General features: G+C 63.0%; 52 protein-coding genes and 2 pseudogenes (2 of these 54 running past the window's edge). 26 read left to right on the top strand and 28 right to left on the bottom strand.

Features of this window, described 5'->3' with window-relative positions; translation table 11 throughout:
- Nucleotides 1-176: the 5' portion of a pilus assembly protein PilM gene (locus IFT76_RS14595; protein ID WP_122480446.1), read on the bottom strand. Its footprint begins 889 nt before the window's first position; the window shows 176 of its 1,065 coding nt (coding positions 1-176); its start codon is at nt 174-176; its stop codon lies beyond the left edge, outside the window.
- Between the two features lie 183 nt (nt 177-359).
- Between IFT76_RS14595 and IFT76_RS14590 the strand changes: the two genes are divergently transcribed.
- On the top strand, nt 360-2,804 hold the full coding sequence (locus IFT76_RS14590; protein ID WP_425312023.1) for a penicillin-binding protein 1A: 2,445 nt from the start codon (nt 360-362) through the stop codon (nt 2,802-2,804).
- An 88-nt stretch (nt 2,805-2,892) separates the two neighbouring features.
- Here IFT76_RS14590 and IFT76_RS14585 read toward each other — a convergent pair whose 3' ends face one another.
- The 3 genes from IFT76_RS14585 to rpmE all read right to left on the bottom strand — a co-directional run bounded on the left by IFT76_RS14585 (nt 2,893) and on the right by rpmE (nt 5,365).
- Entirely contained in the window at nt 2,893-4,161 is a 1,269-nt protein-coding gene (locus IFT76_RS14585; RefSeq protein ID WP_122714552.1) for a malic enzyme-like NAD(P)-binding protein, read from the bottom strand.
- A gap of 179 nt (nt 4,162-4,340) precedes the next feature.
- Complete coding sequence (locus IFT76_RS14580) at nt 4,341-5,096, bottom strand: thermonuclease family protein (RefSeq protein WP_342214385.1); 756 nt, start codon at nt 5,094-5,096, stop codon at nt 4,341-4,343.
- A 50-nt stretch (nt 5,097-5,146) separates the two neighbouring features.
- Nucleotides 5,147-5,365, bottom strand: a complete 219-nt coding sequence (gene rpmE, locus IFT76_RS14575) for a 50S ribosomal protein L31 (RefSeq protein WP_043193699.1) — start codon at nt 5,363-5,365, stop codon at nt 5,147-5,149.
- Nucleotides 5,366-5,668: 303 nt separating this feature from the next.
- Between rpmE and IFT76_RS14570 the strand changes: the two genes are divergently transcribed.
- From IFT76_RS14570 to IFT76_RS14545, 6 genes are all read left to right on the top strand, one after another.
- A complete protein-coding gene (locus IFT76_RS14570; protein WP_192058999.1) occupies nt 5,669-7,888 on the top strand; it encodes a primosomal protein N' in 2,220 nt (739 codons plus the stop codon).
- 181 nt (nt 7,889-8,069) lie between these two features.
- The gene (argS, locus tag IFT76_RS14565) at nt 8,070-9,806 is read left to right on the top strand and encodes an arginine--tRNA ligase (protein WP_122480450.1); all 1,737 of its coding nucleotides are present in this window, start codon (nt 8,070-8,072) and stop codon (nt 9,804-9,806) included.
- A gap of 1 nt (nt 9,807) precedes the next feature.
- Nucleotides 9,808-10,497 carry an SPOR domain-containing protein gene (locus IFT76_RS14560; protein ID WP_122480451.1) on the top strand — a complete coding sequence of 230 codons (690 nt, stop codon included), beginning with the start codon at nt 9,808-9,810 and terminating at the stop codon, nt 10,495-10,497.
- A 204-nt stretch (nt 10,498-10,701) separates the two neighbouring features.
- Complete coding sequence (hslV, locus tag IFT76_RS14555) at nt 10,702-11,232, top strand: ATP-dependent protease subunit HslV (protein ID WP_043191380.1); 531 nt, start codon at nt 10,702-10,704, stop codon at nt 11,230-11,232.
- Between the two features lie 87 nt (nt 11,233-11,319).
- Nucleotides 11,320-12,657, top strand: a complete 1,338-nt coding sequence (hslU, locus tag IFT76_RS14550; RefSeq protein ID WP_192058997.1) for an ATP-dependent protease ATPase subunit HslU — start codon at nt 11,320-11,322, stop codon at nt 12,655-12,657.
- 153 nt (nt 12,658-12,810) lie between these two features.
- Nucleotides 12,811-13,188, top strand: a complete 378-nt coding sequence (locus tag IFT76_RS14545) for a gamma-butyrobetaine hydroxylase-like domain-containing protein (protein ID WP_192058995.1) — start codon at nt 12,811-12,813, stop codon at nt 13,186-13,188.
- Here IFT76_RS14545 and IFT76_RS14540 read toward each other — a convergent pair.
- Nucleotides 13,185-13,463, bottom strand: coding sequence for a polyhydroxyalkanoic acid system family protein (locus IFT76_RS14540; RefSeq protein ID WP_043191383.1), 279 nt, complete (start codon nt 13,461-13,463; stop codon nt 13,185-13,187). The genes IFT76_RS14545 and IFT76_RS14540 overlap by 4 nt on opposite strands.
- Before the next feature lie 129 nt (nt 13,464-13,592).
- Between IFT76_RS14540 and ubiE the strand changes: the two genes are divergently transcribed.
- The 11 genes and pseudogenes from ubiE to IFT76_RS21070 all read left to right on the top strand — a co-directional run bounded on the left by ubiE (nt 13,593) and on the right by IFT76_RS21070 (nt 21,672).
- Nucleotides 13,593-14,363 carry a bifunctional demethylmenaquinone methyltransferase/2-methoxy-6-polyprenyl-1,4-benzoquinol methylase UbiE gene (ubiE, locus tag IFT76_RS14535; protein ID WP_043191385.1) on the top strand — a complete coding sequence of 257 codons (771 nt, stop codon included), beginning with the start codon at nt 13,593-13,595 and terminating at the stop codon, nt 14,361-14,363.
- A complete protein-coding gene (locus IFT76_RS14530; RefSeq protein WP_192058993.1) occupies nt 14,363-14,986 on the top strand; it encodes a ubiquinone biosynthesis accessory factor UbiJ in 624 nt (207 codons plus the stop codon). The genes ubiE and IFT76_RS14530 overlap by 1 nt, the downstream gene beginning before the upstream one ends.
- On the top strand, nt 14,983-16,590 hold the full coding sequence (ubiB, locus tag IFT76_RS14525; RefSeq protein ID WP_122480456.1) for a ubiquinone biosynthesis regulatory protein kinase UbiB: 1,608 nt from the start codon (nt 14,983-14,985) through the stop codon (nt 16,588-16,590). The genes IFT76_RS14530 and ubiB overlap by 4 nt, the downstream gene beginning before the upstream one ends.
- A 52-nt stretch (nt 16,591-16,642) precedes the next feature.
- Nucleotides 16,643-17,044, top strand: coding sequence for a phosphoribosyl-AMP cyclohydrolase (gene hisI, locus IFT76_RS14520; RefSeq protein WP_185794933.1), 402 nt, complete (start codon nt 16,643-16,645; stop codon nt 17,042-17,044).
- The gene (locus IFT76_RS14515; protein WP_122480666.1) at nt 17,037-17,372 is read left to right on the top strand and encodes a phosphoribosyl-ATP diphosphatase; all 336 of its coding nucleotides are present in this window, start codon (nt 17,037-17,039) and stop codon (nt 17,370-17,372) included. The genes hisI and IFT76_RS14515 overlap by 8 nt, the downstream gene beginning before the upstream one ends.
- A 25-nt stretch (nt 17,373-17,397) precedes the next feature.
- Nucleotides 17,398-17,658 carry a twin-arginine translocase TatA/TatE family subunit gene (locus IFT76_RS14510; RefSeq protein WP_122480458.1) on the top strand — a complete coding sequence of 87 codons (261 nt, stop codon included), beginning with the start codon at nt 17,398-17,400 and terminating at the stop codon, nt 17,656-17,658.
- Nucleotides 17,659-17,661: 3 nt separating this feature from the next.
- Entirely contained in the window at nt 17,662-18,138 is a 477-nt protein-coding gene (tatB, locus tag IFT76_RS14505) for a Sec-independent protein translocase protein TatB (RefSeq protein WP_185794932.1), read from the top strand.
- A complete protein-coding gene (gene tatC, locus IFT76_RS14500; RefSeq protein ID WP_122480460.1) occupies nt 18,135-18,923 on the top strand; it encodes a twin-arginine translocase subunit TatC in 789 nt (262 codons plus the stop codon). The genes tatB and tatC overlap by 4 nt, the downstream gene beginning before the upstream one ends.
- Nucleotides 18,920-19,627: a 16S rRNA (uracil(1498)-N(3))-methyltransferase gene (locus tag IFT76_RS14495; protein ID WP_185794931.1), complete on the top strand. Its 708-nt coding sequence runs from the start codon at nt 18,920-18,922 to the stop codon at nt 19,625-19,627. Before tatC ends, IFT76_RS14495 begins: the two co-directional genes overlap by 4 nt.
- Before the next feature lie 128 nt (nt 19,628-19,755).
- Nucleotides 19,756-20,817 (top strand): annotated as a pseudogene (locus IFT76_RS21075) (methyl-accepting chemotaxis protein); the annotation flags it as partial.
- Nucleotides 20,809-21,672 (top strand): methyl-accepting chemotaxis protein, encoded by an 864-nt coding sequence (locus tag IFT76_RS21070; protein WP_446731105.1) that lies wholly within the window; start codon nt 20,809-20,811, stop codon nt 21,670-21,672. The pseudogene IFT76_RS21075 and the gene IFT76_RS21070, both read left to right, overlap by 9 nt.
- A gap of 127 nt (nt 21,673-21,799) precedes the next feature.
- On the opposite strand, the gene IFT76_RS14485 is transcribed toward IFT76_RS21070, so the two are convergent.
- The 15 genes from IFT76_RS14485 to IFT76_RS14415 all read right to left on the bottom strand — a co-directional run bounded on the left by IFT76_RS14485 (nt 21,800) and on the right by IFT76_RS14415 (nt 40,342).
- Nucleotides 21,800-22,534: an ATP-binding cassette domain-containing protein gene (locus IFT76_RS14485; RefSeq protein ID WP_185795002.1), complete on the bottom strand. Its 735-nt coding sequence runs from the start codon at nt 22,532-22,534 to the stop codon at nt 21,800-21,802.
- Nucleotides 22,527-23,489 (bottom strand): amino acid ABC transporter permease, encoded by a 963-nt coding sequence (locus tag IFT76_RS14480; protein ID WP_185794929.1) that lies wholly within the window; start codon nt 23,487-23,489, stop codon nt 22,527-22,529. The genes IFT76_RS14485 and IFT76_RS14480 overlap by 8 nt, the downstream gene beginning before the upstream one ends.
- 75 nt (nt 23,490-23,564) lie before the next feature.
- Nucleotides 23,565-24,362 carry a transporter substrate-binding domain-containing protein gene (locus IFT76_RS14475; protein ID WP_122480464.1) on the bottom strand — a complete coding sequence of 266 codons (798 nt, stop codon included), beginning with the start codon at nt 24,360-24,362 and terminating at the stop codon, nt 23,565-23,567.
- Nucleotides 24,363-24,712: 350 nt separating this feature from the next.
- On the bottom strand, nt 24,713-27,289 hold the full coding sequence (gene mdoH, locus IFT76_RS14470) for a glucans biosynthesis glucosyltransferase MdoH (RefSeq protein WP_192058990.1): 2,577 nt from the start codon (nt 27,287-27,289) through the stop codon (nt 24,713-24,715).
- Entirely contained in the window at nt 27,282-29,027 is a 1,746-nt protein-coding gene (locus tag IFT76_RS14465; RefSeq protein ID WP_342214285.1) for a glucan biosynthesis protein G, read from the bottom strand. Before IFT76_RS14465 ends, mdoH begins: the two co-directional genes overlap by 8 nt.
- Nucleotides 29,028-29,289: 262 nt before the next feature.
- Nucleotides 29,290-29,727: a D-aminoacyl-tRNA deacylase gene (gene dtd / locus IFT76_RS14460; protein WP_122480466.1), complete on the bottom strand. Its 438-nt coding sequence runs from the start codon at nt 29,725-29,727 to the stop codon at nt 29,290-29,292.
- Entirely contained in the window at nt 29,724-30,695 is a 972-nt protein-coding gene (gene pip, locus IFT76_RS14455; protein ID WP_122480467.1) for a prolyl aminopeptidase, read from the bottom strand. Before pip ends, dtd begins: the two co-directional genes overlap by 4 nt.
- A 104-nt stretch (nt 30,696-30,799) precedes the next feature.
- Nucleotides 30,800-31,945, bottom strand: coding sequence for a PheS-related mystery ligase SrmL (gene srmL / locus IFT76_RS14450; protein ID WP_192058988.1), 1,146 nt, complete (start codon nt 31,943-31,945; stop codon nt 30,800-30,802).
- A gap of 134 nt (nt 31,946-32,079) precedes the next feature.
- The gene (locus IFT76_RS14445) at nt 32,080-32,901 is read right to left on the bottom strand and encodes a quaternary amine ABC transporter ATP-binding protein (RefSeq protein WP_192058986.1); all 822 of its coding nucleotides are present in this window, start codon (nt 32,899-32,901) and stop codon (nt 32,080-32,082) included.
- Entirely contained in the window at nt 32,898-33,749 is an 852-nt protein-coding gene (locus IFT76_RS14440; RefSeq protein ID WP_122480470.1) for an ABC transporter permease, read from the bottom strand. Before IFT76_RS14440 ends, IFT76_RS14445 begins: the two co-directional genes overlap by 4 nt.
- Before the next feature lie 45 nt (nt 33,750-33,794).
- On the bottom strand, nt 33,795-34,763 hold the full coding sequence (locus tag IFT76_RS14435) for an ABC transporter substrate-binding protein (protein WP_122480471.1): 969 nt from the start codon (nt 34,761-34,763) through the stop codon (nt 33,795-33,797).
- 114 nt (nt 34,764-34,877) lie between these two features.
- Nucleotides 34,878-35,588, bottom strand: a complete 711-nt coding sequence (gene hutC / locus IFT76_RS14430; RefSeq protein ID WP_240998863.1) for a histidine utilization repressor — start codon at nt 35,586-35,588, stop codon at nt 34,878-34,880.
- Nucleotides 35,589-35,734: 146 nt separating this feature from the next.
- Nucleotides 35,735-36,223, bottom strand: coding sequence for a lipocalin family protein (locus IFT76_RS14425; RefSeq protein ID WP_446730990.1), 489 nt, complete (start codon nt 36,221-36,223; stop codon nt 35,735-35,737).
- 327 nt (nt 36,224-36,550) lie between these two features.
- Nucleotides 36,551-37,561, bottom strand: a complete 1,011-nt coding sequence (locus IFT76_RS14420; RefSeq protein WP_122480474.1) for a class 1 fructose-bisphosphatase — start codon at nt 37,559-37,561, stop codon at nt 36,551-36,553.
- Between the two features lie 330 nt (nt 37,562-37,891).
- The gene (locus IFT76_RS14415; protein WP_122480475.1) at nt 37,892-40,342 is read right to left on the bottom strand and encodes a glycogen/starch/alpha-glucan phosphorylase; all 2,451 of its coding nucleotides are present in this window, start codon (nt 40,340-40,342) and stop codon (nt 37,892-37,894) included.
- Nucleotides 40,343-40,529: 187 nt separating this feature from the next.
- On the opposite strand from IFT76_RS14415, the gene IFT76_RS14410 reads away from it, so the two are divergent.
- A complete protein-coding gene (locus IFT76_RS14410; RefSeq protein ID WP_122480476.1) occupies nt 40,530-40,940 on the top strand; it encodes a YkgJ family cysteine cluster protein in 411 nt (136 codons plus the stop codon).
- A gap of 181 nt (nt 40,941-41,121) precedes the next feature.
- On the opposite strand, the gene IFT76_RS21065 is transcribed toward IFT76_RS14410, so the two are convergent.
- From IFT76_RS21065 to thiI, 4 genes and pseudogenes are all read right to left on the bottom strand, one after another.
- The gene (locus IFT76_RS21065; RefSeq protein WP_446731104.1) at nt 41,122-41,820 is read right to left on the bottom strand and encodes a methyl-accepting chemotaxis protein; all 699 of its coding nucleotides are present in this window, start codon (nt 41,818-41,820) and stop codon (nt 41,122-41,124) included.
- Nucleotides 41,821-42,243: 423 nt separating this feature from the next.
- Nucleotides 42,244-43,029: pseudogene (locus tag IFT76_RS21060) on the bottom strand (cache domain-containing protein); the annotation flags it as partial.
- Between the two features lie 284 nt (nt 43,030-43,313).
- A complete protein-coding gene (typA, locus tag IFT76_RS14400; RefSeq protein WP_122480478.1) occupies nt 43,314-45,134 on the bottom strand; it encodes a translational GTPase TypA in 1,821 nt (606 codons plus the stop codon).
- Nucleotides 45,135-45,402: 268 nt separating this feature from the next.
- Entirely contained in the window at nt 45,403-46,857 is a 1,455-nt protein-coding gene (gene thiI / locus IFT76_RS14395; protein ID WP_192058980.1) for a tRNA uracil 4-sulfurtransferase ThiI, read from the bottom strand.
- Nucleotides 46,858-47,279: 422 nt separating this feature from the next.
- Between thiI and glnA the strand changes: the two genes are divergently transcribed.
- The 5 genes from glnA to ntrC all read left to right on the top strand — a co-directional run bounded on the left by glnA (nt 47,280) and on the right by ntrC (nt 52,726).
- Nucleotides 47,280-48,686: a glutamate--ammonia ligase gene (gene glnA / locus IFT76_RS14390; protein ID WP_122480480.1), complete on the top strand. Its 1,407-nt coding sequence runs from the start codon at nt 47,280-47,282 to the stop codon at nt 48,684-48,686.
- A gap of 132 nt (nt 48,687-48,818) precedes the next feature.
- Nucleotides 48,819-49,334, top strand: coding sequence for a DUF4124 domain-containing protein (locus IFT76_RS14385; protein ID WP_192058978.1), 516 nt, complete (start codon nt 48,819-48,821; stop codon nt 49,332-49,334).
- On the top strand, nt 49,334-49,930 hold the full coding sequence (locus IFT76_RS14380; protein WP_192055938.1) for a DUF4124 domain-containing protein: 597 nt from the start codon (nt 49,334-49,336) through the stop codon (nt 49,928-49,930). The genes IFT76_RS14385 and IFT76_RS14380 overlap by 1 nt, the downstream gene beginning before the upstream one ends.
- A 277-nt stretch (nt 49,931-50,207) precedes the next feature.
- Nucleotides 50,208-51,293: a nitrogen regulation protein NR(II) gene (glnL, locus tag IFT76_RS14375; protein WP_192058976.1), complete on the top strand. Its 1,086-nt coding sequence runs from the start codon at nt 50,208-50,210 to the stop codon at nt 51,291-51,293.
- Nucleotides 51,290-52,726: a nitrogen regulation protein NR(I) gene (gene ntrC, locus IFT76_RS14370; RefSeq protein ID WP_122480484.1), complete on the top strand. Its 1,437-nt coding sequence runs from the start codon at nt 51,290-51,292 to the stop codon at nt 52,724-52,726. Before glnL ends, ntrC begins: the two co-directional genes overlap by 4 nt.
- An 857-nt stretch (nt 52,727-53,583) precedes the next feature.
- Here ntrC and IFT76_RS14365 read toward each other — a convergent pair.
- Nucleotides 53,584-54,024, bottom strand: coding sequence for a hypothetical protein (locus IFT76_RS14365; RefSeq protein ID WP_192058974.1), 441 nt, complete (start codon nt 54,022-54,024; stop codon nt 53,584-53,586).
- On the opposite strand from IFT76_RS14365, the gene trmL reads away from it, so the two are divergent.
- Complete coding sequence (gene trmL, locus IFT76_RS14360) at nt 54,023-54,478, top strand: tRNA (uridine(34)/cytosine(34)/5-carboxymethylaminomethyluridine(34)-2'-O)-methyltransferase TrmL (protein ID WP_049861718.1); 456 nt, start codon at nt 54,023-54,025, stop codon at nt 54,476-54,478. The genes IFT76_RS14365 and trmL overlap by 2 nt on opposite strands.
- Nucleotides 54,479-54,580: 102 nt before the next feature.
- Here trmL and secB read toward each other — a convergent pair whose 3' ends face one another.
- Genes secB through IFT76_RS14345 form a run of 3 tightly spaced genes read right to left on the bottom strand, consistent with a single transcriptional unit; the run spans nt 54,581 to nt 55,781 of the window.
- The gene (gene secB, locus IFT76_RS14355) at nt 54,581-55,066 is read right to left on the bottom strand and encodes a protein-export chaperone SecB (protein WP_122480487.1); all 486 of its coding nucleotides are present in this window, start codon (nt 55,064-55,066) and stop codon (nt 54,581-54,583) included.
- 45 nt (nt 55,067-55,111) lie between these two features.
- Nucleotides 55,112-55,366, bottom strand: coding sequence for a glutaredoxin 3 (gene grxC, locus IFT76_RS14350; RefSeq protein WP_122480488.1), 255 nt, complete (start codon nt 55,364-55,366; stop codon nt 55,112-55,114).
- 1 nt (nt 55,367) lies between these two features.
- The gene (locus tag IFT76_RS14345; protein WP_122480489.1) at nt 55,368-55,781 is read right to left on the bottom strand and encodes a rhodanese-like domain-containing protein; all 414 of its coding nucleotides are present in this window, start codon (nt 55,779-55,781) and stop codon (nt 55,368-55,370) included.
- A gap of 217 nt (nt 55,782-55,998) precedes the next feature.
- On the opposite strand from IFT76_RS14345, the gene gpmI reads away from it, so the two are divergent.
- Nucleotides 55,999-57,197, top strand: the 5' portion of a protein-coding gene (gene gpmI / locus IFT76_RS14340) for a 2,3-bisphosphoglycerate-independent phosphoglycerate mutase (RefSeq protein ID WP_192058973.1). It continues 337 nt past the right edge of the window; 1,199 of the gene's 1,536 nt are visible here — the first part of the coding sequence; the start codon lies at nt 55,999-56,001; the stop codon falls past the right edge of the window.

Below are 57,197 nucleotides of genomic sequence, written 5' to 3'. Positions count from 1 at the left end.
CCTTCGAGTTCGGCAATGTTCTTCTCGACCACGGCATTGGCCGGCAACGGCTCCACGGCATACGACTCGACCCGGAAACGGTTGCCCGTGCGGCTCAGCTCGAGCAATTTGACCGACGTGGAGCTGATGTCGATGCCCAATAGCGAATGTGCTTTCTTGCTGAAGAGTCCACGCACAACCGATTCCCTATTACTATCCGCGACTTACGGACCCTTTGTCGTACGAGGCATTTAATAGCAGTCTTGACAGAAGCGCAAATGACGCTCCGGGTCGAAAAATGCTTATAATGCCCAGCGTTTTTTCCACGTACCGCGTGCTGCGCTTAACCCATTCTTTTATCTGGAAATCCAAAAGCCTTGATACGCCTGCTGAAGTTTTTCTGGTGGTCTTTCCTCGCCGTCGTCTGCGGGCTGTTGCTCGTGCTCAGCGGGGCATTTCTGTATCTCAGCCCCAGCTTGCCGTCTGTCGACGCCCTGCGCAGCGTCGAGCTGCAGATCCCCCTGCGGGTCTTCAGCAGCGACGGAAAACTGATCGCCGAGTTCGGCGAGATGCGCCGCTCGCCGATCAAGTTCGCCGAGATTCCGCCACATTTCATCCAAGCCCTGTTGTCCGCAGAAGACGACAATTTCGAAAACCATTACGGCGTCGACCCCAGCAGCCTCATGCGCGCCGCCTCGCAGCTGGTGCGCAGCGGTCATATCCAGACCGGCGGCAGTACCATCACCATGCAGGTCGCCAAGAACTATTTCTTGACGTCTGAACGCAGTTTTTCACGCAAAATCACTGAAATCCTCCTTGCCTTGCAAATCGAGCGCCAACTTACCAAGGATGAGATTCTCGAGCTGTACGTGAACAAGATCTACCTGGGCAACCGGGCCTACGGGATCGAAGCCGCCGCTCAGGTGTATTACGGCAAGTCGATCCGCGACGTAAGCCTGGCGCAGATGGCGATGATCGCCGGCCTGCCCAAGGCGCCTTCGCGCTTCAACCCGCTGGCCAACCCGGTGCGCAGCAAGGAGCGTCGCGACTGGATCCTGGGACGCATGTTCCGCCTGGGCAAAATCGACGAAGCCAGCTACAACGCTGCCGTCGGCGAGCCGCTCAACGCCAGCTATCACGTGCCCACGCCGGAAGTCAGCGCGCCGTGGATCGCCGAAATGGCCCGTGCCGAAATGGTCGGGCGCTACGGCAGCGAGGCCTATACACAGGGCTTCAACGTCACCACCACGGTGCCGAGCAATCTGCAGGAAGACGCCAACCACGCCATCAGCTCCGGGCTGATCGCCTACGATCAACGCCATGGCTATCGCGGTCCGGAAGCTCGCCTGCCCGGCAAGACGCCGCGCGAGTGGGCCCAGGAACTGACTCGCCAGCGTCCGCTGAACGGCCTGGAGCCTGCCATCGTCACCAAGGTCGACAAGACGGGCATCGTCGTGCTCACCCGCGACGACAAGCAGGAGTCGATTGCCTGGGACAGCATGAAATGGGCGCGCCCCTTCATGAACACCAACAGTGTCGGGCGCACGCCTGCGCAGCCGTCGGACGTTGCGCAGGTAGGCGATCTGATCCGCGTGCAGCGTCAAGACGATGACACCTTGAAGTTCAGCCAGGTACCGACGGTGCAGAGCGCGCTGGTGTCGCTGGACCCGCGCACCGGCGCCATCCGTGCCTTGGTCGGTGGTTTCTCGTTCGAACAGAGCAACTACAATCGTGCGATGCAGGCCAAGCGCCAGCCGGGCTCCAGCTTCAAGCCGTTCATCTATAGCGCGGCACTGGACAAGGGCTACACGCCCGCCAGCCTGGTCAACGACGCCCCCATCGTGTTCGTCGACGAGTCGGTGGACAAGGTCTGGCGCCCCAAGAACGACACCAATACCTTTCTGGGCCCGATCCGGCTGCGTGAAGCGCTGTACAAGTCGCGCAACCTGGTCTCGATCCGCGTGCTGCAGAGCCTGGGTGTAGACAGCACCATCGACTACATCAGCAAGTTCGGCTTCAACAAGCAGGACCTGCCCCGCAACCTGTCGCTGGCACTGGGCACCGCCACCCTGACACCGATGGAAATCGCCACGGGCTGGAGCGTGTTCGCCAATGGCGGCTACAAGGTTTCGCCGTACTTGATCGAACGTATCGACAGCCGCAACGGCGAGACCCTGTTCCGCGCCAATCCGCCGACGGTACCGGCCGACGACATCGCCGCCGCCACGCCCCAGGCGGCACCGGCCAGCGCGACCACGGTATCGGCCCCCATCGCGGTGGACGCCACCTTGACGCCAGGCGCCGCCCCAGCCCCGGTGATTGCCGAGCGGATCATCGACGGGCGCACCGCGTTCATCCTCACCAGCATGCTCGAGGACGTCATCAAGAAGGGCACCGGGCGCCGCGCCATGGCCCTGGGTCGCACCGACCTGGCCGGCAAGACGGGCACTACCAACGACTCGAAGGATGCCTGGTTCTCGGGCTACAACGCCGACTACATGACCACTGTCTGGTCGGGCTTCGACCAGCCTGAAACCCTGGGCCGGCACGAGTTTGGCGGCACCGTTTCACTGCCGATCTGGATGACCTACATGGCCGCCGCGCTCAAGGACAAGCCGGCTCATGTGCAGCCCGAGCCCGACGGCATCCTCAGCCTGCGGGTAGACCCGATCAGCGGCCGCGCGGCCGCACCGGGCACGCCGGGCGCCTACTTCGAGCTGTTCAAGAGCGAAGACACACCGCCTTCCAACAGCGAGTTCGGTGGCGGCAGCGCACCGGGCAGCCCGCTCCCGGCAGACGAATCGGCGCCGATCGACCTGTTCTGATACCAGACCGCGTCGATCCCTTCGCGGCCACCACAAAAAAAGCCCCGACTCTCGCGAGCCGGGGCTTTTTCATGGCGCGTCCAAAGGCTTAGCCGTTGAACACGTCATCCACGCTCTGCAGCGGGTAATGCTTGGGGTACGGCAGGGTGGCCACACCGGTCTCGATCGCAGCCTTGGCCACGGCGTCGGAGATCAGGGTGATCAGGCGTGGGTCCATCGGCTTGGGAATGATGTACTCGCGACCGAATTCCAGCGAAATACCGCCGTAGGCGTCGCAGACTTCCTGGGGCACGGGCAGCTTGGCCAGTTCACGCAGGGCGTTGGCGGCGGCGATCTTCATTTCTTCGTTGATGCGCTTGGCGCGAACGTCCAGGGCACCACGGAAGATGAACGGGAAGCCCAGCACGTTGTTGACCTGGTTCGGGTAGTCGGAACGACCGGTGGCCATGATCACGTCGTCGCGGGTGGCGTGCGCCAGTTCCGGGGAGATCTCCGGATCGGGGTTGGAGCAGGCGAACACGATCGGATTGGCGGCCATCGACTTCAGGCCTTCGGCGCTCAGCAGGTTGGGGCCCGACAGACCGACGAACACATCGGCGCCCTGCAGGGCATCGGCCAGGGTGCGCTTCTCGGTGGTGTGGGCGAAGACCGCCTTGTACTGGTTCAGGTCGTCGCGGCCGGCGTGGATCACGCCCGTGCGGTCGATCATGAAGATGTTCTCGATGCGAGCGCCCATGCTGACCAGCAGCTTCATGCACGAGATAGCGGCGGCGCCAGCGCCCAGGCAGACGATCTTGGCGTCTTCCAGAGTCTTGCCGGCGATTTCCAGGGCGTTGATCATGCCGGCTGCGGTGACGATCGCGGTACCGTGCTGGTCATCGTGGAATACCGGAATGTCGCACTGCTCGATCAGCGCGCGTTCGATTTCAAAGCACTCGGGCGCCTTGATGTCTTCCAGGTTGATGCCACCGAAGGTGATCGAGATACGCTTGACCGTGTCGATGAAGGCCTGCGGGCTTTCCGAGTCGACTTCGATGTCGAAGACGTCGATGCCGGCGAAACGCTTGAACAGAACGCCCTTGCCTTCCATGACCGGCTTGGAAGCCAGCGGGCCGAGGTTGCCCAGGCCCAAAATGGCGGTGCCGTCGGAGATGACCGCTACCAGGTTACCCTTGCCGGTGTACTTGTAGGCCAGCTCGGGATCGCGACCGATTTCGCGAACGGGCTCGGCTACACCGGGGCTGTAGGCCAGCGACAGGTCGCGGGCGGTTGCAGTGGGCTTGGTGAGTTCGACGCTCAGTTTGCCTGGGCGTGGATGGGCATGGTACTCGAGAGCGGCAGTTTTCAAATCTGACATTGGGGGCGTTCCGCTTTTACGTTGGTCTGACGAGACCCGCGAGGATACGCAAGATGCCTACACCCGACAAGACTACCCGGTCACATGCGTCAAGGCCCCTGGCCTACGACTTTCGGCGGGTACCGACAGGGCCGTCGAGGGCCTGCGAGGCAGCCCATGCACAGGCGCCTCTGGCCGGTTCACGGCTGTATCTGCACCATCTGCGGGGTGCTCACCGGCAACATCCAGCGCAACTGCCCGGCAGCCCGATTGCCGCGCCGATTGCGATCCAGCACCCAGCCGCGGGCCTCGACCTTTTGGCCTTTCAGGGCATCGAGCCAGCCTTCGGGGAACAGCGCGAACACCTTGGGCGCGACGTGCAGGACCACCGAGTCGTCCAGTTCGATCCAGGCCCCGGCGCGGTTGCGTTCGACCTTGCTGACCCGCCCGCCGAGCAGGGCGAAGCCGGCACGCTCCACCTGCGCGGCGGCGATGGCCGGCGATTGACGCCACAGCCCCAGCCCGGCCTTTCGAGCGGCGTGCTCGGCCTGCTGCTGGCAGGCCACCTGCTCGACATTGGGCGCCACCGCGACCTGCAGGGCCAGCCCTTCGGCCAGCAATTGCGCCTCGAAGTTCAGCCCACCGCGGCCATAGACATGGGCCAGGGTGCGCTGGTAGCGATCCTGGCTCTCGCGGCCCAACTGCAGGCCGACCAGGCCGTCGCTGTCATCGACCAGCGCCTGCAATCGGCGCCGCGCGGCCACGGCGTAGGGCTCGTCGCCGCGCCCCTGGCGACCGATCTCAGGCGCATTGATACCGATCAGGCGGACGCTGCGGCCATCCTGCAGGCGCAGGGTATCGCCGTCGATGACCTGGCGGACCTGGGCGGTGCCCAGCCCGCTCGGAGCCGGGCAGAAGGCCTCGGCCTGAGCGGCGCCAAGCCAGAAAACGCCCACAAAAAAGGCGCCCGCAAGGGGCGCCTTCTTCAACAGCGAGAGCAAACCAATCAAGCTTTCTTGGCGCCGAAGCCGCCGAAACGCTGCTTGAAACGGTCAACACGACCGCCAACGTCCAGGGTCTTCTGCTTGCCAGTGTAGAACGGGTGGCATTCGGAGCAGACGTCGAGGCTCAGTGGCTTGGCCAGAGTCGAACGGGTCTTGATGACGTTACCGCAGCTGCAGGTAGCGTCGATGGCTTCGTATACTGGATGGATATCGGCTTTCATGGTGACTTCCTCAGGCTGCGTGCCGCCACCCGACACCATTGTCGAGTACCGCACGTAATTAGGCCGCGTATATTAACAGAACAGGGCGAACACGCAAGGTGTCGCTCGCACCGGCCGTCGTCTGCTAGTCTGCGCACCTCGAACCCCGTGCGAGCGGCAACCAGCCGCGACCCGTAAATCACGTAGGAGCGGTCTCCGGCCGCGAATGGCGTACCGCGTCATTTCGGTAACACCGCGGCGCAGCCCTCGCGGCCGATGACCGCTCCTGCGACTGCAGTTGCTCCCACTCAAGAGAACTCCCGCGTGCCCGACGTCATCCTGCGCCTCGCCCTGCCCTCGCCGCTGCGACGCCTGTTCGACTACAAGGCGCCCGCCAACACTGCGCACACCGTGTTCATGCCCGGCATGCGCCTGCGGGTACCATTCGGGCGGCGGGAAATGATCGGCATCCTGATCGAAGTGGTCAGCCACAGCAACGTACCGGCCGACAAGCTCAGGCCCGCCATTGCCCTGCTCGATGCGGTAAGCCCCCTGCCACCTGCGCTGTTCAAGTTGTGCCTGTGGACTTCGCAGTACTACCAGCACGGCCTGGGGGACACCCTCAGCTGGGCGTTGCCGGTGCTGCTGCGTCAGGGCGAACCGGCCGAAGCGCGCCAGGAGCGCTTCTGGCACGCCGCCGCCGATGCCCGCCTGGACGACCCGCGCATCGCCCGCGCACCCAAGCAGCGCGATGCCCTCAAGACCCTGGCCCAGCACCCCCATGGCGTCGCCCATCAGCTGTTGAGCAAGCTGCAACTGAACAAGGACAGCCTCGACCTGCTGCTGGCCAAGCAACTGGTCAGCGTGGAAGTTCGCCGCCACGGCCCCGGGCCGCGGGCCGAACACTGGCTGGCGCAACCGGAACTGCCGCTCAACGAAGAGCAACGCGCGGCTTTCGAGGCGATTCGCGCCAGCCTCGGCGGCTTCCATGCGTTTCTCCTGGCGGGCGTGACCGGCAGCGGCAAGACCGAGGTGTACCTGCAACTGATCCACGAATGCCTGGAAGCCGGCAAACAGGCGTTGGTGCTGATCCCGGAAATCAACCTCGGCCCGCAAACCCTGGCGCGCTTCGAGCAGCGCTTCAACGCACGCATCGCGCTGGTGCACTCGGCGGTCAATGACCGCGACCGCCTCGACGCCTGGCTGGCGGCACGCGATGGCGAGGCCGACATCATCATCGGCACCCGCTCGGCGCTGTTCACGCCGATGAAGAACCCTGGGCTGATCATCATCGACGAAGAACATGACGGCTCCTATAAACAGCAGGAAGGCCTGCGTTACCACGCACGCGACCTGGCGCTGGTGCGCGCCAGCCAAGAGAACATTCCCATTGTGCTGGGCTCGGCCACGCCTTCCCTGGAGAGCCTGCACAACGCCCATACCGGCCGCTACGGCCTGCTGCGCATCGACCATCGCGCCGGTGGCGCCCAGCAACCCAAGTTCATGCGCCTGGATGTAAAGAGCCGGCCGCTGGACAGCGGCATCAGCGGACCGATGCAGCAGGCCATCGGCCAGACCCTGGCCAATGGCCAACAGGTGCTGGTGTTTCTCAATCGCCGCGGCTTCGCGCCCACCCTGCTGTGCCACGACTGCGGCTGGTTATCCGAGTGCCCACGCTGCGATGCCCGTACCACGGTCCACCAACGCTCGGGCGAGTTGCGCTGCCATCATTGCGGGCATGTCGAACGCGTGCCGCGCCAGTGCCCCAAGTGCGGCACGGTAGACCTGCGTCCGGTCGGCGCAGGCACCGAGCGCGCCGAGGAACGCCTGGCGATCCTCTTTCCCGATTACCCGGTGCTGCGCGTCGACCGCGACAGCACCTCGCGCAAGGACGCGATGAACCAGCTGTTCGCAACCATCCAGAAAGGCCATCCGTGCATCCTCGTCGGCACCCAGATGCTTGCCAAGGGGCATCACTTTCCACGGGTCACCCTGGTGTCGATTCTGGATGCCGACGGCGGGCTGTTCTCCGGCGACTTCCGCGCCAGCGAGCGCATGGCACAGTTGATCGTTCAGGTGGCAGGCCGCGCCGGTCGCGCGGAGGAACCGGGCAAGGTGATCATTCAGACCCACCTGGCCGACCACCCGCTGCTGGTGCAACTGACCGAGCAGGGCTACTTCGCTTTCGCCGAGCAGGCCCTGGCCGAGCGACGGGGCGCAGGCCTGCCGCCGTTCGCGCACCTGGCGCTACTGCGTGCCGAAGCGCACAAGCCGGGCCAGGCCGAAGCCTTTCTGGATGAGGCCTGTGCGGCAGCCGAAGTGCTGGTGGCGCAACTGGCCCTGGGCGGCCTGGAGCTGCTGGGGCCGGTCCCGGCACCCATGGAACGGCGCGCCGGACGCTATCGCGCACAGTTGCTGGTCCAGGCAACGCTGCGCGCCCCGCTGCACCGCCTGCTCAATGCCTGGATGCTGCAACTGGAGCAACTGCCGAGCGGGCGACAGGTGCGTTGGTCGCTGGATGTGGACCCGGTGGATTTGTATTGAGATAGGCGCACCTGAGGCAGGGATCGGCGGCGTCCGCCGTCGCGGCTGGCGCCGCTGCTACAGGGGTGGTGGTTTGCAGGGGGGATTTGCGGGTTGGCAACCCCGGCCAACAACCGGATAATGCCCAGTTTTTCCACCCGTGCATCCAGCACCGCCGTACCTGCGGTCGACCGAGAACCCCATGAAAGACACCATTCGCCAGCTGATTCAACAAGCCCTGACCCACCTTGTCGCCGAAGGTGTGCTGCCAGAAGGTCTGACGCCGGCAATCCAGGTGGAAAACTCGCGCGACAAGAAGAACGGCGATTTCGCCAGCAACATCGCCATGATGCTGGCCAAGCCTGCCGGCATGAAGCCGCGCGACCTGGCAGAAAAGCTGATTGCCGCACTGCCGACCGACGAGCAGGTGAGCAAGGTGGAAATCGCCGGCCCCGGCTTCCTCAATTTCTTCCAGAACAGTGCGGCCCTCGCCGCGCGCCTGGACGCCGCCCTGGCCGATGCCCGCATCGGCGTGCGCAAGGCCGGCCCCGCGCAGCGTGTGGTGGTCGATCTGTCTGCACCCAACCTGGCCAAGGAAATGCACGTAGGCCACCTGCGCTCGACCATCATTGGCGACGGCGTGGCCAATGTGCTGGAGTTTCTTGGCGATACCGTGATCCGCCAGAACCATGTCGGCGACTGGGGCACGCAGTTCGGCATGTTGCTGGCCTATCTCCAGGAAAAGCCCGCCACCAGCGACGAGCTCTCCGACCTCGAGAATTTCTACCGCGCGGCCAAGCAGCGCTTCGATGAATCCGCAGAGTTCGCCGAGCGTGCCCGCGGCCTGGTGGTCAAATTGCAGGCCGGCGATGCCGAATGCCTGGCCTTGTGGAAGCGCTTCAACGAAATTTCCCTGTCGCACTGCCAAAGCACCTACGAGCGCCTGAACGTCAAACTGACGCCGGCCGACGTGATGGGCGAAAGCGCCTACAACGACGACCTCGCCAACGTGGTCGCGGACCTACGCGCCAAGGGTCTGCTGGTGGAAAGCAACGGCGCGCAGTGCGTGTTCCTCGAAGAATTCAAGACGGCCGAAGGCACGCCCCTGCCGGTGATCGTGCAGAAGGCCGGTGGCGGTTATCTGTACGCCACCACCGACCTGGCAGCGGTGCGCTATCGCAGCAACGTGCTCAAGGCCGACCGCGCGCTGTACTTCGTCGACCAGCGCCAGGCCCTGCACTTTCAGCAGGTGTTCGAGGTCGCGCGCCGTGCCGGTTTCATCACCAACGGCATGCAGCCGGAGCACATGGGTTTCGGCACCATGAACGGCGCCGACGGACGTCCGTTCAAGACCCGTGACGGTGGCACCGTGAAACTGGTCGACCTGCTCGATGAAGCCGAGCAACGCGCCTACACCCTGGTCAAGGAAAAGAACCCCGAGACCGCCGAGGCCGACCTGCGCGTGATCGCCCGAGCCGTGGGCATCGGGGCGGTGAAATATGCCGACCTGTCCAAGCACCGCACCAGCGACTACAGCTTCAACTTCGACCTGATGCTCAATTTCGAAGGCAACACCGCGCCCTACCTGCTCTACGCCTATACCCGCGTGGCCGGTGTGTTCCGCAAGCTGGGCAAGAACTTCGCGGACGTCGAAGGACAGATCGTGCTGGAAGCCGAGCACGAGAAGGAACTGGCTGCCAAGCTGGCGCAGTTCACCGAAGTACTGAACAACGTCGGCGAGAAAGGCACGCCCCATGTGCTGTGCACTTACCTGTACGATGTGGCCGGGCTGTTCTCCAGCTTCTACGAGAACTGCCCGATTCTGGCGGCCGAACACCCCGCTCAGCAACACAGCCGCCTGCGCCTGGCGGCGCTGACCGGTCGCACCCTCAAGCAAGGATTGGCTCTGTTGGGCCTGGAAACACTGGAGCGTATGTAAGTTGGCTGCCAAGAAAAAACCCGCACCCAAACGCGGCGCCAGCCGCAATTCCGCACCTGCGAAGAAGCCCATCCCAGGCTGGCTGTGGCTGGCGATCGGCCTGAGCGTGGGGGCCTTCGTGGTGTTCCTGATGAAGCTCGAGCCGGGCAACAGCGACGTCAAGCGGGTCAAGGCCGAGCAACTGAAAGCGGAAAAGATCGCCGAGGCGAACAAGACGCCGCCCAGCCCGCAGGCACCGGTCAAGCCCAAGTACGACTTCTATACACTGCTGCCGGAATCCGAAGTGATCGTGCCACCCGAAGCGGTGCCCGAGAAAACCCCACCGATTCCGGCCCAGGCGCCGGTAACCCCGGCCGAGGCAGCCAAGATCGACACTGCCCGGGCTCAGGCCGCGCTCAGTGGCGCGACCCCGCCGCCGGCCCCGCCGGTGATCAAGCCTGCCGCAACCACGCAGTTCTACCTGCAGGCCGGTTCGTTCCGCAAGCAGGCGGACGCCGACCGGGTGCGGGCGCAGATCATCCTGCTGGGGCAGTCGGTGAACGTGGAATCCGGGACGGTCAAGGAAGACACCTGGTACCGGGTGCTGGTGGGTCCGTTCAGCAACCGCGAGCAGCTGACCGTGGCGCAGAAACAGCTGGCCGGCAGTGGCTTTAGTAACCTGCTGTTGCAGCAAAGGCAGATCCGGCAGTAAACCGCGGCGCGCCCTTCGCGGCCGCTGACCGCTCCTGCAGACCGTAGGAGCGGTCAGCGGCCGCGAAAGCCGTGACACGGACCTCCCGATACCCGCAAGCTGTCCCACCACCGCGCACAACCGACAAAGGTTGAAATCTCCTCACCCACCCCCATATTCGTTTCCATCAGGGCATTTTCGCCCCGCTGCGTGGAGACTCTCCCCTTGACCACCATCGTTTCAGTCCGCCGTCATGGCAAAGTCGTCATGGGCGGCGACGGCCAGGTTTCTCTCGGCAATACCGTGATGAAAGGCAACGCCAAGAAAGTCCGTCGCCTGTACCACGGCCAGGTCATCGCCGGCTTTGCCGGTGCCACCGCCGACGCCTTCACGCTCTTCGAGCGTTTCGAAGGCCAGTTGGAGAAACATCAGGGCCATCTGGTCCGTGCCGCCGTGGAACTGGCCAAGGAATGGCGCACCGACCGCTCGCTCAGCCGTCTCGAGGCGATGCTGGCGGTGGCCAACAAGGACGCTTCCTTGATCATCACCGGCAACGGTGACGTGGTCGAGCCCGAAGACGGCCTGATCGCCATGGGCTCCGGCGGCGCGTTCGCGCAGGCCGCGGCCAGTGCGCTGCTGAAGAAGACCGAGCTGGGCGCACGGGAAATCGTCGAGACCGCCCTGGGCATCGCTGGCGACATCTGCGTGTTCACCAATCACAACATGACCATCGAGGAGCAGGATCTCGCCGAGTGATCAGACGGTTGTGGTGCCAGGCCTGCACGCTATGCGTCGCAAGCCTTCACCCCTTCCCTGCCTGAACCTCCGAGTCCGGAACACACCATGTCCATGACCCCCCGCGAAATCGTCCACGAACTCAATCGCCACATCATCGGCCAGGACGATGCCAAGCGCGCTGTCGCCATTGCCCTGCGCAACCGCTGGCGGCGCATGCAGCTGCCCGAAGAACTGCGCGTCGAAGTGACGCCCAAGAACATCCTGATGATCGGCCCTACCGGCGTCGGCAAGACCGAAATCGCGCGGCGCCTGGCCAAGCTCGCCAATGCACCGTTCATCAAGGTCGAAGCGACCAAGTTCACTGAAGTTGGCTATGTCGGCCGCGATGTCGAATCGATCATCCGCGACCTGGCCGATGCGGCTATCAAGCTGCTGCGCGAGCAGGAAATGGTCAAGGTTCGCCACCGCGCCGAGGATGCGGCCGAAGAGCGCATTCTCGATGCGCTGTTGCCCGCCGCCCGTGCAGGCTTCAACGAAGAGCCGGTGAGCAACGATTCGAACACCCGTCAGCTGTTCCGCAAGCGCCTGCGCGAAGGCCAGCTGGACGACAAGGACGTCGAGATCGAGGTGGCCGAGCAGATGGGTGGCGTGGACATCTCCGCGCCTCCCGGCATGGAAGAAATGACCAACCAGCTGCAGAGCCTGTTCGCCAACATGGGCAAGGGCAAGAAGAAGAGTCGCAAGCTCAAGGTCAAGGACGCGCTGAAAATGGTCCGCGACGAAGAAGCCGGCCGCCTGGTCAACGAGGAAGAGCTCAAGGCCAAGGCACTGGAAGCCGTCGAGCAGCACGGTATCGTCTTCATCGATGAAATCGACAAGGTGGCCAAGCGCGGCAATGTGGGCGGTGCCGACGTGTCCCGTGAAGGCGTGCAACGCGACCTGCTGCCGTTGATCGAAGGCTGCACGGTCAACACCAAGCTGGGCATGGTCAAGACCGACCACATCCTATTCATTGCTTCGGGTGCGTTCCACCTGAGCAAGCCGAGCGATCTGGTTCCCGAACTGCAGGGTCGCCTGCCGATTCGCGTCGAACTCAAGGCGTTGAGCCCGCAGGACTTCGAGCGCATCCTCAGCGAGCCACATGCCTCGCTGACCGAGCAGTATCGCGAGTTGCTGAAGACCGAAGGCTTGAACATCGAGTTCGTGCCCGAAGGGATCAAGCGTTTGGCCGAGATCGCCTGGCAGGTCAACGAGAAGACCGAGAACATCGGTGCGCGCCGCCTGCACACGTTGCTCGAGCGGTTGCTGGAGGAAGTCTCGTTCAGCGCCGGCGACATGGCCGCTGCGCACAGCGAGGCGCCGATCCAGATCGATGCCGAGTACGTGAACAGCCACCTGGGTGAGCTGGCGCAGAACGAAGACCTGTCGCGCTACATTCTGTAAGACGGCCTGTCATGCGCGGTGCGGCCTTTGCGGCCGCTGACCGCGCCTACGGAACGCGGCTCGCGGGCGACGTCAATGATCGTTCCCACAGGCCGGGTTCGCAGGAGCGGTCCGTGGCCGCGAAACAGACACCGCGCGACTTCGAGACCCACCATGACCAGAATCCCCAGCGCCATCAATCTGCACAAGGCCTCCAAGACTTTGAGCCTGACCTATGGCCCCGACGAGGTGTTCCACCTGCCCGCCGAGTTCCTGCGCGTGCACTCGCCGTCCGCCGAGGTCCAGGGCCACGGCAAGCCGATCCTGCAGGTCGGCAAACTGGGGGTTGGCCTGGCCAAGGTCGAAGCTGCAGGCCAGTACGCCTTGAAACTGACCTTCGACGACGGCCACGACAGTGGCCTGTTCACCTGGGACTACCTGTACCAGTTGGCGCTGCGCCAGGAGCAGCTCTGGGCCGACTACCTGGAACAATTGCGCGCGGACGGCAAATCCCGCGACCCCGCCGAATCCGTGGTCAGGTTGATGCTTTAAGCCGCCAGGGCCTTGTCCAGGGCCTTTTCGATCTCGCTCTGGATGGTGCCGCTCATCATCGCCAGCATCATGCCCAGCTTCAGATCGATTCGAATCGCTTCGTCGTCGATCTGCACGGTGCCCTGTGCACCGCTGCGCTTGACCGCCACCGTGTCACCTTGCCAGGTAGCCTGCACGTCATAGCGGTCGATCAGCTTCTGGACCACCACTTCAGCTTTCTGCCGCGCCGCGTCGCGGCCCAGATTGTGTTTGCGTTCGACGTTGATCTGGGTCATCGGGGATTCCAACAGGTAAGGGTTCAATGGCGCACAGTTTAACCCGGTTGCCCCGGCAATCCATCGTGCCAAGACAAAGCGCCCTTGTGCGGCTTAGAATGGTGCGTAATTTTTCCTGGTGACAGCGATATGAATGATCAGCGCAAAGGCGGCGATGCCGAACCCACCACTCACTTCGGCTACAAGCACGTACCGGAAAGCCAGAAGGCCGAAAAGGTCGCCGAGGTGTTCCACTCGGTAGCGGCCAAGTACGACTTGATGAACGACGTGCTGTCCGGCGGCATGCATCGGCTGTGGAAGCGCTTCACCATCGAGCTCTCGGGCGTGCGCGTGGGTAACCGGGTGCTCGACATCGCCGGCGGCACGGGCGATCTGGCACGCAAGTTCTCCGACCTGGTAGGGCCTACCGGCCAGGTGGTGCTCGCCGACATCAACGCCTCGATGCTCAAGGTCGGTCGCGACCGGCTGCTCGACCGCGGCGTGGCCGGCAACATCGAATTCGTCCAGGCCGATGCGGAAAAGCTGCCGTTCCCCGACAATCACTTCGATTGCGTGACCATCGCCTTCGGCCTGCGCAACGTCACCCACAAGGAAGCGGCCATCGCTTCCATGCTGCGCGTGCTCAAGCCAGGCGGGCGCCTGCTGGTGCTGGAGTTTTCCAAGCCTACCAACAAGCTGATGTCCAAGGTCTACGACGCCTATTCATTCGCGTTCATGCCGCTGGCCGGCAAGCTGATCACCAACGATTCGGAAAGCTACCGTTACCTGGCCGAATCGATCCGCATGCATCCCGATCAGGAAACCCTCAAGGCCATGATGGTGCAGGCCGGTTTCGACCGCGTCACGTATCACAACATGACCAGTGGCATCGTTGCCCTGCACCGCGGGATCAAGCCCTGATGCTGCTCGGTGGCCTGATCGCCAGTGTCGAACACGGTCTGAACCGTGTGCTGCGCCTGGACGCCACGGCGTTGCCGCGCCTGGCGCACCTGCACGGCAAGGTGATTGCCATCCAGGGCCGCCAGCCCGCGTTTACCCTGTACATACTGCCCAGTGCCAATGGCCTGATGCTGGCCCAGCAGTGGGCCACGCCGCCCGACTGCACGTTGCGCGCGCCGGCTGCCAGCCTGGTGCAGCTGGCACTGCGCAAGGACAAGACCGCGGTGCTGCACAGCCCGCAGGTCGATCTGGACGGCGACAGCGCCGCGCTGCTGGACCTGGTCAAGGTGCTGCAGGACCTTGAACTGGACTGGGAATACGAAGTCTCACGCTGGCTGGGTCCGGTGCCCACCGCCTTGTTGGCCGGGCATTTGCGCAGCCGCACGGGCTGGACCCGTCAGAGTCTGGCCACGGCGACGCAGAACCTGGGCGAATACCTGGCCGAGGAAGCGCGTACATTGGTGGGCGAGCAGGAAGCCCAGGCCCGTTTCAGTGAGCTGGATGCTTTGAAAGTCGACGTCGAACGCCTCGAGGCGCGTATTGAGCGCCTCGCCCGATCCCACAATTCCAGCGATAACGCATGAAGCTGCTTGCCGTCCGCCGTCTGTTGCGCATCCAGCGCGTCATCATTCGTTACCGCCTCGATGACCTGATGTTCGCCCTGCCACTGCCGTGGTGGCTGAAAATCACCCGTTTCGCCATGCCTTGGCGCTGGCTGCCGCGCAGCCGCCAGGAACTCAACCGTGGCGCGCGCCTGCGCTTGGCCTTGCAGGACCTGGGGCCAATCTTCATCAAGTTCGGGCAGATCCTTTCCACCCGCCGCGACCTGCTGCCCGAAGACATCGCCGATGAGCTGATGCTGCTGCAGGACCGGGTGCCGCCGTTCGACCCCAAGCAGGCCATGGCCCTCATCGAGCAGCAACTGGGTGCGAAGATCACCGACGTGTTCAGTCGCTTCGACGTCGAGCCATTGGCGTCGGCCTCGGTGGCCCAGGTTCACGCCGCTCGGCTCAAGACCGGTGAAGAGGTGGTGGTCAAGGTCGTTCGCCCGGGGCTCAAGTCGGTGATCAGCCAGGATCTGGCCTGGCTGTTCCTGCTCGCCCGCCAGGCCGAGCGGCTGTCCGCCGACGCGCGCCTGCTGCACCCGGTCGACGTGGTCGCCGACTACGAACGTACCATCTACGACGAACTCGACCTGTTGCGCGAAGCGGCCAACTCCAGCCAGCTGCGGCGCAATTTCGAAGACTCCGACCTGCTCTACGTGCCTCAGGTCTACTGGGACTGGTGCCGGCCGAAGGTCTTGGTGATGGAGCGCATCTACGGCGTGCAGGTCACCGACATGGCCGCCCTGGCCGACCAGCGCACCGACATGAAGCTGCTGGCCGAGCGCGGCGTCGAGATTTTCTTCACCCAGGTGTTTCGCGACAGTTTCTTCCATGCCGACATGCACCCCGGCAACATCTTCGTCAGCACCGTGGCACCGTGGAGCCCGCGCTACATCGCCATCGACTGCGGCATCGTCGGCAGCCTGACCCCCGAAGATCAGGATTACCTGGCGCGCAACCTGTTCGCCTTCTTCAAGCGCGACTACCGCCGCGTGGCGCAGTTGCACATCGATTCGGGCTGGGTACCGGCCGAGACCAAGCTCAACGAATTCGAAGCGGCGATCCGCACCGTCTGCGAGCCGATCTTCGAGAAGCCACTGAAGGACATCTCCTTCGGCCAGGTGCTCATGCGCCTGTTCCAGACCGCACGACGTTTCAACATGGAAGTCCAGCCGCAACTGGTGCTGCTGCAGAAAACCCTGCTCAACATCGAAGGCCTGGGTCGACAGCTGTACCCGGACCTCGACCTGTGGAGCACCGCCCAGCCGTTCCTGGAACGCTGGATGCGCCAGCGGGTCAGCCCGAAATCTTTGTTTCAGAATGTTCAATCGCAGGTCGAGCAATTACCTCACCTGGCCAACATGACCCGCGATCTGCTCGAACGAATGTCTCAGCCTCATCGCAAGGATCCACCGCCGCCCTGGGAGCAACGCCACGATCGCTGGGCCCTGCGGCTGCTCGGCGGCGCCTTGCTGGTGGGTGGAACGGTCACCGCCGTCTCCGGCATAGCCCTGGACAGCGTCCAGGCATGGCCCGCCTGGTTGATGCTGGCATCGGGCTTGTACCTGGTCGTGCGCCGATAGCCAGTCGCGCCATCGGCTGGCACACTAGCCCTCTCTGTTGTCGGAGTCGCACATGAAAGACTGGCTGGACGAGATCAAATGGGACCGCGACGGCCTGGTGCCGGCGATTGCCCAGGATCACCACACCGGGCGCATCCTCATGATGGCCTGGATGAACCGCGAGGCACTGGCATTGACCGCTGCCGAAAACCGGGCGATCTACTGGTCCCGTTCGCGTGGCAAGCTGTGGCGCAAGGGCGAGGAATCCGGTCACGTGCAGAAACTGCACGAGCTGCGCCTGGACTGCGACGCCGACGTGGTCGTGCTCAGCGTCGAGCAGGTCGGTGACATCGCCTGTCACACTGGCCGCCAAAGCTGCTTCTATCGGGTCTTCGAGAACGGCCAATGGACCGTCGTCGACCCGGTCCTGAAAAATCCCGCTGCCATCTATTCCGCAGGCCATGGCCATGAATGACACTCTGGACCGCGTCGCTGCGGTGCTCGAAGAACGCAAGGGCGCCAGCGCCGACAGCTCGTATGTCGCCAGCCTGTACGCCAAGGGATTGAACAAGATTCTGGAAAAGCTCGGCGAAGAATCGATCGAGACCATCATTGCCGCCAAGGATGCCGCCCACAGCGGCGACTGCAGCGATGTCATCTACGAAACCGCCGATCTGTGGTTCCATAGCCTGGTCATGCTTGCACAACTCGGCCAACACCCACAGGCTGTACTCGATGAACTGGATCGCCGATTCGGCCTGTCCGGTCACGATGAGAAAGCCGCCCGCCTGCCGTCAGCCTGAAATGTCTTTTTGGAGGAGTTGAATCATGGGTCTGTTTGATTGGAAACACTGGATCGTCATCCTGATTGTCGTGGTACTGGTCTTCGGCACCAAGAAACTCAAGAACCTGGGCACCGACGTCGGTGAATCGATCAAGGGCTTTCGCAAAGCCATGAACGACGACGACAAACCGGGTGCCGAGCAGCCGACACAGCCGGTCCACCCGCAGGCCAGCTCGCCGCTGACTCCGCCGCATACCCTCGACGGCCAGCATCAGAAAGTCGAAGAACCCATCAGGAAAGACTGATCAATGTTCGGTATCAGCTTCAGCGAACTCATGCTCGTGGGCCTCATCGCCCTGTTGGTGCTGGGCCCTGAGCGACTGCCCGGTGCCGCGCGCACCGCAGGGTTGTGGATCGGGCGCCTGAAACGCAGCTTCAACGCGATCAAGACCGAAGTGGAACGCGAGATAGGCGCCGACGAAATCCGTCGCCAACTGCACAACGAGCACGTGCTTTCGCTCGAGGAGCAGGCGCGCAAGATCCTCGATCCGCAGCGCGCTGCGCGTCCGAGCGAGCCGCCCGCACCGCTGGCCGATCCGATTCCACCCGGCGCCCAGGCGCAACCGGTGCTTGATCGTGATGCGGTGAGCACCGACGTCACGCCTACCACGGTGCCCACTGCCACGCAGACACCGGCTGTGGTTGACCGTGACACGAGCAGCGCCCAGGCTGTTGCGATACCCGTATCCTCCAATGAACCTACACAGCCACCGCGGGCCCCATGAGCGAAATTCCGGAAAACGACCAGCCCATGCCGCTGGTCTCGCACTTGACCGAATTGCGCACGCGCCTGCTGCGTTGCGTTGCCGTGATTTTCCTGGTCTTCGCCGGGCTGTTTTCCTTCGCCCAACAGATCTACACCCTGGTGTCGGCGCCGCTGCGCGAGTACCTGCCCGAAGGGGCCACGATGATCGCCACTGATGTGGCCTCGCCGTTTCTCACGCCTTTCAAGCTGACCATGATGGTCTCGCTGTTCCTGGCCGTGCCGATCATCCTGCACCAGGTCTGGGGCTTCATCGCACCGGGCCTGTACAAGCACGAAAAACGCATTGCCATACCATTGCTGGTGTCGAGCATCTTCCTGTTCTATGCCGGAATGGCCTTCGCCTACTTTCTGGTGTTTCCGCTGGTCTTCAAGTTCTTCGCCAGTGCCACGCCCGTGGGCGTGACCATGGCCACCGACATCGCCAGTTACCTCGATTTCGTCATGACGCTGTTCTTCGCTTTCGGCGTGGCGTTCGAGATCCCGGTAGCCGTGGTACTGCTGGTGTGGATCGGCGTGGTCGACGTCAAGTACCTGCGCAAGATCCGCCCGTACGTGATCATCGGCTGCTTCGTGGTCGGCATGATTCTGACCCCGCCGGATATCTTCTCGCAGACACTACTGGCCGTGCCGATGTGGTTGCTGTTCGAGATCGGCATCCTGTTCGGTGCCCTGATCCGCAAGCGCGGTGATGAACCGACCGAGGACGATGACCGCAACGGCCAGCCGCCTGCGACTCAGGCATGAACCTGCTGCTGCTAGAAACGGCCGACTTCACCGCGCCGGACAAGGTAGTGCTGCGTGATCGACGCTTCACCCACATGCAGGCCGTGCACCGTGTCGAGCTGGGCGACAGCCTGCGGGTGGGCAAGGTCGATGGCTTGATGGGGCGTGCCCAGGTCACGAGGTTGGAAGATCACGAGGCCGAACTCGCCGTGGTGCTCGACCAACCGCCACCGGCGAAACTGCCGCTGACACTGGTGCTTGCGCTGCCCCGCCCGAAAATGCTTCGCCGAGTGTTCCAGACCATTGCCACCATGGGGGTGGCCAAGCTGGTCCTGGTGAACAGCTATCGGGTCGAGAAAAGTTTCTGGCAAACCCCTTTTCTCGAGCCGGCTGCCATTCGCGAGCAGCTCATTCTGGGCCTAGAACAGGCACGCGATACCCAGCTCCCCGAAGTGCTGATCGAAAAGCGTTTCAAGCCCTTCGTCGAGGATCGCCTGCCTGCTGTGAGCGCCGGCACCCTGGGGCTGGTCGGGCATCCGGGCGACTACCCGCCCTGCCCGCGTCATCCGGAGCAGCCAGTGACCCTGGCCATCGGCCCGGAAGGTGGCTGGATTCCCTACGAGGTCGACCTGCTGGGCCTTGCAGGTTTGCAGCCAGTGCAGCTGGGCGAACGCATCCTGCGGGTTGAAACCGCCGTGGCGGTGCTGCTCGCGCGGCTGTTCTGACCCACGTCGTCCAGGCTTGACGATTCCCGGTGGGTCACGTCACTTAGCCACCATCGAGTTTCGGCGACACCTGCCGATGCCCCTGAACTGCCGACAATCATGCTGTCGGCCTGTCAGGGAGCTTCATCATGTCCAACACCTTTGCCCGCTACCTGGGCAATCTGAGCGTCAACCTGAAACTGGGGATTGGTTTCGGTGTGGTGCTACTGCTTACTCTTTTGATTGCCGCCACGGGCTGGTCTGGCCTGACCCGCTTGATCGAGCGCGCCGACAAGATCACCAGCATTTCCATACTCGACGACCGCATGCGTGACCTGCGCATTGCCGCTCAGTCGTTCGAACTGCAGAAAGGCAGTTCCGGTGCCGACAATGTTACCCGTCTTCTCGACCAGCTCGACACCGATCTTGCGGCCGCCCAGCACACTCTGGTGCAGCCCGAAGACATCGCGCTCGTCGAGCAGGAAATAGCCACCACCCAAGCCTATCGCCGGGAATTCACCGCATCGCTGGCGTCGATCCAGGGTCGCGAGGCAGCCCGCAGCCAACTGGGCAGCACCGCCGACCGCGCCGTGGCCGAAGTCAATCAGGCGCAGGCAGCGCTGCTGAGCCAGGGCGAGCTGACGGCCTACAGCACCCTGGTGGAAACCAGCCGGCTGATCCAGCAGGCGCGCTTTCAAGTGCGTGGCTACACGTATAGCGCCAAGGACGAAGCACGTCAGCCGGCGCTGGCGGCCATCGACCAGGCGATCGCTTCGGTCGCCGCTGCGGGGGCCAGTGTCTCCGGCGAGTTCACCGGTCGGCTGCAACAGGCCGGCGAGTCCCTGCGTGCCTATCGCGCGGCGGTGGCGCAATTCAGCGAAAACCAGCAGGCCACGCTGCAGAGCATCGACAAGATGACGGCATTGGGCACCACCCTGCTCGAACTCAGCGACCGACTGGGCGACTCGCAGACGGCCAAGCGCGATGCCGACACGGCCCAGGCCAAGGCGTGGCTGGCCACTGCAGCCGCCCTGGCCACACTGCTCGGTATCGCTGCGGCATGGGCGATCACCGCGCAGATCGTCGGCCCGTTGCGGCAGACCCTGGCGAGTGTCGAGCGCGTCGCTTCCGGCGACCTGCGGCAGTCGCCCGCCATCACCCGACGTGACGAACTGGGCCAGGTTCAACTGGCCCTGCAGCGCATGACCCTGAACCTGCGCGAACTGGTGGGTGGCATCAGCGAGGGCGTCACGCAGCTGGCCAGTGCCGCCGAGGAGCTTTCCGCGGTCACCGAGCAGACCAGCGCCGGGGTCAACGCGCAGAAAGTCGAAACCGACCAGGTGGCCACGGCCATGAATGAAATGGCGGCGACGGTGCAGGAAGTGGCGCGCAACGCCGAGGAAGCCTCGGAAGCTGCCGTGGCTGCCGATCAGCAGGCCCGTGAAGGTGATCGAGTGGTCAGCCAGGCCGTGAGCCAGATCGAGCGACTGGCAGCCGAGGTGCTGCATTCCAGCGAGGCCATGAATCAGTTGAAGCAGGAAAGCAGCAAGATCGGCGGCGTGCTCGATGTAATCAAGTCGGTGGCGCAGCAGACCAACCTGTTGGCTCTGAACGCGGCAATCGAGGCGGCCCGTGCCGGCGAGGCAGGTCGCGGTTTTGCCGTGGTGGCCGATGAAGTGCGCAGCCTGGCCCAACGCACTCAGCAATCGACCGAAGAGATCCAGTCATTGATTGCTTCGCTGCAGACCGGTACCCATGAGGTTTCCAGCGCACTGGACAGCAGCCGGGCGATGACCGACAGCAGTGTGCAACTGGCCCGGCGTGCCGGTGAGTCGTTGAGCGACATTACCCGTACCGTGTCGACGATCCAGGCGATGAACCAGCAGATCGCCGCCGCGGCGGAGCAACAGAGTGTGGTGGCCGAAGAGATCAACCGCAGCGTGCTCAACGTGCGCGACGTTTCCGAGCAGACATCGGCGGCGAGCGAGGAAACGGCAGCGTCGAGCATCGAGCTGGCGCGTCTGGGCACACATCTGCAGGGGTTGGTGGGTCAGTTCAAGGTCTGACCCTGGTTGGGTAAGCCTGAGGGCCTCTTCGCGGGCAGAGCCCCGCTCCCACACGAGCCTGCAGCGATCTTGTGGGAGCGGGGCTCTGCCCGCGAAAGCGGTCTGCGGATCGGCGCAGGAACCCGGGCTACAACACCTGCCGCAAGAACGCCTGTGCCCTTGGGTCCTTGGGTGCGTCGAAGAACTCGGCCGGGGGCGCGTCTTCCAGCAAACGACCATGGTCGAAGAACAGCACACGGTCCGCCACTTCACGGGCGAAGCCCATTTCATGGGTGACGCACACCATGGTCATGCCTTCTTCGGCGAGGGTCTTCATCACTTCCAGCACCTCACCGACCATCTCCGGATCGAGCGCCGATGTCGGCTCGTCGAACAGCATGACCTTGGGGTCCATGCACAGCGCCCGGGCAATGGCCACGCGCTGCTGCTGGCCACCGGAGAGCCGTGAAGGAAACGCATCGGCCTTCTCGCCGATGCCTACCTTGGCCAGCAATGCGCGTGCCTTGGCCTCGCGCTCGGCCTTGCCGCGCTTGCGCACCACTTTCTGCGCCAGGCACAGGTTTTCCAGCACGGTCATGTGCGGAAACAGGTTGAAGTGCTGGAACACCATGCCGACTTCGCGTCGGTAGGCATTGATGTTGGTTTTGGGATCGTCGAGGCGCAGGCCATCGATGCTTACCGAGCCTTCATCGAATGCCTCAAGGCCATTGAGGCAACGCAGGAAGGTGGACTTGCCCGAGCCCGAGGGGCCCAGTACCACCAGCACCTCGCCCTTGGCCACCTGCGTGCTCACCTGATCCACCGCGCGCACCACCTGGCCACGGGTATTGAACACCTTCAACAGGTCGCGTACTTCAATCACTTTGCGCAAGCCTCCGCTCGAGCCGGCTGGCGAAATACGACAGCGGCAGATTGATGACCAGGTACAGGGCTGCCACGCAGAACCAGATCTCGAACGTCGAGAACGACGTGGTGATGGCTTCGCGACCGCTCTTGGTCAGCTCGGTAATGGCAATCACCGACACCAGCGACGTGTCCTTGACCAGGCTGATGAACTGCCCGGCCAGGGGTGGCAGAACACGCTTGAAAGCCTGCGGCAGGATGACGTGACGCATCGACTGTCCGGCATCCAGGCCCAGGGAGCGGGCGGCCTCGCCCTGCCCCTTGGCAATGGACTGCACGCCCGAGCGCACGATCTCGGCCACGTAGGCACCGGTGAACAGCGCCAGCGCCGCCACCCCGGCGAATTCGCGCGAAAGGTTGAGCACGGTACCGATGAAGAAATAGAAGATGAAAATCTGCACCAGCAGCGGCGTACCCCGCACCAGCTCGACATACACCGTCGACAGATGGCGCAAGGTGGGGTTGCTCGACAACCGGCACAGCCCGGTGACCAGGCCCAGCAGCAGGCCGGCCACTCCGGACACCAGCGACAGCCACAGCGTGGTCCACAGCCCCCAGGCGATCGGTCCGGCGGTCCAGTGGCGCGTCACGCCGATCTGGTCGCCTTCGGAGACGTCATCGCCCTCTTCGAGCACGACACTGCCACTGTCCGCCAGCAACACCTGTTCGCCACCGTCTTCGTCGCGCAGGGTGACCCGTGTCTGCCCGCCCTGCCGGACGATCTGCTCGACGCTGCCATAGCCCTCGGCGCGCTGCGGCAGCTCGGCCTGATAGACGAAGTACTGCGGCACTCGATTCCAATGCCACTCATAGGAAATGCGCGAGGTGGCAGCGTACAAGCTGAAAGCCAGGCCGATGAGCACCAGCGCGGTAAGCCCGTGCCAGGGCCATTGAGCTTTGTGGTGTTTGATCACAGGGGGTTCAATCCGCTAGAAGACCGCCGCGCAGGGCAGGCCTGCGCGTCAGGGAGAGTCTGGCCAGAGGCGCAGTCATTGCATTTCGTCGAGCCAGTTCTTGCTCACGAACCACTTCTTGTGGATACGATCGTAGCTGCCGTCTTCACGGGCCTGGCGCAGGAAGTTGTTGATGAAGTTGAGGCTGTCGTAGTCGCCCTTCTTCAAGCCGAACGCCAAGGGCTCGTAAGTGAAAGGCTCGTCGAGGTAGACCAGCTTGCCGTTACCGACCTTGTCCACCGCCACCACGTTGTAGGGCGAATCGTAGATGAACGCATCCGCTTTGCCGTTGACCACGTCGAGTACCGCTTCAGGCTCGTTGTCGTAGCCGTGGTACTGCGCCTTGGCGATCAACTTGCGCGCCACGAACTCGCCGGTCGTACCGACCTTGGAGGTGATGCGGTAGTCCGGCGAGTTCAGGTCCTTGTAGGTCTTGACCTTGTCGGCCAATTCCTTGCGGATCAGCAGGGTCTGGCCGACGACGATGAACGGGTCGCTGAAGTTGATGCGCAGGTTGCGCTCCTGGGTCAGGGTCAGGCCGCTGCCGATCATGTCGAACTTGTCGGTCATCAGCGCTGGAATGATGCCATCCAGGCTGGTCGATACCAGCTCCAGCTTGACGCCCATGGACTTGGCCATGGCCTTGAGCAGGTCGACTTCGAAACCGATGATTTCGCCACGCTTGTTGGTCATTTCGAACGGCATGTAGGTCGGGTCCATGCCCACCCGCAAAGTGCCGCGCTTGACCGCTTCGTCGATAGCGCCCGCTTGCGCCGAACCCACGACCGCCATGGCCATGACGCCGAGCAGCAGCCGCGACAGATACTTGTTCATTACCAATTCCCCTAGCCAACTTCGGGCACGGCCAAGCCTGGGCGCACCATTTCGGGGTGCGATCCTAACTCAAACAGGGGGTTGAACAAAGTTTGGCGATGAAATGAGTGCCAGGTGGCACTGTTGGAGGGCATGGCGGAGTAACCGTGGTGCGGCCTTCGCGGCCGCTGACCGCTCCTACAAAGAACTGCAGCATGCCTGTGGGTGCCAGATGGCGCTGTTGGGGGGCATGGCAGGAATATCGAGGTGCAGCATTCGCGGGCAGAGGGCTCAGCCGCCCGCCCCGCTCCCACAGGAGTGCTTTTGCTACTTGTGGGAGCGGGCTCTGCCCGCGAATGAGGCCAACACGGTCAGGCGTTCTGCAAGCCTGCCGCTGCAGCGGTGTCCAGCGTTGGCACAGCCGGCGATTGCCGCTCCGCCTGCTTGGACTGACGCCACGCTTCCAGCCACGCAACGTTCTGGTCAGCCCAGACATGCTCGTGCAGACGCGAGATCGCTACCGGATCACTGAGCAGCGACATGCGCGTGCTGTTGTCGAGCTTCTGCGGGCCACCCTCCAGTGCCTGATGCACCCACTGCGCGCGCATGCTTTCGATCGGCGCAGCCTTGCCGTGCCGCGCCGTGCCCAGGCCGTAGGCCAAGGCATTCTGGCGCGGATCGACAACGGCACGCACGAAACCATCCTTGAGCGCGTTATCACGGTTTGCCTGGGTATAGCGATCGGTGGACAGCAGCTCCTGTGGCGTGTCGTACTCCTCGGGAATCAGGAACAACTTCTCATCGCGTGCCTGCATGCCCAGATTGGTCCGGCTGGAGATCACCGACACCGGGATCGACAGCATCAGCGAACCCACGATCGGAGTCAGCCACCACAGGAAGCTGGGGTTCAGCCAGATCACCAGGGCAGCCCAGGCCGCGCCCAGCAGCGTCTGCGAGCCATGACGCTTGATCGCCTCGCTCCAGGGCGTGGAGTCGTCGTCACGCTGCGGCGAGTTCCAGGTCGCGGCCCAACCCAGGAACGCGGCGAGCACGAAACGGGTATGGAACAGCATGCGCACCGGCGCCAGCAGCATCGAGAAGAGCATTTCCAGCAGCATCGACAAGGTGACCTTGAAACGGCCGCCGTATTCTTTCGCGCCCTTGGCCCAGATCAGGATGATGCTCAGCAGCTTGGGCAGGAACAGCAGCACGATGGTGGTGGAGAACAGCGCCACCGCCTTGTCCGGGTGCCATTGCGGCCACAGCGGGTACAGCTGACGCGGCGCCAGGAAGTAGGTCGGCTCCATCAGCGTGTTCACCGCCAGCAGCGCGGTGGACAGCACCAGGAAGAAGAACCACAACGGTGCCGACAGGTACGACATCACGCCGGTGAGGAATACCGCCCGGTGAACCGGGTGCATGCCCTTGACCAGGAACAGCCGGAAGTTCATCAGGTTGCCGTGGCACCAGCGGCGATCGCGCTTGAGCTCGTCGAGCAGGTTGGGCGGCAGTTCTTCGTAGCTGCCCGGCAGATCATAGGCAATCCACACGCCCCAGCCGGCGCGGCGCATCAGTGCCGCCTCGACGAAGTCGTGAGAAAGAATCGCACCGGCGAACGCACCCTTGCCCGGCAACGGCGCCAGGGCGCAGTGCTCGATGAAAGGCTTCATGCGAATGATCGCATTGTGCCCCCAGTAGTGCGATTCGCCCAACTGCCAGAAGTGCAGGCCGGCGGTGAACAGCGGACCGTACACGCGGGTAGCGAACTGCTGCATGCGCGCGTACAGGGTGTCCATGCCCGAAGCCTTGGGCGCGGTCTGGATGATGCCCGCATCCGGGGTCGCTTCCATCAAGCGAACCAGGCTGGTCAGGCATTCGCCACTCATTACGCTGTCGGCGTCGAGTACCACCATGTAGCGGTATTCGCTGCCCCAGCGACGGCAGAAGTCGTCGAGGTTGCCGCTCTTGCGTTTGACCCGACGGCGGCGACGACGGTAGAAGATATGCCCGAAACCACCGGCTTCGCGGCACACTTCCAACCACGCCTGTTGCTCGGCAACCGCGATATCGGGGTCGTTGGTGTCGCTGAGCACGAAGAAGTCGAAACGATCCAGGTCACCAGTCGCCTTGACCGATTCGAACGTGGCGCGCAAACCGGCGAAGACGCGTGTCACGTCTTCGTTGCAGATCGGCATGACCAGCGCGGTACGCGCGCCTGCCTCGATCGGCTCGTTGCCCGCGCTGGCACCGGAGATGCGGTACTTGTCGCGACCGGTAAGCAGTTCGAGGAAGCCCATCAACGCCGTCCAGAAACCCGCCGATACCCAGCAGAACAGGATACCGAAAAGGATCAGGATGCTGGTCTGCAGGAAGTACGGCAGAACCTGCGTAGCGGTCTGCATGATCGGCTGACGAACCACTTCGTCGAGGTCGACCATGCCCCAGCCCTGGTACGGCATGATGCCTTTCATGTACCAGCCGGCGACGATGGTCTGGCCCAGCATCAGCACCAGCAGAATGTAGCGACGCATCGAACCGACCCAGCGCCAGCGTGCCTTCGGCAGCACCCGCTTGTCGCTGGTGGGCTCGGGCTTGCTGGCCTTGCCGGTCAGCTTGCGCCATACCCGCACCAGCACGTTGGTGCGCCACGGCTCGGGAATCACCAGCGTGCGGTTGATCGGTGGCGTGGCCTTGAGCTGCAGGCGACCGCTGGCGTCGACGCCAAGCATCTCGGCCTCTTCCAGCTCGGCAGCCGAGTCCAGCCGCAGGCGCTGCTCGACCGAGTTCTGTGCGCCAAGCACGGCATCGTGCGACGGGCGCCCGGACAGGCGCTCGTGCAGTTCGGTGAAGGACGTGCAGTCGGCAAGTTCTGCGCGCTGTGCGTCCCCCAGGGGCAAATGAGCCAGATATTCGCCAAGCGATTCTGGCCGAGCTGGAGAATTAGTCATCGGCGGGCAACTGGTAGCTCCAGGTTTCAGTCAGGACCTGCTCGGTCTTGACCGGTTCGGTCGGTGTGACGGGAGCGGTTTCAGGCGCGGCGGGTGCCGGAGCCTGTGCAACCTCGGCAGCCTTGTCGGCCTTGCCGTGTGCCTTGTCATGCTTGGGCGCAGCCTTGTCTTCGACCGGCTCGGCTGCCTTGACAGGCTCCACCGGCAGATCCTTGACCAGCGCTGCACGCATTTCCACGGCCTTGTTCGGATCCTTCACCTTGACCCGCAGGGTCAGGCGCCAGCCTTTGGTCTGCGGGTTGTAGCGGACGTTGTTCTCGACCAGCTCGGCGTTGTCATCGACGCTGACCTGACTGCGAACGGCGGTGTCTTCAGCCAGAGCGGCCAGCACCGGACCTTCGTAGTCGATCAGGAAGGCAATGCTGCCATCGGCCTGACGGATCAGGTTGGACTGCTTCACGTCGCCGGTCGAACGCAGGGTCTGATTGACCCAGGCAACGTCGGGCGAGTGAAACTCGTCTTCGTCCGTGGTCCAGTGCAGGCGGTAGTTGTGCTCCAGCGCCTGACCGGGCTCCGGGATCTTTTCCGGGTTCCAGAAGGCCACGATGTTGTCGTTGGTTTCGTCGGCGGTCGGAATTTCGACCAGGTCGACGGTACCCTTGCCCCAATCGCCCTTGGGCTCGATCCAGGCGCTCGGACGCTTGTCATAGCGGTCATCGAGGTCTTCGTAACGGGAGAACTCGCGGCCACGCTGCAGCAGACCGAAACCGCGCGGGTTCTCGACAGTGAAGCTGCTCACGGCCAGGTGCTTGGGATTGTTCAGCGGGCGCCACAGCCACTCGCCGTTGCCGGCATGGATGGACAGGCCGGTGGAGTCGTGCAACTCGTGACGGTAGTTCTGCACACGGGACGGCTGGTTCGAGCCAAACAGGAACATGCTGGTCAGCGGCGCAATGCCCAGGCGGCTGACACGGTCACGCAGGAACACCCGCGACTCGACGTCGACGGTCGTGTCCTTGCCCGGACGCAAGGTCAATTTGTAGGCACCGGTTGAGCGCGGCGAATCGAGCAGGGCGAAGATCACCAACTGCTTGTCGCCTTCGTTCGGCCGTTCGACCCAGAACTCGCGAAACCGCGGGAACTCTTCGCCCGACGGCAATGCCGTATCCAAGGCCAGGCCGCGGGCCGACAGACCGTAGACCTGGTTTTTGCCGATGACGCGGAAGTAGCTCGCGCCCAGCATGGTCATGATTTCGTCCTGCTTGTCCGCCTTGTTGATCGGGAACAAGACGCGGAAACCGGCGTAGCCCAACTGATCGGTGGATTTGGGATCGAACTGCAGGTCGCCGAAATCGAAACGCGCTGGGTCGTACTTGATTTCGTTGACGGTGGTAGCGGTGACTTCGTTGATCTTCACCGGGGTGTCGAAGTGCATGCCCTGATGATAGAAGGACAGCTTGAACGGGGTCTTGGCGTCGGCCCATTCGGCGTTTTCGTTGCGGAAACGGATCTTCTGGTAGTCCGCAAACTTCATGTCGCGAAACTCTTTGGGCAGATTGCTGCGCGGAGTTTCGAATTTCTGACCGGCGAGCTCCTTGGCGCGTCCGGCAACATCATCCAGGCTGAAGGCCCAGAGTTGGCTGGCGCTGAACAGGCAGAACAGTGCAGACCCGGCCAGCATCGCATTGCGCAACCGAGTGCGGGGTGTTCTTGAAGCATTTAAAGGACTAACAATCACGAGCAACCCTCGCCGAAAACATATCGAAAAACCAACGGCCAGCAGTCTTGCGCCGGGTTGGCGAGCACTGTTCCGACTCCAAAAGGGCACAATGATTCCCCAAGCGGAGCCGGACACGCTTCAAACTGGACATACCGGGTAGCGAAATGTGGCCCCCTGGCGCGCGATTATCTAGTACGTCGCGTCACAACGCATCAGGGTAGCTCAAGTATTTATGCTGTGAGAAACGGACGACGACTGCAAACTCGCCAGCAATAGGCCATTAAATTTGTAACAAAAAGGTTACGGGGCCATCGTTGGTCAGGCTTACCTGCATATCGGCACCGAACTGCCCGACCTGAACCTGTGGATGCGCTTTTTTTGCAGCGTCCACGAGGTGCTCGAAAAGCGCCTGCGCCAGGGCCGGCACAGCCGCAGTGGAGAAGCCTGCGCGCAGGCCGCTGCGGGTGTCCGCCGCCAAGGTGAATTGCGACACCAGCAACAGGCCGCCGCCAACATCCTTCAGCGACAGGTTCATCTTGCCTTGCTCGTCGCTGAACACTCGATAGTTGAGCAGCTTGTGCAGGAGCTTGTCGGCGCTGGCGGCGGTGTCGTCCGGCTCGACCGCTACCAGCACCAACAGCCCCTGGTCGATGGCCCCGATGGTTTGCCCGGCCACCTCGACGCGGGCCTGGCTGACCCGCTGCAGCAGCCCCTTCACGCTTCTTCCAGGGGCAGGTCCAGCAAACGCCGCGCCATCTGCTCGGCAGCGCGCACCAAAGCGTCGGTAATGCCCGGCTCCGAGGCGGCATGACCCGCGTCGCGAATGACCTGCAGCTCGCTGTTTGGCCAGGCCTGATGCAGCGCCCAGGCGTTGTCCAGCGGGCAGATCACGTCGTAGCGGCCGTGCACGATGACTGCCGGCAGGTGGGCGATGCGCGGCATGTCGCGGATCAGCTGGTCGGGCTCGAGGAAGGCATTGTTGACGAAGTAATGGGTTTCGATGCGCGCGATCGACAGCGCACGCTGCGGCTCGGAGAAACGATCGACCACCAGCGGGTTGGGCCGCAGGGTCGCGGTACGCCCTTCCCAGGTGGACCAGGCCTTGGCCGCATGCATCTGGGCAATCTGGTCGTTGCCGGTAAGACGCTTGTGGAAAGCCTGCAACAGGTTGCCGCGCTCATCCAGCGGTATCGGCGCGATGTAGTCCTGCCAATAGTCGGGGAACAGGCGACTGGCGCCGGCCTGGTAGAACCATTCTATTTCCTGCGGGCGGCAGAGGAAAATGCCGCGCAGGATCAGGCCGTGGACCCGCTCGGGATGGGTCTGGGCATAGGCCAGGGCCAGCGTGGAGCCCCAGGAACCGCCGAACAGCACCCACTTGTCGATGCCAAGGTGCTCGCGAATGCGCTCCATGTCTGCCACCAGCCGCCAGGTGGTGTTGTTCTCGATGCTGGCATGAGGCGTGGAGCGGCCGCAGCCGCGCTGGTCGAAGGTCACGATGCGATAGACGTTGGGATCGAAGTAGCAACGGCTCTGCGCGTCGCACCCGGAGCCCGGGCCGCCGTGGATGAACAGCACCGGCAAGCCCTTGGGCGAGCCGCTTTCGTCGACATACAGCACGTGCGGCTCTTCCACGGCCAGATCATGCCTGGCGTAGGGTTTGATCTGCGGGTACAAGGTTTGCATCGTGCGCTCCGTTGGATGTTGGGTCTCTGCCGTTGGCCATCATAAACCCGAATGACCGCTCGGCGCATTCTCCCTATTCATTGCAGGGTTTCCACTGCAGGGTTTCACAAGCGCTCCCCTACCAGATAGGCGCCACCCGGCACGCCCTGGTGCAAAGCCGTGCGGATATCGCGATACAAGCCGTCGGCCTGCTGCGCAGTCAGGGACTGGGCGTGGTCGCGCAGCACCACCTGCAGCACCAGGTTGTGCTGGCCGCGAACGATGCCCAGGCGCTTGATGGTCAGCGCGGGTAATTCCTCGAACGGCCAGCAGCCGCGTATGTGCAGTTCCTCGATCCAGCTGGCGCGGTAGCCGGCCACCTGCAGGACCTGCTCGGTGATGTCCTCGATCCCCAACCCCGGTGCCACCGCCAGCGACAGGTCACGGCTGATCGCCGGCTGGCGGTACAGGGGCTGCCAGGCCTTGAGGTCGCCCATCTGCGCCTGCACCTGGGGATGGCCGTCGCGCAGCAGGCGGATGTCCGGAACGCCCTTGCGCAGCATGGCCAGGCGGTCCAGCCCAAGGCGCAGAACCAGACCACCATGGGCCTGGGGATCGACCTCCAGACGCTGCAGGAACGCCGAGCAGATGCAGCCGCAGGCGAGGATGTCCACCGGTGCCTGGCGGGTCACCAAACTGACGTTGAGGCCATCGCGGGTAAAACCGCAGGCTCCGCAGCTGTGCCCCCACATTCGCCCCGGCACGGCGATGTCCAGCACATCACCGACCAGACGCAGCAGATCCTGACGATTGCCCAGTTCGGCGTCGCCCAGTACCCAGATGTCCATCTGGTGCGGCTCGGCGCAATGCCAGCGATCACGGATATCGCGACGGAAAGTGATGCCCGGTGCGGCGAGCATGATGGTTTCGCCCGGTGCCCGACGCGCCGCCGCCGCTTGCAGGCCGGTGATGATCGCGCTGCTGGTCTGGGTGCGCAGCAGCAGTTCGTCATCCACCCAGCAGCTGTGGTTGCCTACCTCATCCATCACCTGGGGATCGTCGCCGCACAGCTGGAAGTTTTCCACGGCAGAGATGATCCGCGGCCCCTTGTGCACCTCGGCCAAGGGCCAGCCTTGTCGCACCAGGCCGGCAAGCAGATCCTTGACCAGCAGGCGCACGGCATGGGGCGGCTCGCAGGCGTCGGTCAGGTCGGCAATGCGCAGCGCCTTGTGTATCGCTTCATGGCTGAGATAGTGCTTGGTGACGGGCATGCAGGCATTCCTTGTTCGAGGCGAATGCCTGCACGCTAGGCAGGGTATTGGGGGACCACAATCAGAAAAGTCTGAAAGGCCTGTTATTCAGAAACGTCTGTCGGACGTTTCTGAATAACAGGCCGTTTGGAGCTTCAGATCGCGACGCTGCGCCGCTGGACGAACCGGTCCACATAGTCGTCGGCCGGGTTGTGCAGGATTTCCCTGGCGGTGCCGGCCTGGATCAGGCGTCCGTCCTTGAGAATGGCGATCCGGTTGCCCAGGCGAAGCGCTTCGTCCAGATCGTGGGTGATGAACACGATGGTCTTGTGCAGGCGGGTCTGCAGTTCCAGCAGTTGGTCCTGCATTTCGGCGCGGATCAAGGGGTCCAGGGCACTGAATGCCTCGTCCATGAGAATGATGTCGGTGTCGGCTGCCAGTGCCCGCGCCAGGCCCACACGCTGGCGCATGCCGCCGGAAAGCTGCTGCGGGTAGGCGTGTTCGTAGCCATTGAGGCCCACCGCTTCGACCCAGTGCTGCGCGCGCTCCTCGCACAGCGCCTTACTCTCGCCCCGCACCTTGAGGCCATAGGCGACGTTGTCCAGCACGCTTCTGTGCGGCAGCAGGCCGAAGCTCTGGAACACCATGCTGATCTTGCGACGGCGAAATTCGCGCAGCGCCGGCATGCCGTAGCGCAGGATATCCTCGCCATCCACCAGTATCTGGCCACTGGAAGGATCTACCAGTCGGTTGAAATGCCGCACCAAGGTGGACTTGCCCGAACCGGACAACCCCATGATGACGAACACCTCGCCTGCGGCGATCGACAACGACAGGTCGTCGACCCCGACCACGCAACCGGTGGCGGCCAGCACCTGCTCCTTGCTCTGCCCTTGCTGGCTCAGCGCCAGTGCCTCTTTCTCGCGCTTGCCGAACACCTTGTAGACATTGCGCACTTCGATCTTCGGCGCGTTCATCGGCCTGCCTCGTGACGGGGACGACCATAGGCCTGGGTGATGCGGTCGATCACGACCGCCAAAATGACGATTGCCAGCCCGGCCTCGAGCCCCTTGCCCACGTTCAAGGTCTGGATACCCACCAGCACGTCTTCGCCCAGGCCACGGGCACCGATCATCGAGGCAATCACCACCATCGACAGCGCCATCATGGTGGTCTGGTTGATGCCGGCCATGATGCTCGGCAGGGCCAACGGCAATTGCACACCGAACAGCTGCTGCCAGCGATTGGCACCGAAGGCATTGATCGCTTCCATGACCTCGCGATCGACCTGGCGAATGCCCAGGTCGGTCAGGCGTATCAGCGGCGGCGCCGCGTAGATCACGGTGGCGAAGATGGCCGGTACCTTGCCCAGGCCAAACAGCATCAGTACCGGGATCAGGTACACGAAGCTGGGCATGGTCTGCATGATGTCGAGCAGCGGCATCAGCACCGCGCGCAGACGGTCGCTGCGTGCGGCAAGGATGCCCAGGGGAATGGCGATCACGACGGAAATCAGCGTGGCAACCAGCATCAATGCCAGGGTCTGCATGAGCTTGTCCCACAGCCCCACCGCGCCGACCAGAAACAACAGGCCGACGATGACCGCGGTGGTCAGCCACTTGCGCGATGCATGCCAGGCGATGCCGCCGACGATTGCCAGCATCAGCCACCAGGGCGTCATGCGCAGCAGACTTTCCAGGTTGACGATGGCCCACAGCAGGGTGTCGGATATCTGCCGGAAGACATCGCCATAGCGAGTCACCAGCGCATCGACGCCGTCATTGACCCAGTTGGCGATGGAAAAAGTGAAGCTTTCAGGAAACATGGGGCGCTCTCGATGCTGGGGGCTTTGTCGATACCAAAGACCAGGTCAAAGCGCTGCTTCGATCTTGGTGGCGGCCGCTTCGCTGACCCATGGTTTCCAGACGTCCGGGTGCTCCTTGAGGAACAGGCGCGCCAGCTTGGGCGACTCGATACGCTCGCGACTCATGCGCGCCAGATTCTGGTTGAGCAGGTCGATGGGCAGGTTGACCTTTTCGAACACGCCGAGCAATTCCGGCGCACCGTCGTGAAAGGCCTTGGACAGGCCGACCTTGATGCTGATGGTCTTGTCCACACCGGGTTTTTCCGCCAGCTTGACGACGTCGACCTGGCCCAGCAGAGGGGTCGGTGACCAGTAATAGAACAGGATCGGTTCGCCACGCTTGTAGCTCGACAGTACCGCCGCATCGAGGGCGGGCCCTGTGCCTGGGCGGAAATTGGTGTAGCTGTCCAGCAGGCCGTAGCTTTTGAGCATTTCGCTGTTTTCCAGCTCGCAGGTCCAGCCGGCCGGGCAATTGTAGAAACGACCCTTGTTCGGTTCTTCCTGATCCTTGAACACCTGGGCGTATTTGCCCAGGTCGGCGATGGCTTTGAGGTCGGGCGCTTTGGCGTCGAGGCCGCGCTTGGCGTCGCCTTCGACCACATAGCGCGGCACGTACCAACCTTCCACGGCGCCGGTGATCGGCGCGCCTACACCCACCACCTTGCCCGCCTGCTCGGCCTTGTTCCAGACCTCGCTGCGACCGACCCATTCCTCGGCGAATACCTGGATGTCGTTGCTGCCCAAGGCACTTTCCATGGTGATGGAGTTGCCCGGCAGGCTGTCGGTCTTGCAGTCGTAGCCGTGTTCCAGCACGAACTGCAGCAGGTCGGTGAGCAGCATGCCGCTCTCCCAGTTCAGGCCGGCGAATTTCACCGGCTTGCCCGATTCGCACCACCCGGCGGCTTGGCTGTTACCGGCAGCGGCCAGCAAGCCCAGGGAAAGGGTCGTTGCCAGGAGGGTCTTGTTCAGTTTCATCGGGTCCTGCTCCACATGGGCCATGGGTCACGGCGGTCTATGGCTGTGACCGCGCGATGAGCCATTGTTCTGCGCGACCTGTGGCAGATTGGCGTATTTGTGTCGCCAGCAGGCCTATTTGGTGAAGCGTCCTTCCAGCCGATGACGCGAACCTGGGTGGATCAAGCGCGCCGCCGTGACCGGCGTCTTGCCCGACCAGGTGCGCCGCAGGATCAGCAGGCAGGGCTCGCCGCGCTCGATCTGCAGCAGTTCGCACTCGCTGGGGTTGGCAAGCATGGCTTCCACCAGGTGCTCGCCGGCGGTCAGCGGTGCCACACGGGTCAGGTAGGCATAAGGCGTCTCTTCGACGAAGTCCTGCTGCAGGTATTGCGGAGCAATCTGGGCGTTGACGTAGCGATCCTCGATCTGCACCGGGATGTCGTTTTCGTAGTGGACGATGATCGAATGAAACACTCGCTGGCCTTCGCGCATGTTCAAGGTCAAGGCGCGCTCGGCGCCGGCCGCTTCTTCTTCCAGCAATACCAGGCGGCTGCTGTGGCGGTGGCCGCGGGCGGCGATCTCGTCGGCGACGTTGTGCACTTCGAACAGCGCCGACTGGCTTTTCGGCTCGGCCACGAACGTCCCTACGCCCTGCATGCGCACCAACAGGCCTTCGGCCGTCAACTCGCGCAAGGCGCGGTTGATGGTCATGCGGCTGAAGCCCAACTGGTTGACCAGCTCGCTTTCCGAGGGCACCCGGTAGTGCGGTGGCCAGGTACCGTTGAGGATCTGCACCGCGATCATCTGTTTGACGCGGGCATACAAGGGCGCCGGACTTTCGCCCATCTGGGCAGCCAGCGCAGGGACAACGGGCGGAGTCGGCACAAGAATTCCTTGGATTGATTCGTGGGGCACAGCGAGTGACATTGTAACGCGACTCGCGCCTGGGCAGGACAACTCTGCACGGGCCGGGCGCGAGCGGGGTCACGCCATCACTTGCCGATATCGGCATCCGCCGCGCGCCAGATCAGGCGCGTGGTGTCATAGCCCTGCTGGCGTGCTTTCGTCAGCATGCGCTCGCGCACGGCCGTGGACACCTGCGGCGTGCGCGACAGCAGCCACAGGTACTTGCGGTTCGGGCTGCCGACCAGCGCGTGCTGGTAGCCGTCGTCCACGTCCAATACCCAGTAGTCGCCCTTGGCCAGGTCTGGGGCCATTCTGGAGAACCAGTTGTCGAACACCACCCACAGCTTGTCGGTCTTGCCGGGGACCTGCGGCGAAGCGGTGCCGTTGGCTTCCTGCCACTTGCCACTGTCGGTGCGGCAGCGGTTGAGCACGCCGATGTTGCCGTCGGCCTGCAGGGTGTAATGGGCTTCGGATTGGGCGCAGTTGCGCTGGAAGAACATGGGCAACCTGGCCACTTCGTACCAAGTGCCTTGGTAGCGCTTCAGGTCTACGCTGTCGACGGTACGTGGCGCCATGCTGGCGTCGGGGGCATTGCTGCAACCGGCGATCAACAGCGACAGGCACAAAGGCAGCAAGGCAAACGTGCGCAACGACATGGGGGGCTCTCCTCGAACGGCAGACACAGGGGATGTGCTGCTTAGAAGAGCGGAAGCGGCGCGGGTTCCAATTGGCAAGCAGCCCCTATGGGAGCGGGGCACGGTATTTAATGTGTGGGAGCGGGCTCTGCCCGCGAAGGCCTCACCGCGATCTGCCTGACACACCGCGCCGCTCTCTTCGCGGGCAGAGCCCGCTCCCACAGAGGGGGGCACGGCCTCTGCTAGAAACTGCTGGCCGTGCGGCGTTTACTCGGTGTGGTAACCGGTGACGCGCTCGACTTCCTGCTTGGAACCCAGGAACACGGCAACACGCTGGTGCAGGCCCTCGGGTTTGATGTCCATGATGCGCTGGCGGCCATCGGTCGAAGCACCACCGGCCTGCTCCACCAGGAACGACATCGGGTTGGCTTCGTACATCAGGCGCAGCTTGCCTGGCTTCTCTGGCTCGCGGCTGTCGCGTGGGTACATGAACAAGCCGCCGCGGGTCAGGATACGGTGCACGTCGGCGACCATCGAGGCGATCCAGCGCATGTTGTAGTTCTTCTTCAACGGGCCTTCTTCACCGGCCAGCAGCTCGTCCACGTACTTGGTCACCGGGGCTTCCCAGTGACGCTTGTTGGACATGTTGATGGCGAACTCGGCGGTGGTTTCCGGAATCTGCATGTTCTCGTGGGTCAACACGAAGCTGCCCATTTCGCGATCCAGGGTGAAACCCTTGACGCCGTTGCCCAGGGTCAGGATGAGCATGGTCTGCGGGCCATAGATGGCGTAACCGGCAGCGACCTGCTCGGTGCCTGGCTGCAGGAAGGCTTGTTCCTTGAGGCTGTCGTTCTGGCTCAGGTGCTCGGTAGGGCAGCGCAGGACCGAGAAGATGGTGCCGACCGACACGTTGACGTCGATGTTGGAAGAGCCGTCGAGGGGGTCGAATACCAGCAGGTAGGCACCCTTGGGGTACTGGCCGGGAATCTGGTAGGCGTTGTCCATTTCTTCGGACGCCATGCCGGCCAGATGACCGCCCCATTCGTTGGCTTCGAGCAGGATGTCGTTGGACAGCACGTCCAGCTTCTTCTGCACTTCACCTTGGACGTTTTCGGTGCCCATGCTGCCAAGCACGCCACCCAGGGCGCCCTTGGACACCGCATGGCTGATCTCTTTGCACGCGCGCGCCACCACTTCGATCAGGAAGCGCAGATCGGCCGGCGTGTTGTTGCTGCGGGTCTGCTCGATCAAGTAGCGACTCAGGGTAACGCGGGACATGGACGACTCCGGAGTAGAAAAGGGGTTGGGGAAAGCCCGCACAGTTTACACGGGTGCGGTCAAACCTAGCGAGCGCTAGCCACGCCGCGGCAGCCATCAGATCGCTATCAGGGAATATAGTTCGCCGCCGAGTATGCGGCGAGCCCTTCGCGGCCGATGACCGCTCCTACCGGATGAACACAAAAATCCGTAGGAGCGGTCTGTGGCCGCGAAAAGGCTGGTGCGCTGTATTTGATACACCGCGGTGCGTTCTTCGCGGCCGATGACCGCTCCTACAGACATCCGTAGGAGCGGTCTTCGGCCGCGAAAAGAGCGCCGCCGATCCTGGCCCTACTCCAACGCCTGCCAGATATCCTGCGCATACTCGCGGATGGTTCGGTCGGAAGAGAACCAGCCCATGCGTGCCGTGTTCAATACCGCCATGCGCCACCACTTGTCGGCGTCGTGCCAAGTGTCTTCGACCTTGCGCTGGGCATCCCAGTACGCGTCGAAATCGGCGCACAACAGGAAGCGGTCGTAATTGGTCAGCGAATCGACCAACCCGACATAGCGCGATGGATCATCCGGCGAGAACACCCCACCGCGGATGGCCTGCAGCACATCGTTCAACCGATGGGAAGCCGCGACATCGCCATGGGCACTGTAGCCCCCGGCATGCTTGCGTTCCTCCACCTGAGCGGCGGTCATGCCGAAGATGAACATGTTTTCCTTGCCCAGGAATTCGCACATCTCGACGTTGGCACCGTCCAGCGTACCAATGGTCAAGGCGCCATTGAGGCCGAACTTCATGTTGCTGGTGCCCGATGCTTCGTAGCCGGCCGTGGAAATCTGCTCGGACAGATCCGCTGCCGGAATGATGCTTTCCGCCAGGCTCACGTTGTAGTTGGGCAGGAACACCACCTTGAGCAGGCCCCGCACGGTCGGGTCGTTGTTGACCACCCGGGCGATGTCGTTGGCCAGTTTGATGATCAGCTTGGCCTGGTGATAACTGGCCGCGGCCTTGCCGGCGAAGATCTTCACCCGCGGCACCCAGTTCGTCTCCGGCTCGGCGCGAATGGCCTGGTAGAGCGCCACGGTGTGCATCAGGTTGAGCAATTGCCGCTTGTACTCGTGGATGCGCTTGACCTGAACGTCGAACATGGCCTCGGGATTGACCGCCACCCCCACGCGCTCATGAATGATGCGCGCGAGTGCTTTCTTGCTGTTAAGTCGTTGCGCAGCGAACGCCTTGCGGAACTCGGGCTGGTCGGCAAAAGGCTCGAGGTTCTTCAGCAGCATTTCCGGATTGTCGAGCAGTTCCGGCCCGAGCTTGTCGACCAGCATGGCGGTCAGCTCGCTGTTGGACTGGTACAGCCAGCGGCGGAAGGTGATGCCGTTGGTCTTGTTGTTGATCCGGTCGGGATAGAGCTTGTGCAGTTCGGAGAACACGGTGCTGCGCATCAACTGGGTGTGCAGGCCCGACACGCCGTTGACACTGTGCGAGCCGAGGAACGCCAGGTTGCCCATGCGCACGCGACGGCCGTTGTCTTCCTCGATCAGCGATACCGCGCGCAGCACATCGACGTCGTCCTGGCCTTTGGCGCGCAGCGAATCGATGTGATAGGCGTTGATCAGGTAGATGATCTGCATGTGCCGCGGCAGCATGCGTTCCATCAAGCCCACCGGCCAGGTTTCCAGCGCTTCGGGCAACAGTGTGTGGTTGGTGTAGGCCAGGGTGTTGACGGTGATTTCCCACGCCGTGTCCCAGGCCAGGCCATGTTCGTCCACCAACTGGCGCATCAGCTCCGCCACGGCGATGGAGGGGTGAGTGTCGTTGAGTTGGATGGCGGCCTTGTCGGACAGGTTGAGCAGGCTGTCGTTGCCATTGAGGTGACGACGCAACAGGTCCTGCAGGGAGGCTGCAACGAAGAAGTACTCCTGGCGCAGGCGCAACTCCTGGCCCGCCTCGGTGCTGTCGGCGGGGTACAGGACCCGCGAGATACTCTCGGCGCGTGCCACTTCGGCCACGGCGCCCAGGTGGTCGCCCGCGTTGAAGCGTTCCAGATGCAGCTCTTCCAGTGCCCGCGCACGCCACAGACGCAGCGTGTTGACACTGGAGCCACGCCAGCCGACCACTGGCGTGTCGTAGGCAACCGCGCGAACGGTCTCGCTGGGCCACCACACCTGCTTTTGCTGGCCTTCGCTGTCGGTGACGGTTTCCACATGGCCACCGAAGCTGATCGGGTAGATCACTTCAGGACGCTCGAACTCCCAGGGGTTGCCGAAATTCAGCCAGTTTTCCGTCTGCTCCTGCTGCCAGCCGTCGACGATGGCCTGGCGGAACAGGCCGTGTTCGTAACGGATGCCATAGCCGTGGGCAGCGACGCCCAGGGTCGACATGCTTTCCATGAAACAGGCGGCCAGGCGGCCGAGGCCACCATTGCCCAGCGCTGCATCGGGCTCGAGCAGACGGATGCGTTCCAGGTCCACGCCCAGGTCGGTCAACGCTTCACGGGCGATGTCCAGCAGCCCGAGGTTGCTCAAGCTGTCGTAGAGCAGCCGGCCGATGAGGAATTCCAGCGAAAGGTAATAGACCCGTTTCTGACCCTTGCGGTAGATCTGCCGGGTGTGATCCATCCAGTGCTCGACCATGTGGTCGCGCGCCGCCAGGGCAATGGCCTCGAACCAGTCATGGTCGAATGCGTGATCGGGGTCCTTGCCCACCGCGTAGGTGAGTTTGGCGAGTACAGCAGCGCGGAAATCGGCCACCTCGGCGTCACGGACAAGCGGTTCCTGAGACATGCAATGCGTCCTCGGGGAAATTGACGATTCTAGATGGAATACCTGAGCCTAGACGCTTCGACACACGCTGAATGCTCAGGTTCGTAACTTTGCACGATTAGCAGGGTTTCAGGCAGATGGTTGTTCACTTTTTCACCAATGCCGGTATGATCGCGCGCCCTGATCCACGTTACCTGATGACCTGACGATGAAAAGCTCTTTGATTGCCGCCGCCGAAGTGGACCGCCTGGACACCTGGCAGAAATATTCCGCGCCGATGTGCGGCGCCTGTATCTCGACCTGCTGCACGCTGCCGGTGGAAGTGAAGATCAAGGACCTGATCCGTATCGGCGTGGTGGATGAGTTCGAGAAAGGCGACCCCCCCAAGAACGTCGCCAAGCGTTTGCAGAAGGAAGGTATCGTCGAGCGCTTCAACCAGAAGTCGGGCATTTTCACCCTGACGCGCATGAGCAACAACGATTGCCTGTACCTGGACAAGAAAAGCCGCCTGTGCACCATCTATGAAAAGCGTCCGGACACCTGCCGCAATCATCCGAAGATCGGGCCTCGCCCAGGCTTCTGTGCCTACCAGCCCAAGCCAGTATCGCGCCAAGGCTGAGTAACGTCCCTGCGACCCCTGTGGGAGCAGGCCCTGCCCGCGAAGGCCATACCACGGCCTGCCTGACACACCGCAACGCCCTTTCGCGGCCAATGACCGCTCCTACAGAACATCGCCACACGCCTCCCCCCTGTGGGAGCGGGCTCTGCCCGCGAAGGGAGCGCCGCCCAATTGCCGCCGGTCACCCCTGTCGGCTCAGCCCCGCCAGGCGGGTCGACAGGGCCTGCATGCCCTGGCTCAATTCACTGAGGCTCGACGCATCGCGGGCGCCGTCTTCGCTGGCTGCGTGAATGCGCACTGCCAGCTCGTTGATCTCCTGGGTGACATGGCTCTGTTCCTGGGCGGCCACAGCGATCTGCTGGGTGCGCTGGACGATGTCGTCGAAACCGACCACCGTGCTTCCCAGCGACACGCTCAACACGTCAGCTTGCTGCGCCACGGTCCGCGTGCGGTCCTCGCCCGCGACCATGGTATTGACCGCCTTCACCGACGCCTGGCGCAGTTCGCCGATCATCTCCTGGATCTCGTCGGCCGAAGCCTGGGTCCGTCCTGCCAGGGTGCGCACCTCGTCGGCAACCACTGCAAAACCTCGCCCCTGCTCACCGGCGCGAGCGGCTTCGATCGCGGCATTGAGTGCCAGCAGGTTGGTCTGCGCGGAAATCGACTTGATCACGTCGAGCACGCCGCTGACACTTTCTATGTCCTGACCCAGGCTGGTGATCGCCTGTGCCACGCTGGCGATATCACCGGTCAAGGAATTGATCGTCTGGCTGTTCTGCTGAACATGCCCCTGGCTCTGGCGCGCCGTCGACAGCGACAGCTGCGCGGTGTCGGAACACTCCGTGGTGTTGGAGGCAACCTCCTGGGCACTGGACGACATCTCGGTAATCGCCGTGGCCAGCAAGGTGTTGTCCTGACGCTGGGTTTCGGCGCGTTCGGCCATGATCACCGACAACCGAGCAACGTCATCGGACTGTTTCTGCAGGCGCAGCGCCTCATCGGCGATGGCCTTGAGCATGCTGCGCAGGTTGCCGGCGTAACGGTTGACCGCCCCGCGCAGCAGGCCGATCTCGTCCGCGCGAGCCACGTCCAGTTCGGCGCTGGCGCCACCGCCCTGCTCGCCCAGCTTGTCGATCTGTGCCGTGGTTTCGTTGATCTGACTGAACACCGCGCGCCCGGCCAGCCAGGCCAGACCGAACACCAATGCAAGGATCGGCAGCAAGGTGGTGAGGATATCCACAGTCAATTTGCTGGCAATGCCGGTCATGTGTGCCTGCGGCGTGGCCAGGCCCACCACCCAACCACTGGCCGGCACCCGCGTGAGACTGATGTAGCCCGCCCCACCCAGTTGCGCGTCCTGATCGATATGAAATGTCTGCGCTTCGCGCTGGCCGCTGCTGCGCCAATCGGCAACGCCCTTGAACCAAGGGTAGGCAGCGAGCATCGCCGCCTCGTCGGCAGGTGCCGGTTTGTCGTTGGCGGTCGGGAAATACAGGACCTTGCCCGAGGGGTCGATGGCGAACGCATAACCCCCGGTGACCTGCCCGTTGGACTTGAGGAAGTTGGCCAAGCCCGTGAGTGTCAGGTCGATGGTCGCCACACCGGCGAAACGTCCTTCACGACTGTAGGGCACGGTACAGGTGGTCATCAGGATCTTGCTGACCGGATCCTCGTAGGCATCCGACCACGCGCAGCGGCCAGGCGCGGATGCCTTGCCCTGCACGTACCAGTCGGCGGCGTGATAGTCATCGACGGCGCCGGCATTGTATTCCTCGGAATAACCCAAACCCTGCCCACTGCGCGCCCAATAGAAACTGCGCCGCGGCACGCCTGCGCTGAACGCATTGGGCTCGGGCCACAGGCCACCACCGGCAATGGCGGCATCGCCCTGTGAGTCGATGATCGGTGCCAATGCACCCTTCACCAGCTCGACGTCGGCCCGCAGCGTCGCGCCCAAACTCGCCAGCGCGGCGACGCGCCCCTCGACCTCGGCCAGCTGGATCGACAGCTGCCGAGCGATGGCCGTGGCCGACTGCTCGGCGCTCTTGGTGTTGGACTGGATCAGCTTGGGCTCGCCGCTGAGTACCATGACCGCGTAGATGGCCACCGTCGTGACCAGAAGGATGAACAGGATGCCCAAGCTGAAGCGGGACATGATCTTGGTAGGTAGCAGGCTCACGGGGCCCCCTTCGGAGGGAATCGATATTGCCTGCGCTATCGGCTCGGTCCGAGGAAACTCGAGAAGTGGGCGATGGAAGGTATGCAGGGTGCCAGGGCCGGTTCTTTCGCGGCCAGACCTGCCAACACACAGCCATAAAAAAACCCCCGGACGCTTTCGCGCCGGGGGCTTTTTCAATCAACCGGAACTACGGATCAGTTCTTGGCTTTCTTGGCAGCGCGGGTACGCTCGCCTTCGTCCAGGATCTTCTTGCGCAGACGGATCGACTTCGGCGTGACTTCGCACAGCTCGTCGTCCTGGATGAATTCCAGAGCCTGTTCCAGGGTGAAGCGAACAGGTGGAACCAGAGCGATGGTTTCGTCTTTGCCCGACGCACGCATGTTGTCCAGCTTCTTGCCCTTGGTAGGGTTTACGCCCATGTCGGTGTCGCGGCTGTTCAAGCCGACGATCTGACCGTTGTAGATCTCCTGGCCGTGCTCGACGAACAGCTTGCCGCGCGCCTGCAGGGTTTCCAGCGAGTAGGTCAGTGCCTTGCCGGTTTCGACCGAAACCAGTACGCCGTTCTGACGGCCGGACATGTGGCCCGACTTCATCGGAGCGTAGCGATCGAAGATCGAAGTCAGGATGCCCGCACCGTTGGTCAGGGTCAGGAACTGGTTACGGAAACCGATCAGACCGCGAGCAGGGATGTTGTATTCCAGACGAACACGGCCCTTGCCATCCGGCACCATGTTGGTCAGGTCGCCTTTACGCAGGCCCATCTCTTCCATGACCTTGCCCTGGGATTCCTCAGGGGTGTCGATGGTGACGTTTTCGAACGGTTCCTGCTTCTCGCCGTCGATGACGCGGATGATCACCTCAGGACGACCGACACCCATTTCGAAGCCTTCGCGACGCATGGTTTCGATCAGTACCGAAAGGTGCAGCTCGCCGCGGCCGGAGACCTTGAACTTGTCGGCCGAGTCGCCTTCTTCAACGCGCAGGGCAACGTTGTACAGCAGCTCTTTGTCCAGACGTTCCTTGATGTTGCGGGACGTCACGAACTTGCCTTCTTTACCGCAGAATGGCGAGTCGTTGACCTGGAAGGTCATGGAAACGGTTGGCTCGTCGACGGTCAGCGGCTTCATCGCTTCGACGTTGTCCGGCTGGCACAGGGTGTCGGAGATGAACAGCGAGTCCATGCCGCTTACGCAGACGATGTCGCCAGCGAAGGCTTCTTCAACGTCGATGCGGTGCAGGCCGTGGTGACCCATCAGCTTGAGGATACGACCGTTGCGCTTCTTGCCGTCGGCGCCGATGGCGACCACCGGGGTGTTCGGCTTGACGCTGCCGCGAGCGATACGGCCAACACCGATGACGCCCAGGAAGCTGTTGTAGTCCAGTGCCGAGATCTGCATCTGGAACGGGCCGTCGCGGTCGACTTTCGGAGCCGGTACGTTGTCGACGATCGACTGGTACAGCGGGGTCATGTCTTCGGCCATGTCGGTGTGTTCCAGACCGGCAATGCCGTTCAGGGCCGAGGCGTAGACGACTTTGAAGTCCAGCTGTTCTTCGGTGGCACCGAGGTTGTCGAACAGGTCGAAGATCTGGTCCAGAACCCAGTCCGGACGCGCGCCTGGACGGTCGACCTTGTTGATGCAGACGATCGGACGCAGACCGGCTTCGAACGCCTTCTTGGTCACGAAACGGGTTTGCGGCATAGGGCCGTCCTGGGCGTCGACCAGCAGCAGCACGGAGTCGACCATCGACATCACGCGCTCTACTTCACCACCGAAGTCGGCGTGGCCCGGGGTGTCCACGATGTTGATGTGGTAGCCGTTCCAGTTGATGGCGGTGTTCTTGGCCAGGATGGTGATGCCACGCTCTTTTTCCTGGTCGTTGGAGTCCATCACGCGCTCGTCGTTGAGCTCGTTGCGCTCCAGGGTGCCGGACTGACGCAGGAGTTTGTCTACCAGGGTGGTCTTGCCATGGTCAACGTGAGCAATGATGGCGATGTTGCGTAGATTTTCGATCACTTGTGTATCTCGATCAGAGGATTCGGTTGCCGCGCATTCTACGTGGCGAATATTAAACAAAAAGCTATCCGGGCCAGACAGCGTAGGAACGTAGCGAGCGACGGCAAGGCAAGGCAAGGAAGAAATAGGCGAGGAAGCACAGTTTACTGGTTGTAAATGAGCATTCCGAGCCTGTTTCTGACGCAGCATTGCCTAGCGCAGTAGTTCCTACGCTGTCTGGGGGTCGGGAGGGCGATGGCGGATACTCCCACCATTCAACCCTGGGACTCTATGTCGGACGATAAACGCGCACATTGGCATGTCCCTCACTCAACAGATGGTGAGCATGCAGTCGGCTCATGACGCCCCTGTCGCAATACAGCAAGTACTGGCGCGTGAAGTCCAGTTCCTTGAAGCGGCTGTTCAGGGCATAAAAAGGCATTGCCTTGACCTCGATGCCGGCCAGTGACAGCGGCTGGTCTTCCTGGGCATCGGGGTGGCGGATATCGATGACGACTTGTCCGGACAGCGCCTCGCTGACCTCTTCGACCTCGATATCCCGGCCCAGCTGGTCGATGACTTCATCAATGGACACCAGCTTGGCGCGTTCCAGCGCTCGCTCAAGAACGGCCATGTCGAAAGACTTCTCTTCATGGACGACGCGCGGCAATTTTGCACTGGTGGTCGGGTTGACCGAAATCACGCCGCAATATTCTGGCATGTGTTTGGCAAAATCGGCAGTCCCAATTTCAACTGCTTGATCGATGATGTCTTGTTTGTGGCTCGCCAGCAGCGGGCGCAGTACCAATTTGTCGGTCGCGCTGTCGATCGCCGACAGGTTGGGCAGGGTCTGGCTGGACACCTGCGAGATGGCTTCGCCGGTGACCAGCGCGGGAATCTTCAGTTGGTCGGCCAGGCGCGTGGCGGCCCGCAGCATCATGCGCTTGAGGATCACGCCCATGTGGCTGTTGTCGACCTTGCCGAGAATCTCGCCCAGCACTTCTTCGAACGGCACGCTGATGAACAGCACGCGCTGGGAGCTGCCGTACTTCTTCCAGAGGAAGTGGGCAACTTCCATCACCCCCAGCTCATGAGCGCGACCGCCCAGGTTGAAGAAGCAGAAGTGGGTCATCAGGCCACGGCGCATGATCTGGTAGGCGGCAACGGTGGAGTCGAAACCGCCCGACATCAACACCAGCGTCTGTTCCAGCGCGCCCAAGGGGTAGCCACCCATGCCGTCGTGCTGGTCATGGATGACGAACAGGCGCTGGTCGCGGATTTCCAGGCGCACCACCACGTCGGGCTTTTTCAGGTCGATGCCGGCAGCACCACACTCGCGGCGCAATTGGCTGCCGACGGTGCGTTCCACATCCATCGAGCTGAAAGCATGCTTGCCGGCACGCTTGGCGCGTACCGAAAAGATCTTTCCAGGCAGCAGCGGGCCGAAGTGCGCCTTGCACTTGGCCACGATGTCATCCATATCGCCCAGCGGGTATTCGCCCACTTGCAGGAAATGCGCGATACCTGGCGTGCAGCTCAGGCGTTCGGTCATCTCGCGCAACACCTTGGCGTCCGTCAGCTTGGTCTGGACTTCAAGGTTGTCCCACACGCCAGTGACCATCAGCTGCGGGTCCAGGTCACGGAGCACCATGCGGATGTTCTTGGCGAGCTGGCGGATGAAGCGCTTGCGCACCGGCGGGCTCTTGATGGTGATCTCTGGAAAGACTTTTACGATAAGTTTCATGAAAACAGCGCGCGAAATGCCAGCCTGAAAAGAGGGGCGCGGATTATAGCGGAAATTGCTCAAGGTTTGACCAGTTATCGTACGAACGGGCAAACGCACCAATATCGACCACCCAAAACAGACCCGCACCAAACCAGCGCACCCCTCTTTAGCACCACCCCGTGTAGCAGCGGCGCAAGCCGCGTACCGCGCTCATACCTATTAATGCCGGGGACGAAGCGTGACGCGGCTTGCGCCGCTGCTACAGGGGAATGGGTTCGAACCTGCGGATAGTGAGAATCAGCGTTGCGCCCATCACAGGGCACTGGCATGCAAATTGCTCCCTTGTGAGGCAGGTTGCCTTGGCCGACTATCGGGCCCGGCATCACACATATTTAGGGGCCCCCTATCACAATCGGCCCCATTCCACCCCGGAGGACAACATGTCGAAGTCGGTTCAACTCATCAAAGATCATGACGTCAAGTGGATTGATCTGCGCTTCACTGATACCAAAGGCAAGCAGCAGCACGTGACCATGCCAGCGCGCGATGCCCTGGATGACGACTTCTTCGAAGTCGGCAAGATGTTCGACGGTTCCTCCATCGAAGGCTGGAAAGGCATCGAAGCCTCCGACATGATCCTGCTTCCGGACGACAGCACTGCCGTTCTGGACCCGTTCACCGAAGAGCCGACCCTGATCCTGGTCTGCGACATCATCGAACCGTCCACCATGCAGGGCTACGATCGCGACCCACGCGCCATCGCCCATCGCGCCGAGGAATACCTGAAGTCGACCGGTATCGGCGACACCGTGTTCGTCGGTCCGGAGCCTGAGTTCTTCATCTTCGACGAAGTGAAGTTCAAGTCCGACATTTCCGGCTCCATGTTCAAGATCTTCTCGGAACAGGCTTCCTGGATGACCGACCAGGACGTCGAAGGCGGCAACAAGGGCCACCGTCCAGGCGTCAAGGGCGGCTACTTCCCAGTGCCACCGGTCGACCATGACCACGAGATCCGTACCGCCATGTGCAACGCACTGGAAGAGATGGGTCAGGTCGTCGAAGTTCACCACCACGAAGTGGCGACTGCCGGCCAGAACGAAATCGGTGTCAAGTTCAACACCCTGGTCGCCAAGGCCGACGAAGTGCAGACCCTGAAGTACGTCGTGCACAACGTTGCCGACGCCTACGGCCGCACCGCTACCTTCATGCCCAAGCCACTGTACGGTGACAACGGCTCGGGCATGCACGTGCACATGTCGATCTCCAAGGATGGCAAGAACACCTTCGCTGGCGAAGGCTATGCCGGCCTGTCCGACACCGCGCTGTACTTCATCGGCGGCATCATCAAGCACGGCAAGGCGCTGAACGGCTTCACCAACCCGTCGACCAACTCCTACAAGCGTCTGGTCCCAGGTTTCGAAGCGCCGGTCATGCTCGCCTACTCGGCCCGCAACCGTTCGGCTTCCATCCGTATTCCTTACGTCAACAGCCCGAAAGGCCGTCGTATCGAAGCGCGCTTCCCGGACCCGGCAGCCAACCCGTACCTGGCTTTCGCGGCCTTGCTGATGGCTGGCCTGGACGGCATCCAGAACAAGATCCACCCCGGCGATGCCGCCGACAAGAACCTGTACGACCTGCCGCCCGAAGAGGCCAAGGAAATCCCGCAGGTTTGCGGCAGCTTGAAGGAAGCCTTGGAAGAGCTGGACAAGGGCCGTGCGTTCCTGACCAAGGGCGGCGTGTTCAGCGATGACTTCATCGACGCCTTCATCGCCCTGAAAAGCGAAGAAGAAATCAAGGTCCGCACCTTCGTACACCCACTGGAATACGACCTGTACTACAGCGTCTGATCCCTGTGATGTGACAGAAAGGCCACCCTCGGGTGGCCTTTTTTCGTTCTGCGCCTACCATGGCAACGCTGCACGCACCCCCTCAATTGCTCTATGCTGGCCCCCATGCAAGCGCCACTCAGAGAAGTTTCCATGCGCTCACCCCTAGCCTGCCTGTTGCTGCTGTGTGCGCTGCCCGCCGTGGCGCAGATCTACAAATACACCGACGCCGAGGGCAACACGGCCTACAGCAACCAGCCGCCCCAGGGGCGTGCCAGCCAAACGGTCGAGTTGCCGCCGCTCAACAGCGTCGAGTCGCTGCGTAAGCCCGCGCCAACCACCCTGCCGAGCACCACCGTCGAGGTGCCGCAGACCCTGTACAGCCAGCTGGAACTGACCGGGCTGCCAACCGACGAAGCGCTGCGGGCCAACAACGGCACCTTCGATGTGGGCGTGGCGATCGTGCCACGCCTGCGTTCGGGCGATCGCCTGCGCCTGGTGCTCGACGGCGAGCCCTATGGTCAGCCGAGCAACGTGCCGCGCCTGCAACTGGTGAATGTCGATCGCGGCGAACATGGCCTGGCGGTACAGGTCATCGACGCCCGCGAAGCGGTGATCCAGCAGAGCGCCACCGTCACTTTCACGGTCCAGCGGGTTCACCTGCCGTGATGCGCTGGACGCTGCTCTGGCTGGTAGTGATCGCCGCGTCGGCCCATGCCGCGGTGTACACCTACGTCGACGCCAATGGCAACCGGGTTTTCACCGACCAACCGCGCAAGGGCGCCGAACGGGTGCCGATGCCTGCACGCGCCACGCCCACCGCCCCGGCTACCGTGATGCCGCCGCGCACCAGCAAGGTGCCAGTGCCGAACAGAACCGCGGCGACGCGTTATCAGATGCTGCGCATTCTCGGGCCCCTGCCGGACACCGCCGTGCGCGAGGAAGACGGTTCACTGATCGTGACCCTGACCAGCGAGCCGGCCTTGCAGCCGAATCATCGCTACCGCCTGTTGCTCGACGGCGAAGTGGCACAGGCGCCGGGGCGCAGTCCGGTGTTCGCCCTGAGCAACGTCGACCGCGGCACTCATACCCTGGCCGCCGAGATCATCGATCAGGACGACCATGTGATCGAGCGCACGCCAGCCCAGCCGGTCCACCTGCAGCGTATCTCGCTGATCCAGAAACGCCGGGTTCACCCCTGCCGAAGTTCCGATTACGGTGTACGCCCGGAATGTCCACTCAAGGACAAGCCGGAGGACGACTGAGCAGCGGCAGCCGAAAACGATATATCCCTGCCCGCACTTTTTTGGTGCGCTATGCTGGTCATTGCCAGGCATGCCGTGCCATTTTGGGTCGCCGCGGCATTTGACGGACCGAAGATCCCCTGCTGCGAAGCACTAATGGTACCCATTTGCAGGATCCGCGCTTCTTTTCGGAGCCTTGGTTTGGTTCTTGCATTTTCCCTGCACCAGCGAGTTTGTTTCGCGCGCGAACCCGGGCGCTGCCACGGGCGCCCTGTGCCAAAAGAGGTCACCTGTCCCCATGACCATCAGCGATGCCCTGCACCGACTGTTACTCGACAACCTCACCACTGCCACCATTCTGCTCAATGCCGACCTGCGCCTTGAGTACATGAACCCCGCAGCCGAGATGCTGCTGGCGATCAGTGGCCAACGCAGCCATGGTCAGTTCATCAGCGAGTTGTTCACCGAATCCACCGAAGCCCTCAACTCCCTGCGCCAGGCAGTCGAACTGGCTCACCCCTTCACCAAGCGCGAAGCGATGCTGACCGCGCTGGCCGGGCAGACGCTGACGGTCGACTACGCGGTGACGCCGATCCTCAGCAACGGCGCCACCTGGCTGCTGCTCGAAGTGCATCCGCGTGACCGTCTGCTGCGCATCACCAAGGAAGAGGCCCAGCTGTCCAAGCAGGAGACCACCAAGATGCTGGTGCGCGGCCTGGCCCACGAGATCAAGAATCCACTGGGTGGCATCCGTGGCGCGGCTCAATTGCTGGCGCGCGAGCTGCCCGAGGAAAGCCTCAAGGACTACACCAACGTCATCATCGAGGAAGCCGACCGCCTGCGTAATCTGGTCGACCGCATGCTCGGTTCGAACAAGCTGCCTTTGCTGGCCATGACCAATATCCACGAGGTGCTGGAGCGCGTGGCCAACCTGGTCGAAGCCGAAAGCCAGGGTTGCATCACTCTGGTGCGCGACTACGACCCGAGCATTCCGGATGTATTGATCGACCGCGAGCAGATGATCCAGGCCGTGCTCAATATCGTGCGCAATGCCATGCAGGCGATCAGCGGCCAGAACGAGCTACGCCTGGGACGCATCAGCCTGCGCACCCGCGCCATGCGCCAGTTCACCATCGGCCATGTGCGGCATCGCCTGGTCAGCAAGGTCGAGATCACCGACAACGGTCCGGGCATTCCTGCGCAACTGCAGGAAACCATCTTCTACCCCATGGTCAGTGGCCGTCCCGACGGCACCGGCCTGGGGTTGGCCATTACCCAGAACATCATCAGTCAGCATCAGGGCTTGATCGAATGTGAAAGCCACCCCGGCCACACCACCTTTTCGATCTTCCTGCCGCTGGAACAAGGAGCCGCTTCGTCATGAGCCGTAGTGAAACTGTCTGGATCGTCGATGACGACCGTTCCATCCGCTGGGTACTGGAAAAGGCCCTGCAGCAAGAAGGCATGACCACCCAGAGCTTCGACAGCGCCGATGGTGTCATGAGCCGACTGGCACGCCAGCAGCCCGACGTGATCATCTCCGACATCCGCATGCCCGGTGCCAGCGGCCTGGACCTGTTGGCGCGCATTCGCGAACAGCATCCGCGCCTGCCGGTGATCATCATGACCGCGCACTCGGACCTGGACAGCGCGGTCGCCTCCTACCAGGGCGGCGCGTTCGAGTACTTGCCCAAGCCGTTCGACGTCGACGAGGCAGTGTCGCTGGTTAAGCGTGCCAACCAGCACGCCCAGGAACAGCAAGGCCTGACCGAAGTACCGGCTCTTACCCGCACGCCCGAGATCATCGGCGAAGCACCGGCCATGCAGGAAGTCTTCCGCGCCATCGGCCGCCTCAGCCACTCCAACATCACCGTGTTGATCAATGGCGAGTCGGGCACCGGCAAGGAGCTGGTCGCCCACGCCCTGCATCGGCACAGCCCGCGGGCCGCGTCGCCGTTCATTGCGCTGAACATGGCGGCGATTCCCAAGGACCTGATGGAGTCGGAGCTGTTCGGCCATGAAAAAGGCGCCTTCACCGGCGCTGCCAACCTGCGCCGAGGCCGCTTCGAACAGGCCGACGGCGGCACACTGTTCCTCGACGAAATCGGCGACATGCCGGCCGACACACAGACGCGCCTGCTGCGCGTGCTGGCCGATGGCGAGTTCTACCGCGTCGGTGGGCACATACCGGTCAAGGTCGACGTGCGCATCATTGCCGCCACCCACCAGAATCTGGAAACCCTGGTGCACGCCGGCAAGTTCCGCGAGGACTTGTTCCATCGCCTCAATGTGATCCGTATCCACATTCCGCGTCTGTCGGACCGTCGCGAAGACATCCCGACCCTGGCCCGGCACTTTCTCAGCCGCGCCGCCCAGGAGCTGGCGGTCGAGCCCAAGCTGCTCAAGAGCGAGACCGAGGACTACCTGAAGAACCTGCCGTGGCCCGGCAACGTGCGTCAGCTGGAGAATACCTGCCGCTGGATCACGGTGATGGCCTCGGGTCGCGAAGTGCACACCGGCGATTTGCCGCCCGAGCTGCTGAGCCTGCCGCAGGACGCGGCACCGGTGACCAACTGGGAGCAGGCGTTGCGCCAATGGGCCGACCAGGCCTTGGCACGCGGGCAATCGAGCCTGCTCGACAGCGCCGTGCCCAGCTTCGAGCGGATCATGATCGAGACCGCCTTGAAGCACACCGCCGGGCGTCGTCGTGACGCGGCCGTGCTGCTGGGCTGGGGTCGCAATACCCTGACACGCAAGATCAAGGAGCTGGGCATGAAGGTCGACGGCGCCGACGAGGACGAAGTCGAAGAAGCCTGAGGTCCCGCACACCGCCACCGGCATATGCGATCCCTGTAGCAGCGGCGCCAGCCGCGTCCGGCCTCACCGCGCTGGGGCAGACGCACCGCACATACCGCCGACGCGGCTTGCGCCGCTGCTACAGGGGTACGTCAGATGCCCAGCACACACCCCCACGGCATACCCGATCCCTGTAGCAGCGGCGCCAGCCGCGTCCGGCCTCACCGCGCTGGGGCAGACGCACCGCACATACCGCCGACGCGGCTTGCGCCGCTGCTACAGGGGTACGTCAGATGCCCAGCACACACCCCCACGGCATACCCGATCCCTGTAGCAGCGGCGCCAGCCGCGTCCGGCCTCACCGCGCTGGGGCAGACGCACCGCACATACCGCCGACGCGGCTTGCGCCGCTGCTACAGGGGGTTTGAAGAAACTCTCCGCTTTTGTGCATTCGCCTTGTGCAGTGCACCCACACGATGCGCTAGCGAACATCGCTTATTGCTCGGATAAAACCTCGTCCGTTTCAATGAGCTAAAAGACTGTTATCCGGTAAAAATAATTTTCCCTTACATTCCAATCAGATAGATTCCAAGACAAAACGTTTTTGGCGTTCAGAAAGCTTCTGCAACAAAACTGGCACGCACGCTGCAATGTACTAACCATTACCCAGTTTCGGGAACCTCGGTACAGGCAGGCCGGGGATTCCCTCTTTACACCGCGACTCCAGCCAAAAGCTGGAATGCCGCACAACTGTTTTGGGGACCTTGGTACAGGCAGGCCGGGACTCCCCTTCTTTACATCGAAACGCCCGGCTGCAAGGCCTGGTATTTCAACCCCGCTTGGGGGGCCCTGGTACAGGCAGGCTGGGGTCCCCTCTTTTATTGCTCGCGCAGCTCGACGGTGGTTTGCCAGCGTCCATCGAGCTGCACCGCGCGCCATTGCACCTGCAACGGACGCGCTGCCACCACCGTCAACAACAACCCCTGATCACTGCGCTGAATGCGCCAGGTCACCGGCTTGCCGTCCACCAGCAACCGCCCGCTGGCCGGAGCGCCGGTGGCGTCGAACAGCATCGCCACCGTTCCTTCCACCACCTCGCCATGCAACCGCGGCTCATCGTTGAACCACAGCACCAACTGGTCGCGGTGCACTTCGATGTTGTCCAAGCGGGCAGGCTCGGGATTGGTCAGGCGACCGATCATCAGTCCGACCAGCAAGCCAATGATCGCCAGCGAGCCCAACACCCGTGGCCACAGTTGCGAACGCTCGCTCGGATCAGGAGTAGAATGCTGCCCGTCCTTCAGTTCGGTGCCGCGCATGTTTCACGTGATCCTTTTTCAACCAGAGATTCCGCCCAATACGGGCAACATTATCAGGCTGTGCGCCAACAGCGGCTGCGCCTTGCACCTCATCGAGCCGATCGGCTTCGAGCTGGACGACAAGCGCCTGCGCCGCGCCGGCCTCGATTACCATGAGTACGCCACCCTGCAGCGCCACGCCGACCTGGCCAGTTGCCTGGAAAGCCTGGGGCAGCCACGGGTTTTCGCCTTCACCACGAAGGGCTCGCGACCGTTCCATGATGCTAGCTTCGAGAAGGGCGATGCGTTCCTGTTCGGTCCGGAAAGCCGTGGGCTGCCGGCCGAGGTGCTGGACGCGCTGGACAGCCAGCACAAGCTGCGCCTGCCGATGCGCGAAGGCTGCCGCAGTTTGAACCTGTCGAACACGGTGGCCGTGGCGGTGTATGAGGCTTGGCGGCAGCTGGGGTTCGAGTAAGGCTTGAGGGCCTCTTCGCGGGCAGAGGGCTCGCGAAATGGGCACCACGCACCTACGAAAAAGCGCCCCGAAAGGCGCTTTTTGTTCACTGCAAGCCAACGCTTACTGAGGCGCAGGCGCTTCGCCCGATTCCTGCATGCGCTGCAGTTCCTGGGCATAGAGCATGTCGAAGTTCACCGGAGCCAGCATCAGCGCCGGGAACGAGCCGCGGGTCACCAGGCTGTCCAGGGTCTCGCGGGCATACGGGAACAGGATGTTGGGGCAGAACGCACCCAGGGTGTGGCTCATCGAACCTTCGTCCAGGCCCTTGATCAGAAAGATACCGGCCTGTTGCACTTCGGCGATGAACGCGACTTCTTCACCGTTCTTGACCGTGACCGACAGGGTCAGCACGACCTCGTGGAAGTCCCCTTCCAGGCCTTTCTGACGAGTGTTCAGGTCCAGGGAAACGCTGGGTTCCCACTGCTGGCGGAAGATCGCCGGGCTTTTCGGCGCCTCGAACGACAGGTCACGCACGTAGATGCGCTGCAGCGAGAACTGCGGTTCGTTTTCGGCGGCAGCAGCGCCATTGTTCGCTTGGTCGGTCATCGCAGATCCTTGTGATCTTCAGAGGTGTGGGGGTAAGGGGACCGATCAGGCCCCCAGCAACGCGTCCAGCTTGCCGGCGCGCTCTAGGGCGAACAGGTCGTCGCAGCCGCCGACGTGCAACTCGCCGATCCAGATCTGGGGCACCGACGTACGGCCAGCCTTGGCGGCCATCTCGCGGCGCAGCTCGGGCTTGCCGTCGACCTTGATCTCGGTGAACGGCGCCTTCTTGCTTTCCAGCAGGTACTTGGCGCGCGAGCAGTAGGGGCAATAGTCGCTGGAGTAGACGAGGATCGGCTTCATGTCACTTCACCACAGGCAGGTTGTCGGCGCGCCAGCTCGAGACGCCACCGGCCAGCTTGGCGGCGGTGTGGCCGGCCTTGACCAGCTCGGCGCAGGCAGTGCCCGCGTGCTGGCCGATGGCATCGACCACGATCAGGGTCTTGCCCTTGTATTTTTCCAGCTCGCCGACGCGGCTGGCCAGTTTGTCCTGGGGAATGCTCAGCGCGCCGACGATGTGGCCCGCGGCGTAGTCCTTCTTGTTGCGGATATCCACGACCACGCCTTGGTCGCTGTTGACCAGCGCAGTCAGCTCGCGGGGGCTGAGGCTTTTGGCGCCCTTGCTCATTTCCAGCATGATCAGCATGACCAGCAGGACCACGAACGCGGTCACGAGCAGATAGTGATTTGTGGCGAATTCAATCAGGTGAGCGACCATCAGCGGGTTCCAGGGCGTTAAAATGTCGGCCAGTATACACAGCCGCCAAGTCCGGCCAAAGCCCGCCGGACGGAACCGCTCGGCCTGATTGCGGGTCTGTGCTTGTTGTTCTTGCACCCGCGGTGAAATAAACCGCCATGATTCGTCACGCAGGCCCGCAATGCCCTAAAATGCCGGGCTTCTCCTGAATGCTCTTCTGACATAGCGAGTGGGATCCATGACAGCCACGCCCAAACCCTTGGTCCTGATCATCCTCGATGGTTTCGGTCACAGTGAAAACCACGAGTACAACGCGGTCTATTCGGCTCGCAAGCCGGTGCTCGATGCCCTCATGGCACGCCAGCCCAATGGCTTGATCTCGGGGTCGGGCATGGATGTCGGGCTGCCCGACGGGCAAATGGGCAATTCGGAAGTCGGCCACATGAACCTGGGGGCCGGGCGTGTGGTGTACCAGGATTTCACTCGCGTGACCAAGGCCATCCGCGACGGCGAGTTCTTCACCAACCCCACTATCTGCGCAGCCGTGGACAAGGCCGTGGCCGCCGGCAAGGCGGTGCACTTCATGGGCCTGCTGTCGGACGGTGGCGTGCACAGCCATCAGGATCACCTGGTGGCCATGGCCGAACTGGCCGCCGGGCGCGGTGCGCAGAAGATCTACCTGCACGCCTTCCTCGACGGCCGCGACACCCCGCCCAAGAGCGCCCAGGCCTCGCTGGAACTGATGGACGCCACGTTCGCCCGCCTTGGCCGTGGGCGCACCGCCAGCCTGATCGGCCGCTACTTCGCCATGGATCGCGACAACCGCTGGGAGCGCGTCAGCGCGGCCTACAACCTGATCGTCGATGCTGCCTGCGAATTCCACGCGGCCACTGCCGTGCAAGGCCTGCAGGCCGCCTACGAGCGCGGCGAGAGCGACGAATTCGTCAAGGCCACCACGGTCGGCGAGCCGGTTCGCGTCGAAGATGGCGATGCCATGATCTTCATGAATTTCCGCGCCGACCGTGCGCGCGAGCTCAGCCGCGTATTCGTCGAAGACGATTTCCACGATTTCCCGCGCAATCGCCAGCCCAAACTGGCCGGCTACGTGGGCCTGACCCAGTATTCGGCAAAGATCCCGGCACCGGCGGCCTTTGCTGCCACCGGCCTGACCAACGTGCTGGGCGAATACCTGGCCAAGAACGGCAAGACCCAGCTGCGCATCGCCGAAACCGAAAAGTACGCCCACGTGACGTTCTTCTTCTCCGGTGGCCGTGAAGAAGAGTTCCCCGGCGAAGAGCGCATCCTGGTGCCCTCGCCCAAGGTGGCGACCTACGACCTGCAGCCCGAGATGAGCGCGCCGGAAGTGACCGACCGCATCGTCGAAGCCATCGAGCAGCAGCGCTATGACGTCATCGTGGTCAACTACGCCAACGGCGA

Origin of the sequence: Pseudomonas sp. CFBP 13727 (assembly GCF_014841915.1) — a bacterium.
Lineage (GTDB): Bacteria > Pseudomonadota > Gammaproteobacteria > Pseudomonadales > Pseudomonadaceae > Aquipseudomonas > Aquipseudomonas baltica.
The sequence above is the reverse complement of the archived record's forward strand: the minus strand, read 5'-3'. Positions and strand labels throughout refer to the sequence as shown.

Excerpts from the sequence above, each read along its gene's own strand:
- IFT76_RS14540 (WP_043191383.1), bottom strand. The coding sequence starts at position 13,463 with ATGACCCAGATCAACGTCGAACGCAAACACAATCTGGGCCGCGACGCG.
- grxC (WP_122480488.1), bottom strand. The coding sequence starts at position 55,366 with ATGAAGCCGATCCTCGTCTACTCCAGCGACTATTGCCCCTACTGCTCG.
- IFT76_RS14515 (WP_122480666.1), top strand. The coding sequence starts at position 17,037 with ATGAATGACACTCTGGACCGCGTCGCTGCGGTGCTCGAAGAACGCAAG.
- IFT76_RS14530 (WP_192058993.1), top strand. The coding sequence starts at position 14,363 with ATGCTGCTCGGTGGCCTGATCGCCAGTGTCGAACACGGTCTGAACCGT.
- IFT76_RS14385 (WP_192058978.1), top strand. The coding sequence starts at position 48,819 with ATGCGCTCACCCCTAGCCTGCCTGTTGCTGCTGTGTGCGCTGCCCGCC.
- secB (WP_122480487.1), bottom strand. The coding sequence starts at position 55,066 with ATGACCGACCAAGCGAACAATGGCGCTGCTGCCGCCGAAAACGAACCG.
- hutC (WP_240998863.1), bottom strand. The coding sequence starts at position 35,588 with ATGGGCGAAAGTCCGGCGCCCTTGTATGCCCGCGTCAAACAGATGATC.
- rpmE (WP_043193699.1), bottom strand. The coding sequence starts at position 5,365 with ATGAAAGCCGATATCCATCCAGTATACGAAGCCATCGACGCTACCTGC.
- glnL (WP_192058976.1), top strand. The coding sequence starts at position 50,208 with ATGACCATCAGCGATGCCCTGCACCGACTGTTACTCGACAACCTCACC.
- IFT76_RS14425 (WP_446730990.1), bottom strand. The coding sequence starts at position 36,223 with ATGGCGCCACGTACCGTCGACAGCGTAGACCTGAAGCGCTACCAAGGC.
- IFT76_RS14345 (WP_122480489.1), bottom strand. The coding sequence starts at position 55,781 with ATGGTCGCTCACCTGATTGAATTCGCCACAAATCACTATCTGCTCGTG.
- trmL (WP_049861718.1), top strand. The coding sequence starts at position 54,023 with ATGTTTCACGTGATCCTTTTTCAACCAGAGATTCCGCCCAATACGGGC.
- IFT76_RS14435 (WP_122480471.1), bottom strand. The coding sequence starts at position 34,763 with ATGAAACTGAACAAGACCCTCCTGGCAACGACCCTTTCCCTGGGCTTG.
- mdoH (WP_192058990.1), bottom strand. The coding sequence starts at position 27,289 with ATGACTAATTCTCCAGCTCGGCCAGAATCGCTTGGCGAATATCTGGCT.
- IFT76_RS14410 (WP_122480476.1), top strand. The coding sequence starts at position 40,530 with ATGAAAAGCTCTTTGATTGCCGCCGCCGAAGTGGACCGCCTGGACACC.
- argS (WP_122480450.1), top strand. The coding sequence starts at position 8,070 with ATGAAAGACACCATTCGCCAGCTGATTCAACAAGCCCTGACCCACCTT.
- tatC (WP_122480460.1), top strand. The coding sequence starts at position 18,135 with ATGAGCGAAATTCCGGAAAACGACCAGCCCATGCCGCTGGTCTCGCAC.
- ntrC (WP_122480484.1), top strand. The coding sequence starts at position 51,290 with ATGAGCCGTAGTGAAACTGTCTGGATCGTCGATGACGACCGTTCCATC.
- IFT76_RS14510 (WP_122480458.1), top strand. The coding sequence starts at position 17,398 with ATGGGTCTGTTTGATTGGAAACACTGGATCGTCATCCTGATTGTCGTG.
- hslU (WP_192058997.1), top strand. The coding sequence starts at position 11,320 with ATGTCCATGACCCCCCGCGAAATCGTCCACGAACTCAATCGCCACATC.
- srmL (WP_192058988.1), bottom strand. The coding sequence starts at position 31,945 with ATGCCCGTCACCAAGCACTATCTCAGCCATGAAGCGATACACAAGGCG.
- IFT76_RS14495 (WP_185794931.1), top strand. The coding sequence starts at position 18,920 with ATGAACCTGCTGCTGCTAGAAACGGCCGACTTCACCGCGCCGGACAAG.
- pip (WP_122480467.1), bottom strand. The coding sequence starts at position 30,695 with ATGCAAACCTTGTACCCGCAGATCAAACCCTACGCCAGGCATGATCTG.
- ubiE (WP_043191385.1), top strand. The coding sequence starts at position 13,593 with ATGAATGATCAGCGCAAAGGCGGCGATGCCGAACCCACCACTCACTTC.
- IFT76_RS14585 (WP_122714552.1), bottom strand. The coding sequence starts at position 4,161 with ATGTCAGATTTGAAAACTGCCGCTCTCGAGTACCATGCCCATCCACGC.
- IFT76_RS14365 (WP_192058974.1), bottom strand. The coding sequence starts at position 54,024 with ATGCGCGGCACCGAACTGAAGGACGGGCAGCATTCTACTCCTGATCCG.
- ubiB (WP_122480456.1), top strand. The coding sequence starts at position 14,983 with ATGAAGCTGCTTGCCGTCCGCCGTCTGTTGCGCATCCAGCGCGTCATC.
- IFT76_RS14445 (WP_192058986.1), bottom strand. The coding sequence starts at position 32,901 with ATGAACGCGCCGAAGATCGAAGTGCGCAATGTCTACAAGGTGTTCGGC.
- IFT76_RS14475 (WP_122480464.1), bottom strand. The coding sequence starts at position 24,362 with ATGAACAAGTATCTGTCGCGGCTGCTGCTCGGCGTCATGGCCATGGCG.
- IFT76_RS14440 (WP_122480470.1), bottom strand. The coding sequence starts at position 33,749 with ATGTTTCCTGAAAGCTTCACTTTTTCCATCGCCAACTGGGTCAATGAC.
- tatB (WP_185794932.1), top strand. The coding sequence starts at position 17,662 with ATGTTCGGTATCAGCTTCAGCGAACTCATGCTCGTGGGCCTCATCGCC.
- IFT76_RS14380 (WP_192055938.1), top strand. The coding sequence starts at position 49,334 with ATGCGCTGGACGCTGCTCTGGCTGGTAGTGATCGCCGCGTCGGCCCAT.
- glnA (WP_122480480.1), top strand. The coding sequence starts at position 47,280 with ATGTCGAAGTCGGTTCAACTCATCAAAGATCATGACGTCAAGTGGATT.
- IFT76_RS14415 (WP_122480475.1), bottom strand. The coding sequence starts at position 40,342 with ATGTCTCAGGAACCGCTTGTCCGTGACGCCGAGGTGGCCGATTTCCGC.
- IFT76_RS21070 (WP_446731105.1), top strand. The coding sequence starts at position 20,809 with ATGACCCTGAACCTGCGCGAACTGGTGGGTGGCATCAGCGAGGGCGTC.
- IFT76_RS14545 (WP_192058995.1), top strand. The coding sequence starts at position 12,811 with ATGACCAGAATCCCCAGCGCCATCAATCTGCACAAGGCCTCCAAGACT.
- IFT76_RS21065 (WP_446731104.1), bottom strand. The coding sequence starts at position 41,820 with ATGTCGTCCAGTGCCCAGGAGGTTGCCTCCAACACCACGGAGTGTTCC.
- hisI (WP_185794933.1), top strand. The coding sequence starts at position 16,643 with ATGAAAGACTGGCTGGACGAGATCAAATGGGACCGCGACGGCCTGGTG.
- thiI (WP_192058980.1), bottom strand. The coding sequence starts at position 46,857 with ATGAAACTTATCGTAAAAGTCTTTCCAGAGATCACCATCAAGAGCCCG.
- IFT76_RS14420 (WP_122480474.1), bottom strand. The coding sequence starts at position 37,561 with ATGTCCCGCGTTACCCTGAGTCGCTACTTGATCGAGCAGACCCGCAGC.